Source organism: Enterovibrio norvegicus FF-33, assembly GCF_000286835.2.
In the GTDB taxonomy this organism is placed as follows: Bacteria; Pseudomonadota; Gammaproteobacteria; order Enterobacterales; family Vibrionaceae; genus Enterovibrio; species Enterovibrio norvegicus_A.
On the sequence record NZ_AJYD02000001.1, the window covers coordinates 1 to 57,671 of the forward strand.

Below are 57,671 nucleotides of genomic sequence, written 5' to 3' on the forward strand. Positions count from 1 at the left end.
GCCGTTTTCGCCGTACTGATTGGGTGAGTATTTCCTAGTTTGGAAGCCTCTCTCCGTGTCAGTGAGGTCGGATTATAGAGACTAGGATCACATTGGCAAGGCTTTTTATTCGTTTTTATTCCGATTGAACACAATTCAACCTAAACTTTAAAAAACACAACAAATTGCAACATTAGATAGGCGTCACATTCACTTACTGGCAATAAGCTCCCAATGACCGTAATATCAACCCGACAATTGTATTTATTTTAGTCAGCATTGATTTCGATTCTTCATGCTATTCCTTCTAACCGACTTTTAAATTTAATGATTATGAGAATATCTATTAGTTTGCTAATTACAGCCGCCATTGCTCTCATTGGCGCTTTGGTCTTAAACAGTTCACAAACAGTAATAACAAGCAGCGGTTCAGCATTTGCTTTAGGTGCTATCTCTGTTGGTATTGCCCTTTCTCTTCTTTCTACCAAATCTACGGGGGACGATACATCAGAATTACCAACATCAACGAACAGCAAAACCATCTATGTTGGTAATCTTCCTTACCGCGCTAATGAAAATGACGTCAAGGAACTGTTTGCCAAACACGGCGAAGTGTTCGCGGTACGTTTAATGAAAGATAAACGCACGGGTAAACGTCGTGGTTTTGGATTTGTCGTCATGGCTGCTGCTGATTCCCCGGAAGCCATAGAGGCGCTGAACAATGCAGAGTATGGAGATAGAACATTAAAAGTAAGAGAAGCGAACGACCCTAGAAAATCGGAGCGAGCGTGATCGCCGAGAAACCTAGTTTCGCCATTTCTTGATTTAGTGCTCTCTCATCTTTTACTGATGCACTACTAAATACCCAATGTGGGTGTTTACCTTCGAAGGAGGCCTTTAGGTCTCCTTTTTCGTTTAATAGGCAAGCCACTCGACTAGCAATCGCCAGGCCTGAGTCAACAACTACACATGTTTTCCCTAACACCGTTTCAATTTCAGGTTTCAATAATGGGAAGTGCGTACAACCCAATACCACACAGTCAACTTGACCAATAAAGGGTTCAAGTACGCTTTCCAACACCGATGTAGTTACTGCAACACCCCTTAGCTTTGCCTCTCCCATTCGCACAAGCTCTGTAGAACCAACCATAGTCACTTGGCAATCAGGTGCAAAATCTCTAACAAGCTGCTGAGTATAATCTCGCTTTACCGTGGCAGGCGTTGCCAATAAGCCAATTTTTTTACTTTTGCTCATTGCAGCTGCAGGCTTAATAGCTGGCACGACGCCTACAACAGGGACGGCAAGGCGTTCACGAAGTGGTGGAAGTACTAAAGTACTCGCTGTATTACAGGCAATAACGACGAGAGAGATCTCATGAACCGCACACAATGCAGTGATCATCCCACAAACACGATTCACCAATACATCATCAGGTAATTCGCCGTAAGGAAAAGCGGCATTGTCGAAGGCATAAATGATGTGCTGTTCAGGCATTAGCTTTGTCACTTCTTGGAAGACGGATAGACCGCCTACGCCAGAATCAAAAATCAGCACACTTTTCACTATCATTACCTTTTCTATGGTTTTCGTCGCAATGATACGTTGTGAACGCAGTCTTTTAAATCTCCGGTTCACTCAGTCGGTAAATCTGATGATGAAAACGCCCTTCCAACACCCACTTATCCACTTCCACCGCTAAAGGCCAAGAAAAGCACGGTGCATCGGTAACTAATGTATGAAACTCACCATCCTCACCACAAGGATCACAGCTCTGTGGCAACTCGCCTAACAGTTGATGCTCATAAAGACGGCCCAAAAACACCGAATCAAGCTGGGAGGTATCAACGGTCGTAATTTGCGTGATAATCCCTGTCTCGACAATCTCTTTTGCTAGCAATGTGCTCGATTGACCGAGTAACGGAAACACACACTCCCATCCTTGTGGCTCAATATAGCTTCGGCGGTACTGCTCTATGCCATTGCAGAACATATCGCCAAAAGCAACCGCGTCCAACGCTAAGCCACTATTTCGAATGCCATCTATCACCGCAGTCTCATAAACAGAATTGGGTGGAAACACCTCATCAAGTTCAATCAATACTAATGGTAAACCTACCTGGGCAGCTTGCGCCCTAACAATCTCAATGGGTGTCGCTTGAAAAGGAACTTCACCGTTTACAAACGTTGTGTACAAACCCACCACTTCATAATTGTCATCAGCGAGAAGACGGCAAAGTGTTAAGGCTGAGTCTTTTCCTGATGACCAGCTAACGATCACGCGCTTTTTCATGGTTATCCTGAATCAAAAAAGCCGCCCGTAGGCGGCTCTATTAAGCATTAATATGAGAAGTTCATATTAACGTAGAAAGCACGCTCCGGCGCAGGGTAGTCGCCTGCAGTTTCATATTCTTTATCAAAGATGTTTGAAACTTTACCGCTTAACGTAACGTCGTTGTTCACATCATATTGTGCAGTCAAATCCCAAACACTATAGCTATCAAGCATGCTGCCACCGGAATAATCAGGGCGTTCACTTTGATAGATATATTGAGTACCAATCAACACATCTCCTAGCCAGACAGAAGTGCGCCATTTGGCCACCTGTTTAGCGCGACGAGCAAGCTGTTCATCTTTACTAACATCTTTGGGGTCTTTGAGATCGAGCGAGAGCTGGTTATAGATAGGACCGACATCAAAATTAGCCATAAGCTCCACACCACGAATACGCGCTTCTTCAATGTTTTCATTACGACCATCAGGCCAATTTCCAGTGTAAACGATCAGATTATCAATCGTATTGATATAACCATTTACACTCCAACCGATATTGTAGCTCGTCCCTTCCAGCCCAATTTCAACATTCTCGGACTCTTCTGGCTTAAGAGTGATATTCCCAGCTGAGCCATATAACGAGTCAAAGCCCGGCGCTTTAAAGGCAGTGCCATAACTCGTAAACAATCGGTAATCCGGTGTGATATTCCAACCTAAAGCGACTAATCCGGTTTCATTGCCGCCAAACTGGTCGTTTTCATCATGGCGGATGCTGCCTTCCAATAATATGCTTTCAGAAACATTCCAGTTAGCTAGCGCGAAGATTCCAACATTTTGACGGGGATTGTCGATGACATCATCGACTGCAATAAAATTACCGTCCAGATACTTTTCCCACGTGGAGTCCAAACCCGCGGTCAAGGCGATGTTATCTGCTGCCTGATAGCGAGATGTAACACTGCCATAAGTCTGACGAATTTTACTGGTCAAATCAGCGTTGGTTCGTGTATACCCGTCAAAATAATCGTAATTTGACTGCTCACCCAATTCTAAGCGAAGCAAAGTATTCCACTTCCCGGCCTGATAAGCCGTATCGGCACCAATGCTACTGCTTTCAATCCGGCTATGTTTCTTGCTACCCCAACCATCATATTCAACATCATTTTGGTACCAGCGGCCGATCAGATTGGATTCCCAATTTTCAGCAGGCTGATAACTCAAGCGACCTGATATATTTTTGCTTGCAAAACCATGCTCAGTGCCTGGTTCAGCGGTGCTTGGGTGAACGTTATAGCCATCAGTTTGCTCGAAGCCACCAGCCAATTGAAGACCAATGGACTCCGTGACTTCAGTTGTTACACCCACGTTTGCTTGAGCATAGCCATTACTGCCTGCACCTATCCCAAATCGCTTTGACTCAACATCATTACGAGTAATGATGTTAATCACACCTCCGATCGCATCAGAGCCATAAACCGTCGCACCGGAACCACGAACAACTTCAATTCGCTCAACACTGTTTAAAGGCAGCATATTAAAGTCGACAGAACCCATCATGGTCCTAGGAAGGCGTACGCCATCAACCATAACCAAAACATGTTTTGAGTTGGTGCCACGAAGGAAAATTGATGCATTTTGTCCGCGGCCACCATTCTGGCCAATTTCGACACCAGGCAATGTTTTCAATGCATCGACCAAGCTTTTGGCCTGTAGCTCTTCCAAGTCAGTTCGTGTCAATACAGACATCGGTGCTAATACGGTAGATACAGGTTGTTCAAATCGAGAGGCGGTAACGACCATAGTGTCGTCGATAGAAGGGGTGTTAATTTCGGCGTGCGCAAATGCAGCCATTGGCAGCATTCCTGCTACCCAATACTTATGAGACATATCAGATCCAAAGTCGCGTGTATCTAATGATGTCAGGAAATCCTGAGACCATATTGTGATCCAGCTGATATTCGGACTTAGAGACGACCTACGATGACGACTTCCCACACCCTATCGTTAAATAGAAGCACAGTGTCTGGCTTTTTTGCCATGTCATTTTCGTTTCTCATTACCGCTGCGCGCCAGTTCCGGATTCTCACCAGATTCCCAGCTGGAAGTAAAAAGCGCGAGGATTATAGATAAGTCAGCGCGCCTTTAATACTCGGATTATGAGATCTGTCCCTAATTAGCTTGGAAAGTGCTAAGGAAAGAACATTCGGAAGTTAGTAGTTGATGCTGATGTAATCCACTTCTTCGACATCCAGCTTCATCTTGATGTACACAGTCAGTACAAAGAAAAAGTTGGCGAGCAAATTAGCAAACCGCGGCAAAGTCGGCTCAAAGGTAACTCCAGACTCATCCAAGCGATGAAGTAACCGCACGGTTTTCTTTGCCCCAGTGCGACATTGGTGCAGCGCCATCACAGCAACGGGGCCGCGTGGCAACACAAATCGCGTGACACGACCTCGGCTTTCTTCGTTGTAATAATCATAGCGTGCATGAAGCCAGTCTAAGTCTTCTTCAAAAATGCCATTTTTTCCACGAACTGAACCATTAAGGTTATAAATTTTAGGATGCAGTGTTTCTAAGTCAGCGACGACATCTTCAAACCCTTCAGGCACTTGCGCTAGCACCATGCCAATTAGGCTGCACAATTCGTCCGTGTGGATCTCATAATCACAGGTCAATGCAGACTCATAGATAAAGGGATAACAAATCTCTTTTCGATTTTTCGATTTTTGAATGCTCATGGTTCAACTCACCCTATTCTGTAAGTGCCAATCTTATCCTAACGCTTAGCTTTACGCTTCTGCTGGCGAAAAAGACAGCGAAAAGGCTGGACAATATGGTTCGTCTACTTACAATTTGCGCTCATTTTTAGTTATGCAGGTTAGGTAATATGAGCAACACCCTGATTGACACCAGTAAATATCAGGCGCAACTGGACGAGAAGATTGCACGTATGCAGTCCGCGTTTGCCGAGTTCAGCGTACCTGAGTTAGAGGTGTTCCCATCTCCAGACAAGCACTATCGTATGCGTGCTGAATTCCGTGTCTGGCATGAGGGCGATGACCTTTACTACATCATGTTCGATCAGGAAACAAAGCAGAAATACCGCGTGGATCAGTTCCCACAAGCAAGTCGTATCATCAACGATTTGATGCCTCTGCTAGTTGATGCCATTAAGCCCATTGAAAGCCTGCGTCGCAAGCTGTTCCAAGTAGATTTTCTCTCCACTATGAGTGGCGAAGTACTGGTATCGATGCTTTACCACCGTCAACTGGATGATGAGTGGGAAGCCAATGCCCGTACACTGAAGCAACGCCTGAACGATGAAGGTTTCAACCTGAACTTGATTGGCCGCGCTCGTAAGCAAAAAATCATTATTGACCGCGACTACGTGCTGGAAAAACTGACCGTAGATGGCCGTCCGCTTACTTATCAGCAAATTGAAAACAGCTTTACTCAGCCAAACGGCAAAGTGGCTGAAAAGATGCTTGAATGGGCAGTCGATTGCACCCACGAAAGTACAGGTGATCTGCTTGAGCTTTACTGCGGGAACGGTAACTTCTCACTGGCATTAGCGAATAATTTCGATCGCGTACTGGCAACCGAACTGGCGAAACCATCGGTAGAATCGGCACAATTTAACATTGCCGTGAACAATATTGAGAACGTTCAGATCATTCGCATGTCTGCGGAAGAGTTTACTGAAGCGATGGAAGGCAAACGCGAGTTTCGCCGTTTACAACAAGCCGGCGTTGACCTGAAAAGCTACAACTGCAATACCATTTTTGTCGATCCACCGCGCTCAGGTATGGATGAAGGCACTTGTCGTATGGTGCAAACATATGACCGCATTCTCTATATTTCTTGCAACCCAGAAACCCTCAAAGAGAATCTGAATATTCTGTCCAAAACGCACCGTATTTCGCGTTTCGCGTTGTTTGATCAGTTCCCTTATACCCACCACATGGAAGCAGGTGTATTGCTAGAGCGCAAATAAGCCCGAACTTAGAAATTGAAAAAGGAGCCGAAATGCTCCTTTTTCATGTCTATTTACATCGACTGTTGGCTATCCAACCGCCAATGCCCTCATCGCGTTATGCTTAGACTACTCTTTCACAGTTTCTTCTTTCTTGCCCATCGCGAGCCAACCCATTTTTTGGGCAACCCAAAACACAAGCAACATGGTCACGATGATAGAGAAGAAATTACCGCCAAGCTCAGGGATCTGCATACGCACAAACGCTGAGTAACCAAACGCCCCTACCAAGAAACAGGCGAACGCGATCAGTGGTGTGCCTTCGGTAAGCGGCTGGTTAACATGTTGTTGGTAGAAGCAATATACCGACAGCACGAAAGCAATAACCGGGAAAATAGAGAATGCGACGCTATCGATGAAAAGCGTCGCGAGAGTCGCACTGCCGCACAAACCTGCGAGCACTGCGAGTAAAAGGAATTTACGCTCTGATTGATGGTTCTGTTCCATAATTCTTACCTGCCTGAAGACAACTTATCCTTGAGAGCATTGCGTTCACGTTCTTTGCGATACCAATACGCGCCTTTCGAAAGCATGCGAAGCTGAGTAACCAGACGTTCCGCGAGTTCAGCACGCGCACGTTTGTCCAAATCCAGCGCCTCGGCACCAGAACTGAACACTAAAGTGACGCATGCCTCTGCTTGATTATAGGCTTCTTCACGCGTTAACCCGGCAGTTGCTTCGAAATATTCTGTCAACTCGGCGACAAAATGTTGGATCTCGCGCGCGACAGCAGCACGAAATGCAGCCGACGTACCCGAACGTTCACGCAATAGCAGCCTAAGCACGTTAGGGCTACTTTCGATAAATTCCATAAAGGTTTCCACGGACGTTCTCACTACACTGCCTTCCGTGGCAATACGCTGGCGAGCTTGGCGCATCAATTGACGCAGCAGCAAGCCTCCTTCGTCTACCATGGTCAGGCCAAGTTCATCCATATCCTTGAAATGGCGATAAAACGAGGTTGGCGCTATGCCGGCCTCGCGAGCCACTTCGCGTAAACTGAGGTTGGAAAAGCTACGGTCTGCGCTGAGCTGACTAAAAGCGGCATCGATCAACGTTCGCCGTGTTTTTTCTTTCTGTTGTGCTCTTATTCCCATCGCCCGTGTTTACCTCATGAAATCTAACAGCAAACTATACTCGCTTTTTTTCATCAGTTCAGTGTCTGTGAGTAGCACTTTTTGTAATCCTGAGTTGGATCACCGACTGGATGGTTCATTTTTACGCGTAATGGTCAAACGACCTAACTGTCTCAGCCTCTTTATTACACATACACAAGGCTCGATACTTACAAATTTGAGCTATATCGTTCACTTATTCCTCGCTCTAAAATCTGCTCCGTATCCTCTGATGTCTGTTCAGCGAAAAATAAGGTCTGCCCTATGAAATACGTCCATATTGCCGTCGGCTTGCTGCTCACGACTTACTCTTCCATGAGTAGCGCACAACTTGCACCTGAGGCAGGAATCAGCGGTAACTTTTCTGTGTTGACAGCCATGTCATCCACCAATTCAAACTTATCTACCACGGTGGATGCCTATTCACCGAATGGCGAACAAAAACGCGATGAAGAGTTCATCGGCGCCGCGCTCGGAAATATCACCTATACCTTTGGCGAAGAATTGGATCAGCAAATTTTTATCGGCACATCACGTGAAGATATTGCAACTGGTCTCATCGCATTGGAAATGGGCTACCGCTATCTAACTGATGCAGGCACACAGGTCAGCTTGGCATTTTTACCTACGGTTTTGACAGACGAGGTTTGGCAAGACCCATATAATTTCGACACTTCTCGCGCAAAAACAGATAGAACAGGCAATGCATACCTACTGTCGTTCTCCCATATCAATGGCTCGCCTTATTCTGTTGATATCGGTTTTGCGAATGTCAAAATAGACGAGGAAAAGTCTGGGCAAACCCATCTCGAAGAATCACAACAAAAACTCATGAATCGCAATGCACACAGCTATTTTGGCAAACTGAGTTATCAAGAGATGCTGACGGCGTCCAGTGGGTACAGTGTTTCACTACGCTACCTTCACCATGATACCGAAGGCGACGCTATGGCGTATGATCACCTCAGTGCCGAGGGGACTTGGTTCAAGTTCCTCAACCGACATAGATTTGCTGCGACGCTCACAACGGGTTTGTCAAAATACGAGATAGACAATCCCATTTTTGAAGAACAGCGATCTGACGCTCAATACTCTGCATTTGGTGCTTACGAGTTCGCTTCCTTGTTTGGATTCGAGGATTTATCGTTCGTGTCCTTGGTCAGCTACAACAATCATCGTTCGAACATCGACTTTTATTCTTTTGACGAATATTTCTTCTCCGCAGGTTTCAACATCCCTTTTTGATAGCGTTTCAACTGGCATCTCCTTTGTTGACCGGTTTTTCATTAAAGTTGCGTGATCACCTACGCTGAAAAGGGGTGAGTGTGTTCTCGTTGTGCACTGCGGACGTTACACTTACCTTGCAGTCCTTAACATAATGAAAACAAAAGGTCATACGGATATGAGTAAAGCGACCCCTACATCGTCCAATCATTTTGATGTGATCGTGATCGGCAGTGGGCCCGGCGGCGAAGGTGCGGCCATGGGTTTAACCAAAGCAGGATTACGTGTTGCCGTCGTTGAAAAAGAAAGCACGGTTGGTGGAGGCTGTACTCACTGGGGTACTATTCCATCAAAGGCACTGAGGCATACTGTCAGCCGTATTATTGAATTCAATCAAAGCCCGATTTATACCGGTGACAACCACCACGTCCACAGTACGTTTTCCGCCATTCTAGGCCATGCACAATCAGTGATTGGTAAACAAACCCGCATGCGTCAGGGGTTTTACGACCGTAACCTCTGTACCATTTTGCACGGCACTGCGCGCTTTAGCAGCTCTCATGGGCTGGAAGTCACCACCGCCGATGGCACTATCGATAAATACACCGCTGACAAGTTTGTGATTGCCACAGGCTCGCGCCCTTATCGCCCTAAAGATGTCGATTTCACACATTCTCGAGTGTATGACAGCGACTCGATTCTTTCGTTACAACACGACCCACGCCACGTCATCATTTACGGAGCGGGTGTTATCGGTAGTGAGTATGCCTCGATTTTTCGTGGCCTCGGTATCAAGGTTGATCTCATCAATACCCGCGATCGCCTGCTTTCCTTCCTCGACAATGAAATGTCAGACTCCTTGTCTTACCATTTCTGGAATAGCGGCGTACTCATTCGCAATGACGAGACGTACGAAAAAATTGAAGGCACCAAAGAAGGTGTGATCCTGCACTTACAGTCCGGCAAAAAGATGAAAGCCGATTGTTTATTGTTTGCTAACGGCAGAACCGGCAACACCGATTCACTCAACCTCAAAGCCGTCGGGCTAAAAGGCGACTCTCGTGGACAGCTCAGCGTCAACGATAACTACGGCACTGAGATTGAACACGTTTATGCAGTCGGTGATGTGATTGGCTTCCCTAGCCTTGCCAGTGCTGCCTATGATCAGGGCCGTATTGTTGCTCAAGCCATTGTTGAAGGTCAGGCGAAAGGTAGACTGATTGACCATATCCCAACTGGCATTTATACCATTCCAGAAATAAGCTCTGTCGGCAAAACCGAGCAAGAGCTGACTGCCGCCAAAGTGCCTTATGAGGTGGGCCGCGCCCAGTTCAAGCACCTTGCCCGAGCGCAAATTGCAGGTATGGATGTGGGCAGTTTAAAGATCTTGTTCCATCGCGAAACCAAAGAGATCTTAGGCATTCACTGTTTTGGTGAACGGGCGGCTGAAATCATCCACATTGGTCAGGCAATTTTTGAGCAAAAAGGTGAAGGGAATACGCTGGATTACTTTATCAATACCACGTTTAATTACCCTACGATGGCGGAAGCCTATCGCGTTGCGGCACTGAACGGGCTGAATCGATTGTTTTAACGAATTTCACTGTTCGAAAACTAAAAAACGGAGCACTCGCTCCGTTTTTTGCGTTTGACGCTTAACCACTTAGCTAGTCTTCGAGACGAACAATGTCTCTCCATGGTAGCTCGGTATCACCCAGAACAATAAAATTAGGATTTTCCAGCGATTCGCGTTCGTTGTAAGAAAGCGGGGATAACGTGGTATCCAAAATGCGACCGCCAGATTCCTCAACAATGCACTGGGTTGCGGCAGTGTCCCACTCACCGGTCGGGCCAAGACGCAAATAACAATCCACCGCACCTTCTGCCACCAAGCACGACTTCAATGCCGCAGAACCAAGCGGCACCAAGTTGTAGTTCAGGCTCGGCGCCAAACGTTCAGTGATCGCTTTGATATCCTGACGTCGGCTGATAGCAATGGACAGAGATGTTACACCGCCATCATGTTTCATGATTGATAGGCGAACTTTTTCACCATCAGGCATCACTTTCCAAGCACCATGACCTTTCGCTGCGTAATAAGATACGCCGGATACTGGGCCATAAACCACACCCATCACTGGCTGATTATCTTCCACCAGCGCGATGATAGTGGCGAAATCCCCGCTACCTGCGATAAATTCTTGCGTGCCATCTAGAGGGTCAACCAGCCAATAGCGCGTCCAGTTTTCACGCTCTTTCAGCGGAACGGCGGTATCTTCTTCTGACAACACTGGAATGTCTGGTGTCAGCGCTTTCAATCGCTCTGTCACCAGTTTATGCGCAGCAAGATCAGCGCTGGTCACTGGTGTGTCATCACTTTTGATGTTCTGTTCAAAATCGCCACGCTGGTAAATATCCAGGATCACTTGTCCTGACTCGCGAGCAATCTCTATCACCGGTTGCAATAGCTGCGACAGCTCCATGTACCACTCCTCTTGGGCTCTCACATTACGACTTAGTTTCACAGGCAATGGTCACTATCACCTAACTGTCATCACGACACTTAACGACTGTTAAGCTGTCTTAATGCCAATAACAAGGCAGTAATACTGCGGGCTTCCCCAAAATCAATGTGATCTAATAATTCTTCCGCCTGAGCGACGGGCCAACGAACCAATTCCAACGGCTCGGGTTCATCGCCCTCGAGCTTCTCTGGATAAAGGTCCTGTGCCATCAACAGTGTCATTTTGCTGGAAAAATACGACGGTGCGAGCACCACTTCTTTCAGCGGAATTAACTGATTAGCACCAAAGCCAATTTCTTCTTTTAACTCTCGGTTTGCAGCTTCTAAGGCCGTTTCACCGGGATCAATCAGTCCCTTTGGAAAGCCTAGCTCATAACATTCTGTTCCGGCAGCATATTCTCTTACCAACAACAGGTCGCCACTTTCCGTGACAGGCACAATCATCACTGCATTGCGACCACTTGGTTTCATGCGCTCATAAGTGCGCTCGACACCATTACTAAAGCGCAAATCGAGTGCTTCTATCTGAAACAAGCGTGATTTAGCGACCACTTTGGCATCGAGTATTTCCGGAGCTTTTGTCTTTTGCATCATCATTTCTCCTGCAAAAGGCCTAGCCGTTGAAACTCAATCGGTAGCGCCCTTCACTGTCTGGTGCACCTAACCAGCCTAACTGACTTTTCATGCCTGCAGGCAACCCATCGCCTGGAATAAACCAACCGCTAACGCTATATTGCTGATCCGGCGATAACGACAAGCTAAACTCTGTCTGGATAGCCTCAGAATCACTGTCTCCATTAACCAGTACACTTCCTGCATCACACGACAGATTCGCCATCACCAGCCCTGGGTCAACAGCCCCCATCGGAGACATCACATTACCTTGCGACCATGCAAGCGTGCCGTCAAGGACATCGCAAAAAGGTTGCTGCAATTGATAATCGCGTAAGGTGAGATCAAACTGACCCGTGAGACTAACGGGCAATGGGTAAGGAATAAACGATTGGACAAAATGGGCAGGCATAGAAAACAGCAAGTCACTCGCGTAAGCACCACCCAGACCATAACCCACATTACCGCGAGCCGAAAAGCCAGGCACACCGGAAAGGCGAACCGCAAGATCAGCATTACCCATCAATAATTTTAGTGCGTTGAACTGCCAGTTAATGGCGCCGAGAGGCTGCCCTTGCCAACGAAAGTTGGCGGCTTTTCCATTCCAAACCGTCCCTGTCACACCATCAATGTCTAAGCCATCAACGGGTGGCACATAACGAAAAACGAGGCTTGCTGGAACGTGCACTACAACACTGGTCAACAACACCAACAAAAACAAAACACTCATTAATATCGTGCGTTTCATCTTACCCCCGTCCTAATTGCAGACGTTTTACTTCAACGAGACCCTGCGTATCAGTTTTACCGACATCGATGAACTTCACTTGTACACCATGACTCACCGACAGAAAGTCGAGCCAGCTTAACAAGGTGTTAAATGGCATAGGCTTCAACCAAACTTGAATTTCTTCTTGTTGCGGCTGAATACGCACAATTTCAAGACTGTAACGTTTAACGCTGCTGGTGACCGACTGATTCAGCGGTAACGCACTCACTTGTCCACGGTTGCCAGTAGCCGCACGTAAAGATTCGATTTCAGCGGCTTTACTGTTGACCCAAGTAAGTAGATTTTTTTCACTATTCAGACGCTGCTGTGCTTGTACTGCCCGCTCTTGCAGAGGACTCACAAAACCCCAATACAAGCCACCAATGAGCAAAACCGCAATAGCAAAACCGAGCAGGCGTTGTTCACGCTTAGACAGTCCTTGCCAATAAGCCAATATCGCTTTCATTTATGGCTCCTTTCGCAAAACAAATGCGCCAGTAACACTTTGCTGATCACGACTCAATTGCCCCAATTCAGTGCTGTATTTGGTCGACAACGTTTCACGTAATTTTTCAAAATCACCGAAATCTTTGCCTCTCGCATTCAGGCGTAATTCGCCTCGATCAAAATCAAACCGAACCGCGTCAAGTTGAATATCTTTCGCTCCATCGAGTAATGGCCCTAAGTCAGCCAGCCAAATCATCACGCCGCTCCCCGCACCGGCACCCGATAAGCGTCCGACCTCGCTTTCCAGCAATCTACGCATATAACTGGTGGTTGGAATACGTTGGTTTTGCGGTAATAACGCACGCACTTTGGCTTCACTTTGAGCGCGATATTGCTCGGCTTGTGCTTCCATTTGATAGATAGCGGCCACTTTTTCTGCCCCTAGCACTGATAACAACAATCCCGCGGCTATCGCCACGCTGCGCCAAGGTTTGAGGTGTTTATAAAGTTGGTTATGAGGTTTGTAACGACCCAGCAGTAAGTTGTAACGGCTTTGCATTGCTCCTTGAGCAAGCAACAGCATCACCAGCTCGGTGGGTTCGCTATGCCAGTTGTCTGCTGCATCTTCTGGTAAATCAGAGTAGCTCACCACGGACTTCATCGGTTCATCAGCGTCGCTTTGATCATGCAGGCTGCGTAACCACACTGGCAGCCATAAAGTTTCAGCGGCACCACCATTGGTTTCATCAACACGCACAAGCCAACGGTCGTTAAGCGTAGCGGCGCTGTAGGCATCGTCGTTAAGCGGCAAGCATAAGCAATCAGGGATCAAGCGACGAATCACAAGCCCTGCTTCTGCCAACTCATCAAGCCATCTCTGCATAATGACCTTTTCAACCACGGCGACCTGCGCCTGCTCTACGGTTTTACTCAGCAAAGTGACATGTACCTGGTCTACATCTTGAGCCACATCGTCTTCAAGCAGGAACGGCAATACGTTTTCAAGCTGGCGCGCACTCCCTGATGGGATTGTCACTGTGGTTAGCAAGACAGCCGCACTGTCTGCCAATGCCACAACATCGCGATCGACGGCATAGTCTGTCAGTTGTGACAAACTGTCTGCTTCGCCCGACGCAATCACTTCCTGTTGGCTCGTTGACCATACCAACCAAGGTATGGGTTCCTGCGGTTCGCAGTTAAGCCGGATTGTCAGGATCTCGCTCACTCATTCCTCCAAAGCGGCGACGAACAACTGTCACCGTGCCATTATCATCCCTTTGTAACAGCGCACGTAATCTCAGTGATGTGCTGTCGAGGGTAATTTCTGTGTCTAACTCAAAAAAGCGGCTGCGCACATCGAAATACTTCTGTCGTTCTTCTCTGTCTTCTTCGCCGATCCCCGATAAAACAGGCTCTGCAATGAAACTGGCGACGTCTTTCCAGCCATCAACGGCGTTTCGCTCGTTGATCAATTGTTTTGCTTGCTCATCCGTTAAATTAGGATGGAACAATGCGGTGAGAATAGGTGCATCCTCTTCCGTTAATGTGTTGACGTTAATCACCAACTTACTGTTCGGTAACGCACACAAAAGCGGGCTCACTTTTTCATATATCTCTCGACTGACGCCGTTGACGGCTCGCCATTCCGAAATATCAGCCATGAAGCCATTAGGGGCTACATGCGCTATCGAACGTGCTTCATATTCACTGTCTTCAACCCCCAACGGTGACTGCACATTGGTGTTGGTATCAATATATTCCCACGTGGCAGCAGCAGCAGTTTCTGCTTCAAAGCTATCAACCTCTTGTGATTCGATCAGCTGTTGAAGCGCTATCACCATCTCAGGGTTGGTGCCATTTTCTGTCGGTTTAATATCACGCAAGCCATTAACGTTAAAGCATGCTTGGCGGTCATATACGTTGCCCGTTGCTTGCCCGCCATCAAGGGGATACACCTGATCGCGTACCGCCCAAGGCTGACTTAAGGTGACGGTATCATCGTCACCAAAACTTTCTTCAAGCCCATATCGAGCTAACGATTCGACAGACTGTGCATACCAATATGCTTGCTGGTAACGAATCTGGCTTTCTGCACGATCAAAATTCACAAACATGCGATTCGCCATATTTGCAGCAACCGTAGTCATCAAGGCCATGATCAATAGCACCACCAGCAATGCCACTCCACGCTGTGATCTGCGCCCTGCGCTTTTCATCATCATGGCGTTCCACCTGCGACAGGTGCTGGTAACGTTTGCCCTGACAACACATAAATTCGCACCAGCTCACCATAGCGATCGGTATCGAGTGTCACGCGAATGGCTTTAGGCATCTCAAGTGGGCTATCCCAACTTTCTTGCCAACTCTCGCTACCAAGCACGGCAAAGCTGATGTCTTTCACACCTTCCATGACGGGCATGATTGCGGGCTCTACCGACGAACTGTCATCGGGATACATCCAGCGAATACGCTCCAAAGTATTATCCTGAATGCGATAACCCACCTTCACTACCTCACCACGAGGAAACAGGGCTTGTGGGTTTATCCAGCCACCTCGAACAAATCGAATACCCTGTGATTCAGAATCGAGCAGGTCATCACTAAATTCGAGCAAGGCCTCTTGCGCTTCATCACCGCCGTTTCGATACTGCCTCGCCATCATCTGACGAAAGTCGCTGTCCATGATAAGCAGTGTGCGTTGCAATGTTTTTAGCGCGTTACCCACTTCTTCCGTCTGCTTATCACTGGTAATGACATTACTGAAAATCTGGTTTGCAGACATGCTCAAGGTCGCGAATATCATTAGCGCCAACAAGACTTCAATCAGCGTAAAGCCGCGCGCGTGACGTTTAATTGGCGGGCACATAGGTTCTCACCGAGACAAGCGAGCCGCGCTTACTTTCGTCTTGCCATACAATTACGTCGACGGCTCGCAGCGTGTTGCCTGCGGTCGTGGTCGGCTTGATGGTCCAATGCCAAGTGCGTCCTGCCATCTCTGAGCTGCCATTTTTTTCTGACGACGGTACTTTGCCTTCCAACACAAACAAGGCTAATTGGTTGTCAGCCACCATGGACGCGAAAGTTTTCTCTTCCAACACACCCAATGTATTCACATGCTGTCCAGTCGCGTTAAGTACCGCCAACGCAGCAACGGCAAAAACTGCCATGGCTACCATCACTTCAATCAGGGTAAAGCCGCGATGCGTTCTCACTCTTTACCCTCATTCAGCGCTTTGATCTCAAATGTTGCCACATCGTTGCCTGTCACTTGCCAAAGGCGCTTTTTGTTAGCCAAAAAAGTCAGCGTGAAGGGAATGATTTCTCCGTTACCCATCAGCACCACTTGCGGGGGTTTAGGTTTATCTTCTTCTTCAGCAAACATCTCTTCATCAAAGAGCTTTGTTCGATCGAACAGTCGATCTTCTTCGGCAACAAAACCGGTCACTTGCAAATCAAGCTCAATGCCCTCTGGCATGGTCACTTCTGTTGCTGTGCGTCCTTCTTCAGCTGCGACCCAATCTTGACGCGTTAAGCGAAGCAATTCATATCGATCGTCATTGACACGAAGACCAAAGGTTTGCCCTGTAAGCAACGTCTGCTCAGACCACAATTGCACCAATTGATAGAACCGCTGAGCTTCATCTTTGGCTTCATCACTTTGGTTCTGGGGCAGATTGGGCACCACTATCACTGCGCTAATGGCCAACAGCACCACCACAAGCAGCACTTCCAGCAATGTAAACCCGGATGGGCGCCCTCTCTTCATCGCTTAATTAATCTCAAGCATATTCCAGTTACCAATATCCTGATTCACACCTTCGCCGCCTTCTTGGTTATCAGCACCTAAGGTGAAGATATCAGTGGTACCGTGCTCACCTGGATTCAGGTATTGGTAATCGTTGCCCCAAGGGTCTTGCGGCAAACGTTTGATGTAACCATCTTGACGGTAGTTACGTGGCTCTGGTGATGAGCTAGGCTTACTCACCAATGCATCTAAACCTTGGTCTGTGGTTGGGTAAACACTGTTATCCAATCGGTACATATCCAACGCGCCTTCTAGCGAGCTGATATCTGTGACAGCTTTTTGCTGATCCGCTTTGTCTTTGTTACCCAACAGGTTTGGGACAACCAAACTTGCCAACACACCCAAAATAACGATGACGACCATGATTTCCAGCAGGGTGAAGCCCTGTTGACGTCGTTGCATGTTCTCTCTCCTGAAAAATTGCTGCTTGGCAGCATACGTTGAAATCAAACGCCCACAATATTGTTGAGCTGAATAATAGGCATTAATGTTGCCACGACAATGAAAAGTACGATGCCTGCCATGGCTATAATCAACATCGGACCAAAGATACCCAGCGCAATGTTCACTTGGGACTCAAAGTCCCTGTCCTGATTGTCTGCTGCTCGCGTCAGCATTTGTTCGAGTTCACCGCTTCGTTCACCACTGGCAATCATGTGCAGCATCATGGGTGGAAACAGCTTAGCTTTCTCCAGCGACACTCGAAGACTTGAACCCTCACGAACGCGATCAGACGCTTCCAACACTTTGGCTTTCACCCAAGTATTGGTCATGACATCCGCAGCCACTTTCATGCCGTCAAGGAGCGGGATAGCACTGGAAGTACAAATCGATAATGTGCGAGCAAAGCGCGATGTATTCAGCCCTCGAGCAACACGCCCAATCACGGGCATGCTCAGGATATTCCTATCCCAGGCTAACTTGCGGTTTTTATTGCGTAATAAGGTTTTAGTTAGCGTAACGGCAGCCACAAACAACACCAGTACCAACCAACCCCATTGCGTGACAAAATCACTGGCGGCGAGCAAAACTTGAGTGATCCCCGGTAATTCCGAACCGGTTCTCAAAAATTGTCCCACGATGTCTGGTACCACGGTCGCCAGCAAAAACGCCACGATCGCGATTGCTGCAACGGTCAGTACAATGGGATAAACCATGGCTTGAATAAGCTTGTTTTTAACCTGCTGTCGGTTCTCGACATAATCCGCCAATCGCTCTAACACTGGCCCCAGATGTCCCGATTTTTCTCCCGCCGCCACCATGGCGCGAAAGAGTTGGTCAAACACATGCGGATAGTCACCAAGGCTATCCGACAAGGTATAGCCCTCAACCACTCGCGCACGAACGCCCGTGAGCATGTTTTTAAGGCGCTGCTTTTCGGTTTGTTCAGCAACGGCCTTAATACACTCTTCTAACGGCATTGATGCCTGTACCAAGGTCGCAAGTTGACGGGTGATCAGCGCCAGTTCATTGGTGCTGATCCCACGTTGAAATCCACTCGAGGATTTGGTTTGATTTTGCTGCTCTTTTTCATGAGTTTGCGCCACTTCCATTGGCACTAAGGATTTTTCACGAAGCAATTGGCGAGCTAACCTCGCCGTGTCGGCTTCAATGACGCCTTTTACTGTTCGACCTTTGGCGTTTAACGCTTTGTATTCAAACGCTGCCATTACCCCTCCCGCGTTACACGCAAGACTTCTTCCAGCGTGGTTTGGCCCTTACGTACTTTCATCAGACCATCAGCACGGATACTTGGGGTTGATTGACGAACATAGCGCTCAATGGCCTGCTCGCCCGCTTCGTTATGAATGAATTCCTGCACTTGAGTATCCACAACAAGCAGCTCATGAATACCGGTTCGCCCTCGATACCCTTTGTTGTTACACGCTTTACAGCCCTTAGCACGATAAAGGGTCAAAGGCTCACTCTCTGGTAATTCAAACCACGCTTTGCTTTGTGCGTCGGCCTCATAGGCTTCTTTACAATCTGGGCACAAGGTGCGCACCAGACGCTGAGCCAATACGCCCAATAACGAAGAAGATACGAGGAACGGTTCGATACCCATATCACGCAAACGCGTCACAGCCCCTACCGCAGTATTGGTGTGAAGTGTAGACATCACCAAGTGACCCGTTAAGGATGCCTGAACAGCAATTTGCGCCGTTTCAAGGTCACGAATTTCACCGACCATCACCACATCGGGATCCTGACGCAAAATGGCGCGCAACCCGCGAGCAAAAGTCATGTCGACCTTGGTATTAACCTGCGTTTGTCCAATCCCGTTGATATCAAATTCAATCGGGTCTTCCACCGTCAGAATGTTGCGCTCGGCGCTATTAAGCTCAGTCAAACCGGCATACAAGGTGGTGGACTTACCCGACCCCGTAGGACCAGTGACCAACAAAATACCGTGAGGGCGCTTGATAAGGACTTGGAAACTGTCTTGAACGGATCGAGTCATGCCCAAGCTTTCAAGATCGAGTTGGGTGGCGTTTTTGTCAAGAAGACGCAGCACCACACGCTCGCCATGGGATGACGGCATGGTTGATACACGTACATCAACCGCTCGTCCGCCGATGCGTAATGAGATACGACCATCTTGTGGTACGCGTTTTTCTGCGATATCGAGACGAGCCATCACCTTGATACGAGAAACCAGAAGCGGCGCCAATTTGCGGCTAGGGCTTAGTACTTCTCGTAACACGCCATCAACACGGAATCGGATCGATAAGCTTTTCTCAAAGGTTTCAATGTGGATATCAGACGCCGTTTCTTTGATCGCCTCACCAAGCATGGCATTGATTAGCTTGATGATTGGCGCGTCATCTTCCGATTCGAGCAAATCTTCGCTTTGTGGTAACTCTTCAGCCAACGCAAAGAAATCATCGCTGTCAGCGCCAATATCTTCCATCAATTGCTGTGCTTCTGATGAATCTCGTTGATAAAGCTGCGTCATTTTTGGATCAAAATCTTCGCTGCGAAGTTGTATTGGCGTGAAGCTATGTCCCAATACTCGACGCACTTCCATCAATATTGCAGGCTTTGGCTGATCACGGTAATACAGCAACCAGCCATGATCGGTACGCTCAACCACGACACCATGGCGCTTGGCGAAACCAAACGGCAAACGCGTCGCGGCCGTCACGACCGCAGGATCCATGTCATCGCCTATGATGCCTGCATCCATTTCCAGAGACTGCATATCCATAGCGACTACCTCAGCTCAGCCATGATGGCACGCACTTCTGCAGGCATGGTGAGGTCGACACCGTACTCAGGCAGCACGGGTTTTTTCACACCAGGCAACAGCTTCACTTCTTCCTGAGAGCGGTAAATCTGCTCTGCACGGATGTAGTTATATTTACGCTGTGAAATACCGTCAGCGGTCAATCCAGAGCGGATAATGGTTGGCTTGATAAATAACATCAGGTTACGTTTTGTTTTGCCTGATGATGTTGATTTAAACAAGTGGCCAAGAAACGGAATGTCACCCAGAATCGGGACTTTCTGCTCGCTTTCATTGGTCTGTTCATCAATCAAGCCACTCAGCACAATCATTTGCTTATCCGCAGCAAGCACGGACGTGTTGAGCTGACGTTTGCCAAAGCGAATATCAACCGCCCCACTTGCGCCCAATACGTTTGAAATTTCCTGCTCAATAGTAAGCTGAACCGAATCACCTTCGTTAATTTGTGGCGTGATTTTCAGCTTGATACCCACATCTTTACGTTCAACGGTTTGGAATGGGTTGTCGTTGCTTGACCCCGTCGTAGAACCCGTGACCACCGGCACTTCTTCACCCACGATGAATGACGCTTCTTCGTTATCCAGCACCATCAAACTTGGTGAAGACAAAATATTAGAATCACTGTTAGAAGACACCGCAGTGACCAACGCTGTCCAGTCACCAAATACAATACCTGCAGCCAGACCACTCACGCCGCCTAACACTTCTGCAATCGCAGTCGGGTCGCCAGATTCCGTGATAGGTACTTGCACCAAGTTATTATTGTTATCGAAGCGTGACTCCGTTGTGGTTGTATCTTTGGCTTCTTCTTGCGCAGCGAGGTAATTGGTTACAGGTACACCGGTATTACCAAATTGAATACCACCACCTTCGAGAGAGCCCCATTGCACGCCGAGGTTTGCACCGTCACTTTCAGAGATTTCCACAATCATGGCTTCAATCAAGACTTGTGCACGACGAATATCCAGCTGCGAGATCACACTTTCTAAAGCACGCATGATGTCAGGTGGCGCAGTAATCACCAACGAGTTGGTGCCTTTGTGGGAAGAGATTTTCACATCACTGGCAGCAGGACCAGGTTGGCGTTGCCCACCTTGTTTTTCAGCGATTAGGTTTTCAGACACACCTTGCAAGACATCCACGACATCTTCGGCTTTTGCGTAGCGAAGGTAAATCACGCGGTTGTTGCCTACGGTTGCCATTTCACGGTCAAGCTGGGAGATCAGCCTGCGAATACGCTCTCGCACTTGTGGCTCACCAGAAATCAACACAGAGTTTGTACGCTCATCGGCAACAAAACTTGGCTGAAGCAATGCAGGCGTGTTTTTACCATCACCTTGCTTATTCAAGCTTTCAACAATACGAACCATTTCCGACGCCGATGCAAATTCAAGGTGCACCACATCCACTTCTTTATTGCCGGCTTGGTCAACGCGCTGAATGATGTCCGCCAAACGGTTAACTACTGCAGCACGACCCGTGATCATGATGACATTGGCGGGATCATAGTGAACCACGTTGCCCGCACCCGCGTTATCAATCAACTGACGCAACAGCGGAGACAATTCACGCACCGAGACATTTTTAACCGACACAACGCGTGTGACGACGGCATCGCCTTGAACCTTGTCACCATCACCCACGACAGGGATTGCTGATTGCTTGGCGTCTTTATCGCGAATGACTTTCAGTACGCCGTTTTCCATTTCAACGACGGCAAAACCATATACGGAAAGCACGTTGAGGAAAAACTGGTAGTACTGATCTTCATTGAGCACATCGTAACTGCGCACATTCACTTTGCCGCGTACTGCAGGGTCAACGATGATAGTCTTTTCGAGGTTGCGTCCGACAATCTCGATAAACTCTTGAATATCTGTCCCTTTAAAACTGGCACTGAATTCAGCAGCCCAAGCGCCCATGCTCTGCATGGCAAGTACGCCGGCAACCAGCCAGATTTTACCTTTCTTCCACGTCTTCACAGTGTTCTCCGTTTCGGTCCTACTTAAAGACCAATATAAATTTCGTGCAACTGACCGTCTCGTTGAACGGTAAGGCTGATCTCGGATGCATCAGACAAGCTTTGCCAGATGCGATTCATTTCTGCAGGATCGGTTAAATCAGCGCCATTGATACCCACGGCGACATCACCCGACTGTAAGCCTGCTTCTTTAAATAAACGACTGTCGCTACCTGGCCCTAAGCGATACCCAATCAAGCCACCTTCGCCCTGCTCTTGCGACAAGGTGATGTATTTCAATAGCGATTGAGGGTTATTCATGATTTCCGCTTTGATGTTGGTAAGATCGGGGGCCCCTTTATTGACTGGGGTACGAGAAGCAGCGGGAGGTGTTTTTCTGACGGGTTTTTGCCCCGTCGTACTGTAGTCGATACCTGCGAGCATTAAGGCTTCATCGTTACCGTTATTTCTCAAGATAACGCGATCGTTAAGCACCTGACGCAAGATAACGCGCGTGCCTTCAATCGCTTCACCAACACCATACGTTTTCTGCGCACCACGATTAGCAATAACGGCTAATCCGCGCTCGGGCTCAGAGCTTGCGACCAAACCCACCAAGGTAAGATTTAAACGGGTACGAGGGGCATCAACAACAGGTTCAGGTTTTCTCTCAACGGGGGCTCTTTTTTCGCTAAAGCGTCCAAAAAAGTGACGATTGGCGAGTTGATCCAGTTGGTAGGCGGGTAATTGTTGCCCAGACTGCGCGATCACTGCCGCTGTCGAAGAAACATCAACCAAAGGCGGTGTGACCCAGAGCCACACCAAGCGGCCCAGCGTCCAGGCAAGTGCCAAAAGCAGTAGACGCGTTGTCCATTTTGCTGCTTTAGCGGGAAATTCTTTCCCAAGTTGTGGTTGCGCCCAATCCATTAGACGTTGTATCCCAAAATTCGCAGACATGCTCTTCCTGTCGTATTACATCGCATTCCATTGGCAACCAGCAGAATGCCGTTTTTAGCGCCTAGGTGCAGGAATTATTAAATTGACTGTTCAATTTACCTTTTTTCATCGCCCTTGCCGATAAGTGAGAACCTATTTTTGTCTGAATGATTCCATTGCGGCTTGAAAGTTAGACGCTTGGTCACCATATAAGAGCCATAATTGTGATGCTGATCAGATTACCTGATTATGGTAAGTTTAGCCGCTGATACGTAAAGGAGTGTTTAGTGGGTTCCAAACACGACAATATCAACCAAATTTTGCAGGTAAGACTGGATAAATGGTTGTGGGCCGCGCGGTTTTATAAAACCCGAACTATCGCTCGTAATATGATCGACGGGGGTAAAGTGCACTATAACGGCCAGCGCTCGAAACCCAGCAAAGTGGTAGAAGTCGGGGCGGAAATCAAACTTAGACTCGGCCTTGAAGAAAAAGTCGTGACGATTATACAAATCAGTGAACATCGTCGTGGCGCGCCCGAGGCTCAAACCCTTTACCGCGAAACCGATGACAGTGTGACACGAAGAGAACAGCGCAGTATGGAGCGTAAACTCAACGCACACAACCCAAGTCCCGAGCGTCGCCCTGATAAAAAGCAGCGACGCGATATTATCAAATTTAGAAACAGTAACGATTAACGCCGGAGAAGTTATCCCATGGCACAAGATAGTCTGCACCGTTACTTGTTCGATGGCGTTTCAGTGCGCGGCGAACTAGTACAACTTTCTGATACCTATCAACAACTGACGAGCGGCAAAGAATACCCAGCCCCTGTTAAGAAAATGCTGGGTGAGCTGCTGGTTGCGACCAGCCTACTCACCGCAACGCTAAAGTTCGAAGGCAGCATCACCGTACAGATCCAAGGTGACGGCCCCGTTTCTTTACTCGTCATTAACGGCAACCACGATCAAGTGATGCGCGGCACTGCCCGTTGGCAAGACGAGCTGCCAGAATCGGCATCTCTTCATGATCTGGTCGGTAAAGGCCAAATGGTCATTACCATCGAACCTGAAAAAGGTGAGCGCTACCAAGGCATCGTAGGCCTAGAAGGTGAAACTCTCGAAGCTTGTCTGGAAGACTACTTTGCCCGTTCAGAGCAATTGAAGACCCGCCTATGGCTTCGTACTGGCGAGTTTGAAGGAAGCGCAAAAGCAGCCGGTATGTTGCTTCAGGTTCTTCCTGGCGATGAAAATAAAGAAGACGACTTCGATCATTTGGCACAATTGACAGACACGGTGAAAAACGAGGAGCTGTTCAGTTTGGACGCGCAAGACGTTTTATATCGCCTTTACCATCAAGAAAACGTCAATGTCTACGAACCGAAAAATGTGACATTCAAGTGTTCATGCTCGCGCGAACGCAGCGCATCTGCGATTGCTGCGATTGATCGTCAAGAAGTTGAAAAAATGGTTGCTGAGACCGGAGATATCAAACTTCACTGCGACTATTGCGGTGCGGACTATGAATTCGATAGCGTTGATATTTCAGCAATTTTCAACCAAACAGGCCCATCAACGGGCACAGTACATTAATATTTTTCTTTAATAATTAATGAGCACAAAAACCCAAAAAACCGGCCCTCAGGTCGGTTTTTTTCATTTAAATTCCCACTTTCCCACAAAAAATACGCCTTTCTCTAACCTCTTAATTTTGTACAAATAATAATCGATCTCATGTGGCACAACTGAGCAACATGACGGTAATATATGTAATACAGACTCGTTAAGAGTATTACTTTACCCTAATAAGTTTGTGGTTATTTTTTGAATTAACTCTCTGAATTGACTAATTCAGATTGCTAGCATGGACGACAGTTACATTACATCTTACCCAAGGAGCACCTATGACTGTCATGAACGTCGATAAAAAGGTTGCACACAGTATCGATTTGTCACAACACGGCATTTTCGATGCAGAAGAAGTAGTTCGTAACCCTACCTACGAACAGTTGTTTGCTGAAGAAACAAAACCGGAACTGAAAGGATATGAGAAAGGCATCGTCACTGAACTCGGAGCAGTGGCCGTCGATACTGGTATCTTCACTGGACGTTCTCCCAAAGATAAATACATTGTCAAAGACGACACCACGAAAGATACACTGTGGTGGTCTGATCAAGGTGCCAACGACAATAAACCTATCGATCAGCACGTATGGAATGATCTCAAAGATTTAGTGACCCAACAGCTTTCGGGCAAACGTCTGTTTGTGATTGATGGCTATTGTGGTGCAAATCCAGATACCCGCCTCAACATCCGCGTCATCACCGAAGTTGCCTGGCAGGCACACTTCGTGAAAAACATGTTTATCCGCCCAACAGAAGAAGAGCTGGAAAACTTTGAACCTGATTTCGTGGTCATGAATGGGGCGAAATGCGTCAACGAAAAATGGCAAGAGCATGGTCTGAACTCCGAAAACTTCACGGTGTTCAACCTCACTGAACGCATGCAACTCATCGGCGGTACTTGGTACGGCGGCGAGATGAAGAAAGGCATGTTCGCCATGATGAACTACTTCCTGCCTCTTAAGAACATTGCATCAATGCACTGCTCTGCCAACAAAGGCGAAGAAGGCGATGTGGCGATCTTCTTTGGTTTGTCTGGCACAGGTAAAACCACCTTGTCGACCGATCCAAAACGCGAACTCATCGGTGATGACGAGCACGGCTGGGATGACAATGGCGTGTTCAACTTCGAAGGTGGTTGCTACGCGAAAACCATCAAGTTGTCGAAAGAAGCGGAACCTGACATCTATAACGCCATCCGCCGTGATGCGCTGTTAGAAAACGTCACCGTTCTCGGCGATGGATCTATTGATTTTGATGATGGTTCGAAAACAGAAAACACCCGTGTTTCTTATCCGATCTACCACATCGAAAACATCGTCAAGCCGATTTCCAAAGGCGGTCATGCCAATAAAGTGATTTTCCTGTCAGCGGATGCCTTTGGTGTCTTACCCCCCGTTTCTAAGCTTACGCCTGAACAAACCAAGTACCACTTTTTGTCTGGCTTCACAGCGAAACTTGCGGGTACTGAGCGTGGTATCACCGAGCCAACACCGACCTTCTCAGCTTGCTTCGGCAAAGCCTTCCTCACTCTTCATCCGACGCAATATGCGGAAGTGCTGGTGAAACGTATGGAAGCGGTAGGTGCGGAAGCCTATCTGGTCAATACAGGTTGGAATGGCACGGGTAAACGTATCTCGATCAAAGATACCCGCGGCATTATCGATGCGATTCTTGATGGTTCGATTGAAACAGCGGAAACCAAAGATATCCCAATCTTTAACCTGAAGGTGCCAACCAGCCTTCCAGGCGTTGATTCAACCATTTTGGATCCACGCGACACCTATGTTGACCCACTTCAGTGGGAAAGTAAGGCGGAAGACTTGGCGAAACGCTTTATCGATAACTTCGTCGAATACACGGACAATGCGGAAGGCCAAGCGCTGGTTAAAGCAGGTCCACAGCTAGACTAAGTCGTCAAATCAATCAAAGCCCTCAACCTTGAGGGCTTTGTTTTTCTCAATCCCGCTTCACATCGGCTTTTATTACCACTTGAATAACGTCGATTTTTGCGCCAACCTCAACACATCCGCGGCTTATCCGCCCCCACCTTGCGTCACATAAAGAGAAGATCGCCAAATGCGTTTGCTCACCAAGCTACTTGCTTCGTTGCTGATCGTGCTTGTGGTGACACTGGCTACATTTCTGACGGTGCTGAGTACGAACTTTGGACTGCCAATGGTCAAACAGGCCGTAAGACTGCTTACGCCTTATGAACTGAGCGCAACGTCATTAGAGTACAACTTGCTCGCGCCTTTGACGCTAGCACTTTCCGATCCTCAACTGACACATAATAACGACCCACAAAAACACCACGCAGCCCATTTCATTTCATTACGCCTCTCTCCGTTGGCATCTTTGTCCGGTGAAATGACCTTACGCAGTGTTGTCGTGCGCGGCCTTGATATCGATGAAGCAATGAAATCCTCACTGCCACCGTCCCTAACCATTGACCATCTCGCACTGGATGACGTGAACTATCACAGCGAAGCTATTTCCTTCGCACACGCCGACATCCAAATCTCAGATTGGAAAAACAGCCCATCGACATGGGGAGCGTGGCAAGGAAAGTTTCAGCTGTCTGCCCCTAAGATAGTGATCGACGGGCAAACGCTGACGAACCTTCTACTCGACAGTGAATATCGTAATGATGCTTGGGAGATATGGGGGCTATCGCTTAACAGCCCTTTCGGTAACGTGACAGGCAGCGCGACACTGCAATCAAATCATTTATGGGTCGTTCACCAACTCACGCTCTCTGATACGCGTATTGAGCCTTCAGAGTCACTGCAGAAGCTCAAAAAACAATGGGATGCATTCAGCCAACATTACGACATCAATGTTAAACGGCTGGATCTTCTGGATGTCAGTGCGGCATTAACTGACATCACGGTTGAGCACCTTAATTTCTCGGTGCAATCGGTCAACTTACAAAATGGCGAGTTGGTGTGGACGCCGAATACTGCGGCTTCATTGCTGTCGTTTAATGCCAGCTTGTTCAATGTTGGCCAATGGCTTTTCACCGATCTGTTGGCAGACTTGTCTTTGTCTCCCACTCGCGTCGATGTCAGCGCTTTTTCGTCGAAAATAAATGATGAAGGGTTTGTCTCTTTTTCAGGAAAAATGGACACCTCGTCGCTTAAACTCAATACCCTAACAGCCAATGGCTTGGACATTGAATTAGACACCACGATGCTCGCTGTCTTACAGCAAAAGTGGGCAGCGTTTAACACCATTGAACTGGGACAATTTTCTGTTAAACATACCAATATCACGCTTCCCGACCCCGCTTTTCCAATCCAAGTCATTGGATTGAACTTACGTGGTCGCGATCTGATCCCGCGCCAACACGCACAAAATGGCATGTGGCAAGGCGCGCTCACTGCCAGTGCTGCTGCGGCCAGCATCAACCGAATTCCAGTAACGGCACCCTATGCCAATATGCACGTCGACAATAAAGGTGAATGGCATTTAGACCCGCTGAGCGTGTCTTTTTCACAAGGACAGCTTTCGGTGAAAGCACGCGTTCAACTCTTAAATCCTAGTCATCCATGGGTGACAGAGATCAGTGGTCTTCGCATTCCGAACGAGCTATATCAACGTTGGCTGGGCGTGACATTGCCACTAAGTGGAGAACACGATGTGGACGCGCGCCTATCAGGATTGGGAGCAGACAAAGACAGCTTTGCTTATAGTTTGAGTGGTAATGTGGTCGCAACGCCCTATCGTACCGAGCTAACAACCCGCCCAGAACAATCCTTGTCACAAAGCCTGTTGGGGATCTTTGTTCCGCTCAATGAAGACGGTGACAACATGCGATTACCAATGACGGTAGAACAAGTGAAGCTTGCCGCCGATCGTGGGCGTATTTCACTCGCCCCAGTCAGTGTAAAAGCAAACACTGGCAACGCATCCCTTTCAGGTAGCTGGGATTTAGTGACAAAAGAAGGGACGTTGACGAATGCGTCACGCTAGAAGATAGCGTTAACTGAATAGTAAGGTTTGATTTGGCATCGCATCGTGCTCGTTGGTGCTCGCTTCTGGCATTAACACGAACGTGCCCGTGAAGTTTCCTGCCACGTCATCACCACTGTATATGGTCACTTCGAGCTTAACACGTGCTCGACGGCCATTAGCAAGACGATCCAAATCACCGCTTAAGCTGTCTAATGAGACCGCCGCACGCGGACGCTCAGTGATAGGTTTGCGGTAACGAATATGACTGTCAGCTAACACAATCGCGGCAGACAGCTGACGTTCTTTCATCAGCAACCACACCATGCCCCATCCCGTCAGTGTGGCCATACTGAATACACTGCCAGCAAACATCGAATCATGAGGATTCAAATTGGCGTTTAGCAAGGCTGACACTTCAAAACGGTAACCCGTGAACTGGGAAATACGAATCCCCATTTTGTCGCTAATTGGGATTTGCTGCTGCCAACGTTGTTGTAACTCATGGCACCATTCCGGACGACGGACAACGTCAGACATCGGGTCAAGCAGTTTAAGCATTTGCTGGTGTTGCACAGGCCCGCGCTCTTCACTCAATTCGCCCTGATTCACAAATCCATTGGCACTGTAAAAACCAATCGCGTCCTCTCGTGAATTACACACAAGGCGCTTTGCACCTTCTTGACGCGCTAAAGATTCCAACGCCATCAATACCAACGCGCCCAACCCTCGGGTGCGATATTGTGGTGCAACAGCCATGTAACGAATTTGCCCATCATTATCAGGGCTAATGTAAAGGCGTCCAATCGCAATGGGTTCGCCTTTCGCATCAACAATCATGCGGTGATGTGCACCGACATCATAGGCATCGCGTTCAGAGCCTTCAGGGTGACGCCAAGGTTCACGGAGCATCTTCCAGCGAAAATGGAAATAAGCATTAAGCTCACTTTCCTTCGTTGGTGTGATCAATCGAAACATCGTTGCTCCTCTCCTTGTGAACCGAGCAAAACTCGGCGTTAGGCTTGCAACCAAAAGGTTACAGGCCCGTCATTGGTCAGACTGACTTTCATGTCAGCCGCGAAAATTCCATTTTCAGTGCGAATGCCGCTGTCACGGCAATGTTGCGAGAAAAGCTGATAAAGACGGTCAGCTTCTCGCGGCGGTGCACCATTAAAGCTAGGACGCATGCCTTTTTTCGTGTCTGCTGCCAAGGTGAATTGCGACACCACCAGCACATCCCCCCCAGCTTGTTGAACGTTCAAGTTCATCTTTCCATTCTCATCTTCAAAGATGCGGTAGCCGAGCACTTTTTCGTGTAATCGATGCGCTTTTTTATCGTCATCGCCTTTCTCAACACCCAACAGTACCAGCAACCCTTTACGAATCTCACCGACCACATTGCCATCAACGACCACATTGGCCTCACTGACTCGCTGGATTAGCGCAATCATATCAGTTCCTTTCTTATCATCTTAATTATCAGTAACTTGCTTTTTATCCGAATTGGGCTCGACGTACCACATCGCCCGTTCGCCTAAAGACGCAGTGATTTCAGCCCCCAACAGCACGATGCACCAGCTGAGGTAGACCCAAACAAACAGCAGTGGTACGACGGCTAATGCGCCGTAGATAAGCTCATAGGACGGAAAATTCGTGGCGTAGAAAGCAAAGGCCTTTTTACTGAATTCGAACAATACACTCGCAGACATGGCGCCAATTAACGCATGGATCGCGCGAATTCGACAATTTGGCACCAAGGTATACAAACCCATAAATGCCAACGATGTGAGTAAAAATGGCAACCCGCGAAGCAGTGCTGGCGCCCACATTTCGGCACCGTCAAGCTGAAGTAAATTAAGTGATCCCAAATAAGAGCTCACACCAATGCTACTGCCCACGAGTACGGGGCCCAAAGTTAAGACCATCCAATAAATCGAAAAAGACACGACGGGTGCGCGCTTGTGTTCCACTCGCCAGATGTAATTTAGGCTTCTATCAATGGCTGAAATTAGCATCAAAGCCACGACAAACAAAAAAGCGACACCGACAGCTGTCATCTTGCCTGCATTGGCCACAAACTGGTTGAGGTATTGCTCTAACGCATCGCCGGAGGCTGGCACAAAGTTGTGCAGCACAAAAGTGCGAATTTGATCGCCCGCTTCCGCAAAGCCAGGAACGAGTGAAAGCGCAGATAGCACCACTGTGATCAGCGGCACTAAAGACAACAAAGTGACGTAAGCCATGTAACCTGCGTTGACTGTCATGCGGTCATGAACAATACGAAGAATAAGATGCCTCAAAAAGGCAAACAGAATCTGTCCCATCCTGGGCACTAAATACTTGAGTCGTTCCACTGCTTAAACCATAGTCTCTTGTAAAGAAGGTTAATCATAACGTAAAGGAGTTTACCGTGCGTCTTCTCTCTACCCTGTTTCTTGTTTTCACGCTGGCTGGCTGCCAGTCCGCCTATTATGCCACCATGGAGCAAGTTGGCATTCATAAACGCGATATCATGGCTGACCGCGTCGAAGCCGCTTCAGAGGCACAACAAGAAGCCAGCGAGCAATTCACTAGCGCCCTCGAGGCACTCTCCACACTGACCAATTTTGATGGTGGTGAATTGGAAGCGATGTACAACACCATCAACGATCAATACGAAGACAGCGAAAAGGCGGTTGAAAACGTTCGCGAACGCATCAAGGGCGTTGAGGATGTATCGGATGCTTTGTTCGACGAATGGCAAGATGAGCTGTCGCTGTATTCCAGCACTAAACTGCGCCGCGAAAGCGAGCGCAAACTCAAAGCGACAGAGCGAAGTTATCAACAAATGCTGTCGGCGATGAAAAAGGCTGAAAGCAAAATGGTACCAGTACTCGATACCTTACGCGATAACACTCTGTATCTTAAACACAACTTGAATGCAGCGGCCATTGGCGCACTCAAAGGTGAATTTTCGGATCTAGAACAAGATATTAATCGCGCAATCAAAGATATGCAGCTGGCTATTGCCGAATCAGAGCGGTTCCTTTCCACCTTAAAGAATTAAATTAGCTTCCTCTGTTTCTCACAAGTGGAACACGCTGAGTAAGACAAATTCCCTTATCGTTTGCGCAGGCAAATTTCTGCCTGCATTCAACGGTATGAAAACCGTCTCTCAACATGGAGGAGAACACATGGGTATTATTTCTTGGATTATTCTTGGACTACTCGCTGGCATCTTGGCGAAGTGGATTATGCCAGGGAAAGACGGCGGTGGTTTCATTATGACCACACTGCTGGGTATCGCAGGTGCTGTTGTCGGTGGCTGGGTAAGCTCACTCATTGGTATTGGTACTGCTGGCGGATTAAGCCTAGGTAGTATTGTCATGGCTACGGTTGGTGCGCTTATCCTGTTGTTTCTCTACAACCGATTCGCCAAGTAACCAATAGCAAACACTGCAAGCAAGTCGTCGAAGAAGTACTGATACAACAGAGACAAAAAAGCCTCCATCATAGGAGGCTTTTTCTTATTCGCTTAGTGCAGACAAATTACTTGCTGCCGCGGCTTGCGCGTTTGCGATCGTTTTCAGTAAGAAGTTTCTTACGAATACGAATGCTTTCTGGCGTGACTTCTACCAGTTCATCATCATCGATGAATTCCAGCGCTTGCTCAAGGGTGTACTTGATAGCAGGAGAAAGCGTTTGCGCTTCATCAGTACCAGACGCACGAACGTTGGTCAGCTGCTTACCCTTCAGACAGTTTACTGTCAGGTCGTTAGAACGGTTATGGATACCGATAACTTGACCTTCGTATACTTCGTCAGCGTGCTCAGAGAATAGACGGCCACGCTCTTGCAGGTTAAACAGTGCGTAAGTCAGTGCTTTACCTGTTGCGTTAGAAATCAGTACGCCATTTTTACGCTGACCAATAATGCCAGGCTTCATTGGACCGTAGTGATCAAACGTGTGGTAAATCAAACCAGAACCTGAAGTCAACGTCAGGAACTCAGTTTGGAAACCGATCAGACCACGAGAAGGCATGACGAAGTCCATGCGCACACGGCCTTTACCGTCAGTCGCCATGTTAGTCAGTTCGCCTTTACGCAAACCGATTTTCTCCATGATGCCGCCTTGGTTTTCTTCCAACACGTCGATAGTCACAGTTTCAAACGGTTCCATTTTCTGGCCGTCTTCTTCTTTGATGATAACTTCAGGGCGAGATACCGCCAGCTCGAAGCCTTCACGACGCATGTTTTCGATCAGGATAGACAGGTGAAGTTCACCACGGCCTGATACACGGAAGCGATCCGGGTCACCGGTTTCTTCAACACGCAGAGCAACGTTGTGAACCAATTCTTTTTGCAGACGCTCAAGGATGTTACGTGAAGTAACAAACTTACCTTCTTTGCCCGCGAACGGAGAAGTATTCACCTGGAAGGTCATGGTAACGGTTGGTTCGTCGACAGACAGAGGTGGCAACGCTTCAACTGCGTTCACATCACAGATGGTGTCAGAGATTTTCATCTCACCCAAACCTGTGATAGCGACGATATTACCAGCATGCGCTTGGTCGATATCATGGCGCTCAAGGCCAAGGTAACCAAGGACAGTACCGACTTTACCGTTACGGGTTTTGCCGTCTGCGCCAATGATGGTCACTTGTTGATTTGGCTTAACCGAACCACGCGTTACGCGGCCAACACCGATAACACCAACGTATGAGCTGTAATCCAACTGAGAGATTTGCATCTGCAGTGTGCCATTCGCTTCAACTTCTGGTGCAGACACGTTATCAACGATAGCTTGGAACAACGGTTCCATGTTTTCGCCAACTTCGCCTTCTTCCAAGGTCGCCCAGCCATTCAGTGCTGATGCGTAAACCACTTGGAAATCCAGTTGTTCGTCAGTTGCGCCTAGGTTGTCGAACAGGTCAAAAACCTGATCCATAACCCAATCAGGACGTGCGCCAGGACGGTCAATTTTGTTGATAACAACAATTGGCTTCAGACCGTGACCAAACGCTTTTTGCGTTACGAAACGAGTCTGTGGCATTGGGCCATCAACGGCATCAACGATCAGAAGAACAGAGTCAACCATCGACATGATACGCTCAACTTCACCACCGAAGTCGGCGTGTCCTGGAGTATCTACGATGTTGATACGGTAGTCATTCCAGTTAATAGCGGTGTTCTTCGCCAGAATGGTAATGCCACGCTCTTTCTCGATGTCGTTCGAGTCCATGACGCGTTCTTCGTGCTCGCCACGTGTTTCTAGGGTGCCAGACTGCTGAAGCAGCTTATCAACTAGGGTAGTTTTACCATGGTCAACGTGCGCGATGATCGCGATATTTCTTAGTTTATCTATCTGTAAGGTAGACATGGGTACTCTTTCACTCAAAAAAGATGTGCCGCCAAAGGCAACCAGCAAACCCGCCAGAAGCACTCACCGCCACTTGATTAAAATCCGGTCGTAATTTAACAGATTTTTACTCAAAACCCACCAACTATGTGACTCAGGATCAATTTATCTTCATATCACCTTATTGATGACACACTATTAGGCGAATAAAAAAACAGCTCTATCCCTTATTTTCCCCCACATAACGGGTGATTTTTGCGCCACAAAAGCAAAAGCTTCGAGACTTCGATCTGGTTCACAGCTCCGACATTGTGTCTGCTTTCTGCCGTGACAGTGATTGACAAGGCCCTCCAACCACTGCTGAATGAATCCATTGGTCACGCAATCCTTCCATTGCACCATCCTGGTGCGGACGCGCACCAAATTTGATCACGGGTTTGCACAATTTCAACGCAAAATCGCCTAAATACAGGCATTAACGGAAATTTCAAACTTGGCACACTTTTCGCTTTAGAGTGCTCAGACCAACTTTTTGGTAGAGCACACGAAAGTAGCTTTGCTAATTTAGAGAATAACGACACCGGAGGTTTATTCACATGTCAGTAGAAAACGTACTCGCCTTAATCCAAGAGCACGAAGTGAAATTTATTGATCTGCGCTTCACCGATACCAAAGGTAAAGAGCAGCACATCTCAATCCCAGCACATCAAGTTGATGCAGACTTCTTTGAAGACGGCAAAATGTTTGATGGTTCTTCTGTTGCCGGCTGGAAGGGCATCAACGAATCAGACATGGTGATGATGCCTGACGCGTCTACTGCTGTGCTTGACCCGTTTACTGAAGACAGCACCCTGAACATCCGTTGCGATATTCTTGAGCCAGCAACCATGCAAGGCTATGACCGTGACCCACGTTCTATCTCAAAGCGCGCTGAAGATTACATGCGTTCTACGGGTATCGCGGATACCGTACTTGTTGGTCCAGAGCCAGAATTCTTCCTATTTGACGACGTGAAATTTGCCAACAACATGTCAGGCTCTTTCTTTAAGATTGACGACGTTGAAGCATCATGGAACTCAGGTTCTGATTTCGAAGGCGGTAACAAAGGTCACCGTCCTGGCGTGAAAGGCGGTTACTTCCCTGTCGCTCCTGTTGACTCATCACAAGATATCCGTTCTGCCATGTGTCTGGTTATGGAAGAAATGGGCCTTGTTGTTGAAGCGCATCACCACGAAGTGGCAACTGCTGGTCAGAACGAAATCGCAACACGCTTCAACACACTGACTTCAAAAGCTGACGAAATCCAAATCTACAAGTACGTTGTTCACAACGTTGCGCACGCATTTGGTAAAACAGCGACCTTCATGCCTAAGCCACTGGTTGGCGATAATGGTTCTGGTATGCATGTTCACATGTCTTTGAATAAAGATGGTCAGAACTTGTTTGCTGGAGACAAATACGGCGGCCTGTCTGAAATGGCGCTGTACTACATTGGCGGTATCATCAAGCACGCACGTGCTATCAACGCCTTTGCTAACCCGGCAACTAACTCATACAAGCGTCTTGTTCCAGGCTTCGAAGCGCCAGTTATGCTTGCATACTCTGCACGTAACCGTTCTGCTTCTATCCGTATCCCAGTGGTACCAAGCCCGAAAGCACGCCGTATCGAAGCTCGTTTCCCAGATCCAGCCGCTAACCCATACTTGGCGTTTGCAGCACTTCTGATGGCTGGTCTTGACGGTATCAAGAACAAGATCCACCCTGGCGATGCCATGGACAAAGATTTGTATGACCTTCCTGCAGAAGAAGCAGCAGAGATTCCAAAAGTTGCTGAGTCACTGGAAATTGCATTGAAAGCACTTGACGAAGATCGTGAATTCTTGACTTCAGGTGGCGTATTCTCTGACGATTTCATCGATTCTTACATCGGTTTGAAATCTCAGGACGTTGAAAAAGTAAACATGGCTACGCACCCACTGGAATTTGAACTGTATTACTCTGTGTAATTAGACAAGTTTCATATCAAATCAAAGGGCTCGCTCACAAGCGGGCCCTTTTTCTATTGTCTCAATATGACTTAGGCGCAAAATATCACTTTTCGGTTCAAGGATAGATTCATGCGTCGAACATGGCTGTTGCTTCTTATTGGTGCATTATCAAACGTGGCGTATGCCAGTGAGTATTATCGCTGGGTCGATGAGAACGGCACCGTCCATTTTAGTGATGCCCGACCTGAGATCAGCATTGAGACGACATTCGATGTTGATATCTTAACCCAGCCCAATTCGGGCAATGTCGCTGCGCCCTCATCCCCAGCCGCTCCTCCTATTCCACCAATACCAGAAGTACCTGCTCTCGCCACCCGTGTCACGCTTCTTTCGCCTACCAATGATGCAACGATTCGTAACAACCAAGGCATGATTAACATCGAGCTTTCTACCGACCTGCCATTGGGAACAAATCAAAAAGTTCGCGCACTCGTAGACGGAAAGTCTCAACCATCCCAACAGAGCTTACAGTTAGCGCTCAACAACGTTGATCGCGGCAGCCACACCATCAAGGTGCAGTTGCTACAAGATGGCAAGGTTATTGCTACTACCTCTTCAGTGACTGTATTCCTGCATCGGGCAATTCAAAGAAAAGCCCCGCCTAAAGGGAAGCCAACCCCTCGATAGCGTAATCAGGGTCACCTAGTGCAAGCAACTGAATGCAACGCACGTTTTCACCACTGCACAAGAATGCACAGCGATGCACAATCAAGTAAACTTGATTGCACCACACTGGTGCAGCCAAATAGGAAGGTGATGTGGCCACTCTGACAGAAACTGTAATGGACAACCTGATCACGGCAATTTTGGTGCTCGATAATGAACTTGTTGTGACTTATGCCAACCCCGCCGCCGAGCAATTGCTTTGCTTGAGTGCACGTCGAATGCGCGACCATCCGCTGTCTGACGTTATTCAGCATTGCTCTATCGATCTCGAGCATGTCAAAGAGACGCTGGCGAACGGGCAAGGCCTGACCGACAGTGACGTGACCTTGGTCGTCGATGGTCACCAGCGAAAGGTTGAATTAAGCGCGAGTCCCTTAATGTGGCAGCGCAGCCCTTCCATGCTGCTCGAAATCAAAGCCATTGGCCATCAGCAGCAAATAAGCAAAGAACTCCAACAACAAGCCCAGCAACAAGCCGCAAAAGAGTTAGTTCGTGGACTCGCTCATGAGATTAAAAATCCACTTGGTGGACTTCGCGGCGCAGCGCAACTGTTGGAGAAAATGTTGCCAGACCCAAGTCTTGGCGAATACACGCAGATCATCATCGAACAAGCTGATCGCCTGCGAAACTTGGTTGACCGTTTGCTTGGTCCGCAAAGGCCGGGACATAGCCAACAAGAAAATATTCATGTGGTGTTGGAAAAAGTGCGCCAACTTGTCGCATTAGGCGCTGAGGACATCAGCATTGAGCGAGATTACGATCCTAGCCTGCCAGATATCGAGATGGACCCAGAGCAACTGGAACAAGCGCTGTTGAATGTTCTGAACAATGCCGCGCAAATTCTGGCTGACACGCCCAATGCGCAAATCACCTTGCGCACCCGAACCGAGCATCAAGTCGTGATCAGCGGTAAGCGTCACCGATTAGCTGCACGCATAGATGTATCGGACAACGGCCCCGGCATTGCGCCAGAGCTTCAAGACACTTTGTTTTATCCCATGGTGTCTGGACGACCGGGCGGCACAGGGTTGGGGTTGTCTATCACGCGCAATCTTATCGATCAGCACAAAGGTAAAATTTACGTCAACAGTTGGCCGGGACACACGACCTTCACCATCTTGCTACCAATTCGACGCTAAGGGGAGAACATGAGCAAAGGACTAATCTGGGTCGTCGATGATGACAGCTCTATCCGCTGGGTGTTAGAACGCACGCTCAACGCGGCGGGCATGGCATGTGAAACCTTTGCCGATGCCGATAGCGTATTGGACGGCCTCAACCGCGAAGTGCCAGACGTACTGGTGTCAGACATTCGTATGCCTGGCACTGATGGGTTTGCACTGCTCAATCGTCTGCAAACGGAATACCCAACGTTACCCGTGATCATCATGACGGCGCATTCTGATCTGGATGCCGCAGTCAGTGCCTATCAAAAAGGGGCATTTGAGTACCTTCCTAAGCCGTTTGATATTGATGAAGCGGTCGTTCTGGTTGAACGGGCGGTTTCTCATAGCCAAGAGCAAAAACGCCAACGTGCCCCGAAAGAAGCCATGGAAGCCGCACCGGAAATCATCGGTGAAGCGCCATCTATGCAAGAAGTGTTTCGCGCCATTGGCCGCTTATCTCGCTCTTCTATATCAGTATTAATCAACGGTGAATCGGGCACAGGTAAAGAGTTGGTGGCGCATGCACTTCACCGACACAGCCCGCGCGCGACCAAATCATTCATTGCGCTGAATATGGCCGCAATTCCGAAAGATCTGATTGAATCTGAATTATTCGGTCATGAAAAAGGCGCATTTACAGGCGCTAACAGCGTCCGTCAGGGGCGTTTTGAACAGGCCAACGGCGGCACATTGTTTCTTGATGAAATCGGCGATATGCCTCTCGACATTCAAACCCGTCTGTTGCGCGTTCTAGCCGATGGTCAGTTTTATCGAGTCGGTGGGCATCAAGCCATCAAGGTCGACGTTCGTATTATTGCCGCCACCCACCAACACCTGGAGCGACTGGTCGCCGAAGGCAGCTTTCGTGAAGATTTATTCCACCGTCTCAATGTTATTCGTGTTCACCTTCCAGCCCTTCGCGAGCGCCGTCAGGATATTGGTCAACTGGCGAAACACTTCCTCAAGCGAGCGTCTGATGAACTAGATATCGAAGTCAAAACACTTCATCCGACGACGTTAGATTTGATTGCAGGCTTACCTTGGCCAGGCAACGTTAGGCAGTTGGAGAATATTTGTCGCTGGCTAACCGTCATGGGAAGCGGCAAAGAGATTTTGCCAGAGGATTTACCCCCAGAATTGATGCAGCCTGAAGTCAACGCCGCAAGCGGTGAGGTCGATAGTTGGCAGCAAGCCTTGTCACAGTGGGCTCGTACATCTCTGGGTAAAGGCGATGACAACTTATTGCGAGAAGCCTTGCCAGAGTTCGAGCGAATTCTGTTGCGTGAAGCATTGAGCCATACGCGAGGGCACAAACAAGAAGCAGCTAAGCTGCTTGGATGGGGTCGAAATACGTTAACGCGAAAGCTCAAAGAACTCCAAATGCCTTAGCGCCCCACAGTTTCAACATAAATCGTAAACAAAGAGAACAAAACCGCCTAATGGGCGGTTTATGTTTATTTGCATTACTGACGAGGTGATAGATAGCTCGTATAATTGCCAAAAGTTGATTTAAGGATATTCAAAATGATCGCAACCCACCTTCCTTTGACGGATTTGCACCGACACCTTGATGGCAATATTCGTATTCGCACTATTTTGGAGCTGGGTCAGAAGTTCGGCATGACGCTTCCTGCTGATACTATCGAGACACTGCGCCCGCACGTTCAAGTGATGTCAAATGAGCCGGATCTCGTCGGTTTCCTGTCAAAACTCGACTGGGGTGTTGCTGTGCTGGGCGATCTGGATGCGGTTCGTCGCGTTGCTTACGAAAACGTGGAAGATGCACTAAATGCGCGTATCGACTATGCGGAGCTGCGTTTTTCGCCGTATTACATGGCAATGAAACACAACCTTCCGGTTCAAGGTGTGGTTGAGGCAGTGATTGACGGTGTGCAAGCGGGTAGCCGCGATTTTGGCGTGAAAACCAACCTTATTGGTATCATGAGCCGCACTTTTGGTGTCGACGCCTGTATGCAAGAGCTTGATGCGCTGCTGGCACTAAAACAACACCTGATTGCTATCGATCTTGCTGGTGATGAACTGGGTCAGCCAGGTCATCAGTTTAACGATCACTTTGCCAAAGTACGCAAAGCTAACCTTAACGTGACCGTGCATGCGGGCGAAGCCGCGGGGGCTGAAAGCATGTGGCAGGCGATTAATGAGCTTGGTGCTACCCGCATTGGTCACGGCGTAAAAGCCATCGAAGACCCTGCGTTGATGGAATATCTGGCAAAACACCGCATTGGTATCGAAACGGCACTGACGTCCAACGTGCAAACCAGCACCGTTGCATCGCTAGAAAGCCACCCTATCAAGCAATTCCTGTCACACGGCATTCTTGCATCACTGAATACCGACGACCCAGCAGTGTCCGGTATCGAGCTGCCTTATGAATACGAAGTGGCTGCGCCACAAGTGGGACTGACCCAAACGCAAATTACGCAGCTGCAGCAAAATGGTCTTGAAATCGCCTATCTGTCTGACAGCGAGAAAGCAGAACTCACGGCTAAAGCATTAGCGCGTAGCTAGTCGCTACTGGCTCAAAAAACCGACAGTCAAAAACACCAGCAAACGCTGGTGTTTTTTTGTTCACAACTCACGTACAATGCCGCCGAATTTTCGTACTAAGACTCATGGGGTTTTAGTTACACCACGACACCGTAGAGATGTGACATGTTCGACGCACTGTTTACCCTGAATGAAATGACAGCGGCTGGCCCTGGCCAATTGGCAGCCGCAGCCCTTGCTGTTGTATTGGCTGTATTTAGCCTCAGCAGTGGCGCATAAACGCTAAGAAGCGATGACGCCTGATCTAAAAAAGCCGCAACCGCGGCTTTTTTCATTTTTAGCTCATGGCACATTGAGCAGACTTAAATAACGCGAGAAAACTGCTGCTGGCGGGCTCTGTCACGCAAATAGGTATCAAAGCACATACAGATATTGCGGATCAGCAGGCGCCCTTTCAGCGTCACTTGAATATGGCTATCGTCTACCGTCACCAAATCATCATCGATAAAGCACTTCAGTAACGCTAAATCATCAGCAAAGTATTCATCAAACACCAGTGCGTAATCGCGCTCAATGACTTTCTTATCGAGAGAAAAATTACAAATCAGTGATTTGATCACTTCACGACGGAGCAAGTCATCGGCATCGAGCATCACGCCTTTCCACAGCGCATGGCGTTTATCTTCCACTTGCCCGTAATACTTCTTCAGTTCTTTCTGATTCTGAGCATAGCAATCCCCAATCATGGAAATGGCAGACACACCCAAACCCAGCAAGTCACAATCACCCTGCGTGGTATAGCCTTGGAAATTACGATGCAAAATACCTTCGCGTTGCGCGACCGCCAATTCATCATCAGGCAGCGCGAAATGGTCCATGCCAATAAATTGGTAGCCAGCGCCAGTCAGAGTACTGATGGTTTGCTCAAGCATGCCAAGACGCTCTTGCGGTGATGGCAGGTCGGCATCTTTGATTTTGCGTTGCGCGGCAAACAAGGCGGGTAAGTGCGCGTAATTGAACACGGACAAACGACCCGGTTTCATCTCTACCACTTGTTTGAGGGTCTTAGCGAATGTCGCACCGTTTTGGTGCGGCAGTCCATAAATCAAATCCAGATTGGTGGAACGAAAGCCCAAGGCCTTCGCTCGCACAACCAACGCTTTGATAAAATCTTCGTCCTGTTCACGGTTTACCGCTTTCTGAACCGTTTTATCAAAATCCTGCACACCGATACTTAAACGATTGAACCCTTCTGCACGCAGATGATCCATCATGTCGAGTTCGATTTCGCGCGGATCAACCTCGATGCTTATCTCGGCATCTTCGCTCAAACGAAACTCTTGACGCAGTAGACCCATCAATCGAGTGATTTGGGCTTTTGACAGGAATGTGGGGGTACCGCCCCCCCAATGAAGCTGAGTGACATGACGATCACCTAACAAGTAGGCTCGCTGACGGATTTCAATTTCAAGCGCATCGAGATAAGCATCGGCTTTGTGCGCATGACGAGTGATCACCTTGTTACACCCACAGTAGTAACAAAGGGTATGGCAGAACGGGATATGCACGTACAAAGACAAATTGCGCTCAGGATACTGCGCACACGCCATATCAAATTCTGCTGGAGTGAAAACTTCGTGAAATTCCAATGCGGTCGGGTAAGAGGTATAGCGCGGCCCTGAGTAGTTATACTTCTCAATAAGCGCCTGATCCCAAATGATTTGCTGCGTAGACATTTGTGTTCCCGCCAAAAATGAACAACCGGAGAGCATATTTTGACACACTCTCCGGTCGCGGATGAATCTTTCCCTTCTAGCCAAAGGGAAAACTGTTGGCTTGATCGTATCGATCAGCTCGCTAACGTGCGAATCGGGGTCATTTTCGCCCCAGTAAACGCCAGTATTTCTTCCAGTTCGGTATGAATGGCCTGTTGAAGACGCGCTTCGGTTTTCATGCGTACCATGTTGTCTCGCATGCGTTCTTTCTTATCAATCGCTTTGCGCGCGTCGCCTCGGGGCATGTCCTTGACCACGTCATACAGTTCATACAATGCTGGGTAGCGCGTGGGGTAATCAACGCGCTTCTCCCCTTGGAGGTGATCCATGATCATAAAAAGACGAATAGCCGCTTCCGAAAAATCACACTGCTCTTGCAGCGTTGCCATGGCAATCACATCCACACTTTCAATGATTTTGAGGTTACGTTTCTTAGTAGCAGCATCCATTTGCGCAGCCTGCAATTTGGTCTGATGACGTAATTTCGCCAACAGCCAGCCCGCATAGATGGCTAACCCCAGAATAATGGCACCGCCTAGTGCCAACACACCTAAAGGAAGAGTCTCCAACATTTACTCCTGATCAAATTTGACGTTTTCAAACTCCGCCAGCAAATCATCATCGCCGCGACGTTTTGATTTCTTCGGTGTTTCTGTCTCGACTGGCTCTTCGTCTTCTTCAAACAAGCCCAGTTGGTTCATTAACACTTCAATGCGGTCGAGTTTCTCGTCAACGTAACTTTGCAGACCAGAACCTAGCTTCTCACCGTTTTCAATACGGTCAATCAACACATTGAGTTGTGCATCATTTTCCAGCATCTCCAGCTCTTTTTCAGCGCTAACACGACGCACTTTTTTGCCTGCTGCAGATTTAGGATGTGGTTTTTGCTCAACCACCAATGGAACCGCAGTTTTGCTGCCCAAGCGCGGGTCGCGCTTTTGCTGAGCAATGCGTTGTTGCTCGACCGTACCGTCTGAATGACGAGAACCGGCTTTTAAGCCTTTGCGCTTGTTTTTACGCTTGGCTGCCAGAGCCGCAATGTCATTGTGACTTAATGAACGATCACTATATTGCGCTGGACCTTCAGAGCCAACTTTGCGGGCTTTCTTCTTGCGGGTCATTCGTTTTTCTTCCTCAGTAAAATTACGTCGTTACCAACAAAGTCCACGTCAAGACCATCACGGCCTGCCAAGAAGCAGAACGTTTCGCGACTGAAAAAACTCACGTGGGTTGGGTCATTCTTGTAGTGCCAATGCTTAAATGCATCAACATCAATAACGAGCTTGGTCATGATTGCCAACCAGCCTCCAGGCTTAACCAGGCTCAATAACTGTCCCCATTCCTTGTGAGGCATATAAAAGTGTTCAATCGCTTCGGTGCAGGTAACAAAATCATAGGTGGTACCAAGTACACTATGATCCGGCATGAAATAAGGATCATACAAGACCATTTTATGCCCTGCCTCTTCTAGCATCGCGGCCAATGCCGGCCCAGGGCCACACCCAAAGTCTAATCCTTCGAGTGGCGCACTACCGAGTTTTTCCAATAATGGATCGGCCAAGCGGCCTAAAAAACGGCGGTATCCCTCATCACTTATTTCATTTTCATGCTGTTGATATACGGCCTCTTCTTCTTTCGGTGACAGCCGACTAGCTGGGTCGGCAAACACCAACGAACAAGGCTCGCAACGGAAGTAGCGACGACGTTTATCCTGCTCAAAATCGACGACATGCGTCGACTGACAAAGCGGGCAATCAAGGGTCATTGAGGGTTTCTGCACCAGATTGAATGGCGGAAATGTAACAGAAAGCTGGATAAGAAAAAAGCGACAGGCAAAGCCTGTCGCTCTAGAGCGTTCTAATGAACGGATTATACCGCTTCAATCCCTAACAGTAATGCCACATCCCGGTGAACAAATTTCCGTTTGTATTGAGGGCGTCCTGCCGTTTTTTATTTGAGTATGACTCACAACATCCTGTCATCTTCACCATCCTGGTAGTGTCCTGACCACCGTCCAAGTGGTTGTCCGTTACCATGTGAATCCTTCACACTGTTGGTCATCCTGACGCAGCACATCCTGGTGACGAAGGCTTTCCAAGCCAAATTCCGTTTGAATCCTAATCGCAGCCCTGCGTTAGTCTTCCTGACTGTCCTTTTCCATGTCGTGTTCCCAGTCGACATAAATAATTCTACGCCGATAAAAAATACAAAATAGGCGTCGACTCACATTTCAAACATACATTTTATTTTGAGAATTATTATCTAACTGAAAGGTAGGAGAAAAAAACAAAAACAGGCAAGTTTTAGGGAAGAATACTTACTAGAAGTTGGGCGATCACCTACAAAATAGCGCGTGAAAATGCTCGGCAGACATTGATATCTGAGTAACCTCAAGATGTATAATTCAGTGTTACGTCTAATAATATTGCTCTGAATATAGACGCAAAAAAGGCAGCCTCAGCTGCCTTTTGGAAACTTAACGAGCGAACAAATTAGTGCAAACCGCCAACGTATTGGGAAATAGCGTCGATCTCTTTGTCCGACAATTTGCTAGCAACGATACGCATCATACTATTCAAGTCGTTATTACGCTTCGCATCGCGAAACGCCATTAACTGAGCTGAGACGTATTCGGCATGCTGTCCAGAAATTTTAGGAAACCCTGACAGTGATGTGCCGTTACCACGTGGACCGTGACAAGCAATACACGCCGCAATGCCGCGCTCTGAATCACCCGCCAGATAAATCTGCTCACCGAGATCAACCGACGTTTCAGGTGTCGCACCTGGCTTGGCGGTTTGTGATGCGTAGTAAGCAGCGAGATCAGACATATCCTGTTCGGACAATGATGCCACCATGCCGGCCATTACTGCATTGTAACGGCCTTGCTCTCCACCCGTCGTCATACCGAGCTTAAAATCTTGAAGTTGCTTTAACAGGTATTTTTCGTGTTGACCTGCCAGAACGGGGTTTGCCGGAATGAGACTATTGCCGTCAGGACCGTGACATGCGGCACAAGTGGTTGATTTTGCTTTACCTGCTTCTGCATCACCCTGTGCATAGACGGTAAAACTCGCAATTAAAGTGAGTAGTAGCGCTAATTTCTTCATGACATTCCATTTATAATTATCAAGCTTCCAATACCACGATGCCCACGCCATCATGATACAATCATCGAGCAAAAACCGAGCACGGTCATTTTACACAATTTCACATAAAAGTAATCAGTCGACTACATAAAGTCGAGACGGAGTTAACAGTGAATCCTTCACTCAACTATCGCAACACACACTTTATCACCAGTGCCCCAGATATCAGGCACTTGCCGCCTGATACCGGTATAGAGGTCGCGTTCGCGGGACGCTCTAATGCTGGTAAATCTAGCTCAATTAATCGACTTTGTGATCATAAAAGCTTGGTTAAAGTGAGTAAAACGCCGGGTCGCACACAATTGATCAACTTATTTAAAGTGGATGAGGGATGTCACATTGTCGACTTGCCGGGCTATGGCTTCGCGCAAGTTCCACTGGAAATGAAGAAAAAATGGCAAAAATCACTGGGTGAATATTTACAAAAACGTGAGCAATTGAAAGGATTGGTCGTGTTGATGGATATTCGTCACCCGCTGAGAGAGCTTGATCAGCAGCTTATCTTTTGGGCGGTTGACTGCAACTTGCCAATTTTGGCGCTGCTAACCAAATGTGACAAACTAAAAAGTGGCGCACGTAAAGCAGAGTTAGCCAAGGTAAGAGAAGCCGCTCTAGATTTCGGTGGTAACGTACAAGTCGAACTCTACTCCTCGCTAAAAGGCATTGGCGTTGACATGCTGCGTAAGAAGCTAGATAGCTGGTATTTCCCCGTGTTTGAAATGGATGCAGAGACGACTGTCGACGCAGAAGAGAACGACGTTATCGCTACTAACGACGATTCAACGTCTAACCAGTAACCATCTCTTTGGTAAACCATAAGCTTTGTTGGATTTCAGACAAATAAAACCCCACCAGAAGGTGGGGTAACGGGAGAGAAATAGGAGGTTTTTTCTTATTCGTTATGATTTGAGTGTCATCCATAATCTCCATCTCCGCAAGTTAGCCCTGCCGTTACGCTAAGTATTTTTGCCTTTCTTTACAGACAGATAATGTATTCAACCTCTGTAATGCACTGATTTTTAACATCTTGATTTTCTTATATGATACTTATTTTTTGTCGATAAATATCATTCCATTCACATACTCTGCCTGATCTTTATTCTGGAAGTGAATTACAATTTTAGCGGATAAAAAAAGACCGATCTGAATACTCAGATCGGTCACAAATAACGTGAAAGCCATCTGCCTAAAAAGCGTTGCAGACCACCCTAACCACATCAAGAACAAGAAGCAGCGGTCATTATAGCGCCGAGAACTTTAAATTAAAGTAATTACTCTAATCATGGGCGATAAATTATAACCCCTACACTGCAAATAGATTAATTCATTGTTTTTAATGGTTTTTATTCGATAATTAAAACTGAAGAGAAAACGGGTTTTCACAATAAAAAATGCCCCGGTCGACATTCATCGACCGGGGCTGCTGAATCAGCCAAATCCAATAACGTGAAACAAAAGGTCTGAAAGATAGAACATCTTACCTCTGTACCCTACGTCGCTAAATGTATATCAAATGGCCGATTAAGAAAACCCTTTACGTAGTTTTTTTTCATCAAATTATAAAAAATAGTGCTTTATGTATTCACAATGTTTCATGAAATCAATAAAAAAGCCCGTCTATACGGGCTTTTTTCGTTATGAAATTTAAGTGATTGTGTGATGGGTATCGACCATATGGTCGACTAATCAGTGGGCTTGATCCCAGTTTTCGCCTGTTCCAGAGTCTGCCACGAGAGGAACTTCAAGTAAGGCGGCAGATTCCATTAACTTACAAACCTGTTGCTCAACATCCGAAAGGTGTGCGATATCGACTTCCAGCACCAATTCATCGTGTACTTGCATGATCAAAGCAACACGACCTTCAGGCTGTTGTCCAATCCAACTGTCGACAAGAATCATCGCGCGTTTAATGATATCTGCCGCTGTTCCCTGCATCGGTGCGTTAATCGCAGCGCGTTCAGCCCCTTTACGGCGCATACCATTGCTTGAATTGATTTCTGGCAAGTGTAGTCGACGACCAAAAATAGTCTCTACATAACCTTGCTCGGCAGCCTGTAAACGCGTGGCTTCCATGTACTGACGCACGCCAGGATAACGTTCAAAATAACGCTCCATATATTGCTGCGCTTCGCCACGAGGAATTCCCAACTGTTTGGCCAAACCAAATGCACTCATGCCGTAGATTAAGCCAAAGTTAATGGCTTTAGCGCGACGGCGCATTTCACTGGTCACTTCACTAATATCAATCCCCATCACTTCTGCCGCCGTGGCACTGTGAATGTCTTTCCCGTTGCGGAAAGCTTCAAGCAATGCTTCATCGCCAGACAGATGCGCCATAATGCGAAGCTCGATTTGCGAGTAATCGACAGCAAGAATAGCTTTGCCCGGTGGTGCGATAAACGCCTGACGAATACGACGCCCTTCTTCATTACGAATAGGGATATTCTGCAAGTTTGGATCGGCCGAAGACAAACGACCTGTCGCAGTCACCGCTTGGTGATAAGAAGTATGCACGCGTTTGGTTTGCGGCTTCACCATCCTTGGCAGCTTGTCGGTGTAAGTCGACTTCAGCTTGGCTAGACCACGGTATTCGAGAATACATTTAGGCAGTGGGTAGTCCAGTGCCAACTCTTGCAGCACTTCTTCATTGGTTGACGGTGTGCCTGATGGGGTTTTCTTGACTACCGGCAGACCCATCTTTTCAAACAAAATGACTTGAAGCTGTTTTGGAGAGCTAAGATTGAACTCTTCTCCCGCCAACTCAAACGCTTGCTTTTCTAATTCATCAAGACGGATGGCAATTTCTTTTGATTGCGTAGCAAGCATGTCGGCATCGATCAAAACGCCATGACGCTCCATACGTGACAACACAGGAACAAGCGGCATTTCATATTGCTCGAAGATAACTTTAAGCTTTTCGTCTTGCAGCAAATGCGCCATCAACACATTGTGTAGGCGCAAGGTAACATCCGCATCTTCCGCGGCATACGGCGCGGCTTGTTCCATCTCAATTTGATTAAACGTCAGCTGCTTTTTACCTTTACCCGCAATCTCTTCGAAACTAATGCAAGCATGTTGCAGATAGCGTAATGCCAAACTGTCCATGTCATGACGCCCAGCCACACTATTAAACACATAAGATTCAAGCATGGTGTCGTACGCAATGCCCTTCATCTCAATGTCATAACGCGCCAACACGCTCGAATCATATTTCAGGTTCTGACCGACTTTGAGTGCACCGGCATCTTCTAGCCATGCTTTCATTTCTGCCAGTACCCAGTTTCTATCTAACTGTTGTGGCGCATCGAGATAATCGTGGGCAACAGGCAAGTAAGCCGCTTCACCTTCTGCAACGGCAAAAGAGAGGCCAACCAGATTGGCTTCCATGTAATCGAGGCTGTCAGTTTCTGTGTCAAACGCCACCACGTCAGCACTGCGCAGTTTGTCCATCCAAACGCGAAACGCTTCTTCGGTCAAAATGGTTTCGTACTTGCTGCGATCAATGCTTGCCGCTGAAAAGTTTACGTCTTCTTTTTTACCCGATGCTGAAGGCGTACCGGATGCGACCGCTCGCTCAGCGACAGCATCCATGCCAGCACTACCGCTTTGCGCTTCCGCTAACCAGCGCTTGAAATTAAGCTCAGTAAACAGCTCAACCAATTTGTCATTTTCAGGCGCACGGTTAGTCAATTGTTCGGGTGTAAACGGCAATTCACAATCTAGCTTAATGGTCGCAAGCTGATAAGAAAGAAACGCCCCATCTTTATTATCTTCTAGTTTCTTCGCCATGGTTTTAGAACCACGGAATCCAAGGTCGGCAATTTTATCAAGGTTCGCGTATAGCTCTTCTAATCCACCGATACCCGCGATCAAAGCCGTCGCGGTTTTATCACCTACACCAGGGACACCTGGGATGTTATCGACTTTGTCACCCATCAAAGCCAGATAATCGATGATGTACTCTGGGCCAAAACCATATTTATCATGCACGCCTTGTGGGGTCATGATGACATTGGTCATGGTATTAATGAGAGTGACATTCTCATCCACCAGCTGCGCCATATCTTTATCACCGGTACTGATCAGAATCGGCATACTGGCCTTGGAACCCTGCACGGCAAGCGTACCGATCACGTCATCTGCTTCGACACCGTCGATAACCAGCATTGGGAATCCCATAGCTTCAATGATTTTATGCAATGGCGCTATCTGACCGCGCAGGTCATCCGGCATCGGCGGACGATGTGCTTTATATTCGGCATACATATCGTCACGAAAGGTTTTACCTTTAGCATCGAAAATCACGGTCACATTGGATGTCGGATACTGTTTGACCAGACTACGTAGCATGTTAACCACGCCGTAAATCGCACCTGTTGGCTCGCCATTGGCGTTAGTCAAACTAGGGGATGCGTGGTACGCGCGATAAAGATAAGAGGAGCCGTCGACCAGAATCAACGGACTGTCAGAAGTCGTCGCCATAACGTTATAAGCTAACCAGAAAATGATTGATGGGCTAGGATGCCACGACTGGCGAATTCTGTTAACCCGCGATTTCGATTTCTATGGCTAAGAAAGCAAGTCACGCTTCGATTCATACCCTCACATTTATTTTCATATCGACCTACAGACTCATTATCAAACTGCCCTGTGCATAAACACTTTCCCGCCCATGACACCCACCTTTCGCTGTGGATAACTTTGTTAGTATTTATTTTTGGCAATTCAGATCATGTGTGAAAAACGCACAAAATCAGAAAATATATCTTTTGTTTTTATGCACTTAACTCTAAGTCATTGATCCGGATCAGGATCGTGCGGAGATCATCGACTGTGGAAAAAGAAATTGACCACCGATCAAAGCAACCTTGCATCTTTTACAATACCGTTCTCTAAGGTTGTGATCAGCGTGAATTCAAATCACCATCGTTTTGCTCATAGACTACGCTTGATCTGGCTATTAACTCGGCGGCGATCCACGCTTTCGCCGCAAGATGATTTCTTGCAACGAGGACACATTTATGAAAAAGGTGGCTGTCATCCTGTCAGGATGTGGTTTTTATGATGGTTCGGAAATTCAAGAATCGGTGTTGTCGCTTCTTGCGATAGAGCAAGCGGGTGCAAGCTGGTATTGCTTTGCGCCTGATGAAGAGCAATTTCATGTCATTAACCACCATGCTGGCGAGGAATCAGGCGACACACGTAACGCCTTGCAAGAAGCTGCGCGTATTTGTCGTGGCGATATTGCCCCAATATCCACGTTGAACCCGGATGACTTTGATGCCCTGCTCTTACCTGGCGGTTTTGGTGTAGCAAAAAATCTCAGTGATTTTGCCAACACAGGCGTATCCATGAGCATTCAAGAAGACGTTCTGCGTGTTTGTAAAGCGTTCGCAAGCGCTGAAAAACCAGCGGGCTATATTTGTATTTCCCCGATCTTGATACCAAAGGTGTATGGCCCAGGCGCGAAAGGGACCATAGGAACAGACCCCGAGACGGCAGCAGCATTTAATGCCATGGGCGGTGAACATGTTAATTGTCCCGTTGATGACTTCGTGCTTGATCAAAGCCGACGCTTGCTTTCCACTCCTGCCTATATGCTTGCTACATCGGTGAGTGAAGCGGCTTCTGGGATCAATAAACTGGTCGATAAACTCGTGGATATGGCGTGAAAGACGTTTGATATGACATGAGTATAAAAGCGAAGAAGAAAAAGAAGTAGAAGAAGAAAGAAAAAAGCGACGCCGAGTTGGCGTCGCCTGCATCAGAAAACTGCACTACGTAAGCAGATTCATGCAAATACATTTACTGGAAGCAATGTGAGCAATGTCGTGTGTTCTCTGGTGAAGATTGCCTTCGCCATCGAACGAAATAAATACTAATCATTCTCATTAGCGTTTACAAGTTATTATTACTGCTTTATTTTTGCTCATTGATAATGTGTGATTTTCTTCACAAAATGCAGGCGGTATTGATCCAGTGAGTCTTTTTTCTCTAAGTGCTCAATCAAGTAATGGTTATTGAGTAGCAAACAAAGCATGCCCGCAAAGCAATTACGCGATTTCACACGCAAGCTGGTGTAGCCATGTTGAGCGACCCAGCGCTCTTGCGAATGCAACAGCGCCTGTGCGATACCACGACGGCGACCTTTACGAGTGACGCCACCTAGCCAGCTATAGAAACAATCTTCATCCAATTGATAACCCACTTTCACCCCACAGCTTTCCCCATCTTGTTCTGCAATCAGCACCAAAAAGGGCTTGTCACCAATACGTTTTTTAAGTGAAACCAGCGTTTCCTCACGGGAAAATTCATCGATTTGACCGAGTACGTTGATGGCATCGGCCAGCGTGCCTTCTCGAATGATCATGGGTGTATCCTTATTTGATCAGCACTCATGTGCTTTTTCTCCGAGTATAGGCGAACAGACAAAAAAAAAGCCGATCAAACGATCGGCTCTATTACCCTCAATCTTATATGCAGGCAGACGCTAAACCAGCTTGGCCTGCGCTGTCTCGTTAACCTTGGTCATGCGACCCACAAGATAATTCAACAACACGCCATACATAGGTACAAACAGGCCAAGGCTTATGATGAGCTTAAAGACGTAATCGACAATGGCGATTTCCGTCCAGTTAGCCGCCATGAAGGCATCAGGGCTGTTGTAAAACGCGATGGCAAAGAAAGCCAAGGTATCAAGCGCGTTACCAAACACGGTTGAACAGCTAGGTGCTACCCACCATTTTTTTGTCTGGCGTAGGCGATTGAACACATGAATATCGAGGATCTGACCAAGCATGTAAGCCATGAAGCTTGCCACGGCAATACGCGCCACAAAGAGGTTAAACTCAGTGAGGTGCGCGAGTCCTTGATACTGTCCTTGATAGAACAACACCGACAACACATAAGAGATCAACAGTGATGGCACCATCACGCTGAAAATGATCTTACGTGCCATGCCTGCACCAAAAATACGAACAGTCAGATCGGTCGCCAGAAAGATAAACGGAAAGGTAAATGCGCCCCATGTGGTGTGAAAACCAAAAATGGTGAACGGCAGCTGTACCAGATAATTGCTAGACGCAATGATAACGAGGTGGAAAACCACCAAATAGGAAAGGGCGTTGCGCTGTTGCGCGGGCGTAAAAGTGCTCATTTGGAACCTTTTTGTCATTGGGGGCGAGGGAACCCAAACGTACTTATTATGCCGAGTATTCTACTCGACACCGTATTTTTCTGCTTCGCGGTGCAGTTGCATAACGCAAAGAAGGTGGCGAATTATACAGCATTTTTTTGGCTTGCCAACTGTCGTCGCGTCGCCGTGGTATCACGAAAAGGCGAGTTGTCTACTTAACCAGCGATGCAAAAACAGTAGTTCTTCATCGCCTTCTTTACCAAGGCGCTCTAACCACACACTGGCACTGTAATGCTCAGCTTTGAGCATAAAGGTGACACCTTCAAAGTCGACCAACCATGTGTGCAGATCGGCATCGGTTTGCTTATCCTGCGCGTTGGCGTCAATCAGTTGGCAAAACCTATCTAGCATAGCTTCTGCGTTGTCGAAATCCATCCCATCCGCGGCCAACACCAAACGCCCTTCATTGGCGTCAAAATGCGATAACCTAAATCGTGGTTTATCCATAACTCGCATCATCCGTGTCGAGCGTGATGTGATCTTCAATCACGTCCAAAAATACATGGCCGTATTTTTCTAGCTTGCGCTGACCCACGCCATTGACCGCCAGCAATTCACCTTGCGAGGTCGGGATCATTTCAGCCATTTCAATCAAAGTGGCATCGTTAAACACCACATACGGCGGGATGTCTTCTTTATCTGCAATCGCTTTGCGCAGTTTACGGAGTTTGGCGAACAGCTTTTTGTCGTAATTGCGTTTGCCAAGCTTGTCGGCTTTACTGCGTGGTGACAGACCGAGTCTTGGCACGGCAAGTTCAAGCGATGTTTCACCGCGCAAGACAGGACGTGCTTCTTCAGTCAGTTGCAGCACAGAACTTCGTGCAATGTTTTGCATCAGGTAACCGCGATGGATCAGCTGACGGAAAATGCTGACCCAATACTCATGACTGTGGTCTTTGCCCAGTCCATAAGTGCTGATCTTCTCGTGCCCGTGCTCTTTGATGCGCTGGTTTTGCATACCGCGCAGCACTTCAACTGTGTAACCCACACCAAAGCTCTGATTCACGCGATACACACATGACAGGGCTTTTTGCGCTTGCTCTGTACCGTCAAACAGCGTGGGCGGATCTAAGCAAATATCGCAGTTACCGCAGGGTTTCTCGCGATATTCACCAAAGTAATTCAATAACACCAGACGGCGACAGGTTAGCGCCTCAGCAAACGCGCCCATGGCATTAAGCTTGTGGCTTTCCACCTGCTTCTGTGGTCCTTCTGGCTTTTCTTCCAAACAGCGATGCAACCAGCCGATATCCGACGGGTCATAAAACATCACCGCTTCGGCGGGCAAACCATCACGCCCAGCACGCCCCGTTTCCTGATAATAGGATTCGATGTTGCGTGGAATATCATGGTGAACCACAAAACGCACATTGGGTTTATTAATCCCCATGCCGAACGCAACCGTTGCCACCACAATTTGCACGTCATCGCGCTGGAAAGCTTCTTGTACCCAAGCGCGTTGTTCATTGCTCATGCCTGCATGATAGGCCGCTGCGCGTAGATTTTGATCGCACAGCTTTTCGGCCACCTGCTCGACCTTCTTGCGGCTGCTGCAATAAATGATGCCGCTTTGTCCGCTTTGCCCGGCGAGAAACTGGGTCAATTGCGCCAGCGGCTTATGCTTTTCCACCAAGGTGTAGCGAATATTGGGGCGATCAAAACTACCAAGGAAAGAGTGCGGAGCATCTAACGCAAGACGCGAACAAATATCCTGACGCGTGGCGTCATCCGCGGTGGCGGTCAACGCCATCACAGGCACATTCGGGAAATGCTGTTTTAGGCTACCCAGTTGCGCATATTCGGGACGAAAATCGTGTCCCCATTGAGAGATACAGTGCGCTTCATCCACCGCGATCAGAGCAATCTTCACTGCTTGCAAACGTTCGATAAAGTCACGCATCAACACGCGCTCAGGCGAGACATAAAGCAGCGAGAGGTTACCCTCGCGCAGTGCTTGCCATGTTGCTGCTTGTGCTTCTGGGAGCATGGAGGAGTTAATACACGACGCTTGCACGCCGTTCGCAAGCAGTTGGTCGACCTGATCTTTCATCAGCGAAATAAGCGGAGAGATAACAATCGTCAAGCCATCGCGCACCAAAGCAGGAATTTGGTAGCACAGGCTTTTACCGCCACCCGTTGGCATGATGACAAGGCAGTCTTGACCCGCGATAGCGGCATCAATGACTTCCTTCTGACCGTCTCGGTAGCTGTGATAGCCAAACACCGACTGCAAAACAGATTCGTCTTGTGCCAGTTCCAGCGTTTGCGCGGCAGAATCAGTGACGGTCATGATGCCTCTCTTCAATGAATTGGCGCTCATTCTAAACGCCCTTCGCCAATGTTGAAAGCCATGCCGTTGTTGCACACGATTTTCTCATCAATATGTCACCTTTAAGGTGTGCTTAGCGATACATCCTCCATATACTGATTGATGCAGCTAAACCGTTTATATTTGATGACCATTCAGCACTACCACGCTAGATAAGCCATCAATACCCCTTATTTTTCGCTGCCCGCGCCGCCTTTAGGCGGTTTTTGCTCTTTGTCGTAATTTGTATGTTGAGATCTTGCAGTGAATGATGCGCAACAAACCCGCCGAGGCATATTTCTCGCCATTGGTGCCTATAGCATGTGGGGTATTGCCCCGATCTACTTTAAAGCGTTAACTGACGTCCCGGCATTGGAGGTCGTGATGCACCGTGTGCTGTGGTCGTTTTTCTTTCTCGCCATCATAGTGAAAATGAGTGGCAGCTTTGCCCGCGTAAAACTGCTACTCAAAGATACCAAGCGTTTAGCACTTTTAACCGTTACTGCCGTGGTTATTGCCGCCAACTGGCTCATTTTCATATGGGCCGTGGGCAACAACCTCATGTTAGACGCAAGCCTTGGCTACTTCATCAACCCACTCTTTAATGTGGTGTTAGGCATGGTATTTCTCGGCGAACGCTTCCGACGATTGCAATGGGTCGCCGTGGCACTGGCTTTTTCTGGTGTGGCTATTCAAGTTATCACTTTTGGCTCATTGCCTTGGGTTGCGTTGGTGCTGGCGGGCAGTTTTGGCTGCTACGGTCTGTTGCGAAAGAAAATCAATGTGGATGCAGCCACCGGACTGTTCATTGAAACCGCAGTGTTATTGCCAGCGTCAGCAATCTATTTACTCTTTATTGCCGACAGCGCGACCTCAAACATGCTCGACAACAGTTGGAGCATGAACCTGCTACTGATCGCCGCAGGTATCGTCACGACCTTGCCACTGTTGTGCTTTAACGGCGCAGCCACCAAATTGCGCTTATCAACACTGGGCTTTTTCCAATACATCGGCCCAACCATTATGTTTTTTTTGGCCGTGGGCATTTATACCGAACCGTTCACCGCGGATAAGGCCACCACCTTTGCCTTTATCTGGACAGCGCTGGCTATCTTCACGTTTGACGCAGTCAGACAACAAAAGAAAAAGCGCAAGTTAAGCACCCCATCTTGATATCTCGGCACCGCAAGGTGCCGTTTTTTTTATACCCGCAATATTTTTCTATCCTTCTGCCTTCACAGAGAAAAATTGACATCCTGCCTCGTTAATCCGACACACTTCTCGCTCATTAGCGAACTATACTCAGAGGCTAACCGTTCGTGCGTTAAAAGGAATTAGAATGAAAAAGCCCCCGACTCGACTCTTGTCCGCATTGGCACTTAGCTTGATGATGACAGGGACTGCCAACGCGACTGCTGAAGGTCAAATCACCGATGCTATCGCGCCCGAACTTGCCACAGGCAGCGTGATGCGAAAGAGCGTAAAAGGCACGCAATGGATGGTGGCGTCGGCCAATCCTCATGCCAGCAAAGCCGCCGAGTCCATTCTAAAAAAAGGCGGCAATGCGATTGATGCCATGGTCGCGGTGCAAACCGTGCTGGGCTTGGTTGAACCGCAAAGCTCTGGCATTGGTGGCGGTGCTTTTTTGGTGTATTGGGATAATAAGGCACAAGCCTTAACCACGTTTGACGGGCGTGAAACCGCGCCAATGGCAGCAACGCCAACACTATTTCTTGATGACAATGGTCAGCCGTTGAAATTCTATGACGCCGTTGTTGGTGGGCTGTCCGTCGGCACGCCGGGTACGTTGCGTTTAATGCATGATACCCACGCTAAGTATGGCGACCTGTCTTGGCGCGCCGTGCTCACCCCGGCTATTGAACTGGCACAAGCCGGTTTTGAGGTGTCACCGCGTTTAGCGGCGCTGATTGAAGGCGATGCTGATAGGCTGCGCCGCTACCCTGCGACTCACCAATATTTCTTTGACGACAACGGTAACCCTCTGAGCATTGGCGATCGTTTAGTGAACCTCGAATACGCCAGCACCTTGAAAATGGTGGCAGAGGATGTCGACAACTTCTACCAAGGCCCCATCGCTGATGACATTGTCGCGACCGTCCAAAACGCGGCGGGCAACCCCGGCGTATTGAGTAAAAAAGATTTGGCCGATTACCGCATTGTTGAACGCCAACCTGTCTGCGCCCCTTATCGTCAATATCGAGTCTGCGGCATGGGACCGCCGACCTCAGGCGCGATTACCGTTGGGCAAATCCTTGGCATTTTGAGCAACTTCCCACTGAAAGACCTCGGCAAAGATTCCCCTGAAAGCTGGCGTTTAATTGGTGATGCCTCTCGTTTGGCATTTGCCGATCGCGGACGCTATATCGCAGACACTGACTATGTGCCAGTGCCAACCGAAGGCTTATTAGCACCCGAATACTTGAAAGCACGCGCGGCATTGATCCCTGCTGAAGGTGCCATGACTGATGTGTCCCCCGGCATGCCACAATTTAGCCATGCGATGAAAGCGCCGGCATTGGCCGACGATCAGTCCATCGAACTGCCGTCCACCAGCCATTTTTCCATTGTGGATAAAGCGGGCAACATTGTCTCCATCACCACCACCATTGAAAACGGCTTTGGCTCGCGCTTAATGACCCGTGGTTTCTTGCTCAACAACGAGTTAACGGATTTCTCCTTTGCCACACAAAAAGACGGCGTGCCTATCGCAAACCGCATTGAGCCGGGTAAACGCCCCCGTTCATCCATGGCGCCCACCATTGTCATGCGTGATGGTAAACCATACATGGCGGTAGGCTCACCGGGTGGCAGTCGCATCATCGGTTATGTTGCCAAAACACTGGTCGCGCATCTTGATTGGGGTTTAGACATTCAATCAGCCATCGACTTACCGCATCTCGTCAATCGCTTTGGCACTTTTGATCTCGAGGCAGGGACGGATGCAGAAAGTTTCAAACCTGCACTTGAAGAGATGGGATATAACGTCAATATTCGTGACT

Annotated in this window: 53 protein-coding genes and 1 riboswitch (1 of these 54 running past the window's edge); of the genes, 19 read left to right on the forward strand and 34 right to left on the reverse strand. The window is 48.0% G+C overall.

Annotated elements, in window-relative coordinates; all coding sequences use genetic code 11:
* Window positions 1–312 precede the first annotated feature (312 nt).
* Window positions 313–771, forward strand: coding sequence for an RNA recognition motif domain-containing protein (locus tag A1OO_RS00005; RefSeq protein WP_016959420.1), 459 nt, complete (start codon window positions 313–315; stop codon window positions 769–771).
* Here the strand turns inward: A1OO_RS00005 and murI are convergent.
* The 4 genes from murI to A1OO_RS00025 all read right to left on the reverse strand — a co-directional run bounded on the left by murI (window position 749) and on the right by A1OO_RS00025 (window position 4,989).
* A complete protein-coding gene (gene murI, locus A1OO_RS00010; RefSeq protein WP_016959421.1) occupies window positions 749–1,549 on the reverse strand; it encodes a glutamate racemase in 801 nt (266 codons plus the stop codon). The two genes, A1OO_RS00005 and murI, sit on opposite strands and share 23 nt — an antisense overlap.
* A 49-nt stretch (window positions 1,550–1,598) precedes the next feature.
* Entirely contained in the window at window positions 1,599–2,270 is a 672-nt protein-coding gene (locus A1OO_RS00015; protein ID WP_016959422.1) for a hypothetical protein, read from the reverse strand.
* A gap of 47 nt (window positions 2,271–2,317) precedes the next feature.
* A complete protein-coding gene (locus tag A1OO_RS00020) occupies window positions 2,318–4,138 on the reverse strand; it encodes a TonB-dependent receptor domain-containing protein (protein ID WP_139128045.1) in 1,821 nt (606 codons plus the stop codon).
* 46 nt (window positions 4,139–4,184) lie between these two features.
* Window positions 4,185–4,385, reverse strand: a riboswitch (cobalamin riboswitch).
* Between the two features lie 76 nt (window positions 4,386–4,461).
* Window positions 4,462–4,989: an ATP--cob(I)alamin adenosyltransferase gene (locus A1OO_RS00025; RefSeq protein ID WP_017004977.1), complete on the reverse strand. Its 528-nt coding sequence runs from the start codon at window positions 4,987–4,989 to the stop codon at window positions 4,462–4,464.
* 149 nt (window positions 4,990–5,138) lie between these two features.
* Between A1OO_RS00025 and trmA the strand changes: the two genes are divergently transcribed.
* Window positions 5,139–6,245 (forward strand): tRNA (uridine(54)-C5)-methyltransferase TrmA, encoded by a 1,107-nt coding sequence (gene trmA / locus A1OO_RS00030; protein WP_017004978.1) that lies wholly within the window; start codon window positions 5,139–5,141, stop codon window positions 6,243–6,245.
* A 108-nt stretch (window positions 6,246–6,353) separates the two neighbouring features.
* Here the strand turns inward: trmA and A1OO_RS00035 are convergent, their stop codons facing one another.
* Together A1OO_RS00035 and fabR are read right to left on the reverse strand one after the other, a co-directional pair.
* A complete protein-coding gene (locus A1OO_RS00035; RefSeq protein WP_016959426.1) occupies window positions 6,354–6,731 on the reverse strand; it encodes a YijD family membrane protein in 378 nt (125 codons plus the stop codon).
* 5 nt (window positions 6,732–6,736) lie between these two features.
* On the reverse strand, window positions 6,737–7,381 hold the full coding sequence (fabR, locus tag A1OO_RS00040) for an HTH-type transcriptional repressor FabR (RefSeq protein ID WP_016959427.1): 645 nt from the start codon (window positions 7,379–7,381) through the stop codon (window positions 6,737–6,739).
* 282 nt (window positions 7,382–7,663) lie between these two features.
* Between fabR and A1OO_RS00045 the strand changes: the two genes are divergently transcribed.
* Window positions 7,664–8,644, forward strand: coding sequence for a DUF2860 family protein (locus A1OO_RS00045; RefSeq protein ID WP_017004979.1), 981 nt, complete (start codon window positions 7,664–7,666; stop codon window positions 8,642–8,644).
* Between the two features lie 157 nt (window positions 8,645–8,801).
* Window positions 8,802–10,217, forward strand: coding sequence for a Si-specific NAD(P)(+) transhydrogenase (sthA, locus tag A1OO_RS00050; RefSeq protein WP_016959429.1), 1,416 nt, complete (start codon window positions 8,802–8,804; stop codon window positions 10,215–10,217).
* A 73-nt stretch (window positions 10,218–10,290) separates the two neighbouring features.
* Here sthA and cysQ read toward each other — a convergent pair whose 3' ends face one another.
* The 14 genes from cysQ to gspC form a co-directional block, all read right to left on the reverse strand.
* Window positions 10,291–11,106, reverse strand: a complete 816-nt coding sequence (gene cysQ, locus A1OO_RS00055; protein WP_016959430.1) for a 3'(2'),5'-bisphosphate nucleotidase CysQ — start codon at window positions 11,104–11,106, stop codon at window positions 10,291–10,293.
* Between the two features lie 80 nt (window positions 11,107–11,186).
* Window positions 11,187–11,738 carry an ADP compounds hydrolase NudE gene (gene nudE, locus A1OO_RS00060; protein ID WP_026024066.1) on the reverse strand — a complete coding sequence of 184 codons (552 nt, stop codon included), beginning with the start codon at window positions 11,736–11,738 and terminating at the stop codon, window positions 11,187–11,189.
* Between the two features lie 22 nt (window positions 11,739–11,760).
* Window positions 11,761–12,507, reverse strand: a complete 747-nt coding sequence (locus A1OO_RS00065; protein WP_017004980.1) for a type II secretion system protein N — start codon at window positions 12,505–12,507, stop codon at window positions 11,761–11,763.
* Between the two features lies 1 nt (window position 12,508).
* Window positions 12,509–12,994: a type II secretion system protein M gene (locus tag A1OO_RS00070; RefSeq protein ID WP_017004981.1), complete on the reverse strand. Its 486-nt coding sequence runs from the start codon at window positions 12,992–12,994 to the stop codon at window positions 12,509–12,511.
* A complete protein-coding gene (gene gspL / locus A1OO_RS00075; protein ID WP_083248024.1) occupies window positions 12,995–14,200 on the reverse strand; it encodes a type II secretion system protein GspL in 1,206 nt (401 codons plus the stop codon).
* The gene (gspK, locus tag A1OO_RS00080) at window positions 14,172–15,197 is read right to left on the reverse strand and encodes a type II secretion system minor pseudopilin GspK (RefSeq protein WP_017004983.1); all 1,026 of its coding nucleotides are present in this window, start codon (window positions 15,195–15,197) and stop codon (window positions 14,172–14,174) included. Before gspK ends, gspL begins: the two co-directional genes overlap by 29 nt.
* The gene (gspJ, locus tag A1OO_RS00085) at window positions 15,194–15,841 is read right to left on the reverse strand and encodes a type II secretion system minor pseudopilin GspJ (protein WP_016959436.1); all 648 of its coding nucleotides are present in this window, start codon (window positions 15,839–15,841) and stop codon (window positions 15,194–15,196) included. The genes gspK and gspJ overlap by 4 nt, the downstream gene beginning before the upstream one ends.
* The gene (gene gspI, locus A1OO_RS00090; RefSeq protein ID WP_017004984.1) at window positions 15,825–16,187 is read right to left on the reverse strand and encodes a type II secretion system minor pseudopilin GspI; all 363 of its coding nucleotides are present in this window, start codon (window positions 16,185–16,187) and stop codon (window positions 15,825–15,827) included. Before gspI ends, gspJ begins: the two co-directional genes overlap by 17 nt.
* Window positions 16,184–16,741, reverse strand: a complete 558-nt coding sequence (gene gspH / locus A1OO_RS00095) for a type II secretion system minor pseudopilin GspH (protein ID WP_017004985.1) — start codon at window positions 16,739–16,741, stop codon at window positions 16,184–16,186. Before gspH ends, gspI begins: the two co-directional genes overlap by 4 nt.
* Window positions 16,742–16,744: 3 nt before the next feature.
* The gene (gene gspG, locus A1OO_RS00100) at window positions 16,745–17,182 is read right to left on the reverse strand and encodes a type II secretion system major pseudopilin GspG (RefSeq protein WP_016959439.1); all 438 of its coding nucleotides are present in this window, start codon (window positions 17,180–17,182) and stop codon (window positions 16,745–16,747) included.
* A 44-nt stretch (window positions 17,183–17,226) separates the two neighbouring features.
* Window positions 17,227–18,450 (reverse strand): type II secretion system inner membrane protein GspF, encoded by a 1,224-nt coding sequence (gspF, locus tag A1OO_RS00105; RefSeq protein ID WP_016959440.1) that lies wholly within the window; start codon window positions 18,448–18,450, stop codon window positions 17,227–17,229.
* Window positions 18,450–19,940: a type II secretion system ATPase GspE gene (gene gspE / locus A1OO_RS00110; RefSeq protein WP_139128047.1), complete on the reverse strand. Its 1,491-nt coding sequence runs from the start codon at window positions 19,938–19,940 to the stop codon at window positions 18,450–18,452. The genes gspF and gspE overlap by 1 nt, the downstream gene beginning before the upstream one ends.
* A 53-nt stretch (window positions 19,941–19,993) precedes the next feature.
* The gene (gene gspD, locus A1OO_RS00115; protein WP_016959442.1) at window positions 19,994–22,009 is read right to left on the reverse strand and encodes a type II secretion system secretin GspD; all 2,016 of its coding nucleotides are present in this window, start codon (window positions 22,007–22,009) and stop codon (window positions 19,994–19,996) included.
* A gap of 23 nt (window positions 22,010–22,032) precedes the next feature.
* Window positions 22,033–22,944: a type II secretion system protein GspC gene (gene gspC, locus A1OO_RS00120; RefSeq protein WP_016959443.1), complete on the reverse strand. Its 912-nt coding sequence runs from the start codon at window positions 22,942–22,944 to the stop codon at window positions 22,033–22,035.
* A 266-nt stretch (window positions 22,945–23,210) separates the two neighbouring features.
* Between gspC and hslR the strand changes: the two genes are divergently transcribed.
* The 4 genes from hslR (at window position 23,211) to A1OO_RS00140 (ending at window position 28,520) form a co-directional block, all read left to right on the forward strand.
* The gene (gene hslR / locus A1OO_RS00125; RefSeq protein ID WP_016959444.1) at window positions 23,211–23,621 is read left to right on the forward strand and encodes a ribosome-associated heat shock protein Hsp15; all 411 of its coding nucleotides are present in this window, start codon (window positions 23,211–23,213) and stop codon (window positions 23,619–23,621) included.
* Between the two features lie 18 nt (window positions 23,622–23,639).
* A complete protein-coding gene (hslO, locus tag A1OO_RS00130) occupies window positions 23,640–24,515 on the forward strand; it encodes an Hsp33 family molecular chaperone HslO (protein WP_016959445.1) in 876 nt (291 codons plus the stop codon).
* 311 nt (window positions 24,516–24,826) lie between these two features.
* Entirely contained in the window at window positions 24,827–26,458 is a 1,632-nt protein-coding gene (pckA, locus tag A1OO_RS00135; protein WP_017004988.1) for a phosphoenolpyruvate carboxykinase (ATP), read from the forward strand.
* Window positions 26,459–26,624: 166 nt separating this feature from the next.
* Window positions 26,625–28,520, forward strand: coding sequence for an AsmA family protein (locus tag A1OO_RS00140; RefSeq protein WP_017004989.1), 1,896 nt, complete (start codon window positions 26,625–26,627; stop codon window positions 28,518–28,520).
* A gap of 9 nt (window positions 28,521–28,529) precedes the next feature.
* On the opposite strand, the gene A1OO_RS00145 is transcribed toward A1OO_RS00140, so the two are convergent.
* Genes A1OO_RS00145 through A1OO_RS00155 form a run of 3 tightly spaced genes read right to left on the reverse strand, consistent with a single transcriptional unit; the run spans window position 28,530 to window position 30,823 of the window.
* A complete protein-coding gene (locus A1OO_RS00145; RefSeq protein ID WP_017004990.1) occupies window positions 28,530–29,477 on the reverse strand; it encodes a bifunctional GNAT family N-acetyltransferase/hotdog fold thioesterase in 948 nt (315 codons plus the stop codon).
* A 38-nt stretch (window positions 29,478–29,515) separates the two neighbouring features.
* Window positions 29,516–29,950 carry a D-aminoacyl-tRNA deacylase gene (gene dtd / locus A1OO_RS00150; RefSeq protein ID WP_017004991.1) on the reverse strand — a complete coding sequence of 145 codons (435 nt, stop codon included), beginning with the start codon at window positions 29,948–29,950 and terminating at the stop codon, window positions 29,516–29,518.
* Between the two features lie 21 nt (window positions 29,951–29,971).
* The gene (locus A1OO_RS00155; protein ID WP_016959451.1) at window positions 29,972–30,823 is read right to left on the reverse strand and encodes a virulence factor BrkB family protein; all 852 of its coding nucleotides are present in this window, start codon (window positions 30,821–30,823) and stop codon (window positions 29,972–29,974) included.
* An 86-nt stretch (window positions 30,824–30,909) separates the two neighbouring features.
* Here A1OO_RS00155 and A1OO_RS00160 point away from each other — a divergent pair, with 86 nt between their 5' ends.
* Together A1OO_RS00160 and A1OO_RS00165 are read left to right on the forward strand one after the other, a co-directional pair.
* Window positions 30,910–31,545 (forward strand): DUF2959 domain-containing protein, encoded by a 636-nt coding sequence (locus tag A1OO_RS00160; protein WP_017004992.1) that lies wholly within the window; start codon window positions 30,910–30,912, stop codon window positions 31,543–31,545.
* 127 nt (window positions 31,546–31,672) lie between these two features.
* Window positions 31,673–31,921, forward strand: a complete 249-nt coding sequence (locus tag A1OO_RS00165) for a GlsB/YeaQ/YmgE family stress response membrane protein (RefSeq protein WP_016959453.1) — start codon at window positions 31,673–31,675, stop codon at window positions 31,919–31,921.
* 106 nt (window positions 31,922–32,027) lie between these two features.
* Here the strand turns inward: A1OO_RS00165 and typA are convergent, their stop codons facing one another.
* On the reverse strand, window positions 32,028–33,857 hold the full coding sequence (gene typA, locus A1OO_RS00170; RefSeq protein ID WP_016959454.1) for a translational GTPase TypA: 1,830 nt from the start codon (window positions 33,855–33,857) through the stop codon (window positions 32,028–32,030).
* 575 nt (window positions 33,858–34,432) lie between these two features.
* On the opposite strand from typA, the gene glnA reads away from it, so the two are divergent.
* The 5 genes from glnA (at window position 34,433) to add (ending at window position 40,245) form a co-directional block, all read left to right on the forward strand.
* Window positions 34,433–35,842: a glutamate--ammonia ligase gene (glnA, locus tag A1OO_RS00175; RefSeq protein WP_016959455.1), complete on the forward strand. Its 1,410-nt coding sequence runs from the start codon at window positions 34,433–34,435 to the stop codon at window positions 35,840–35,842.
* 111 nt (window positions 35,843–35,953) lie between these two features.
* Entirely contained in the window at window positions 35,954–36,511 is a 558-nt protein-coding gene (locus tag A1OO_RS00180; RefSeq protein WP_017004993.1) for a DUF4124 domain-containing protein, read from the forward strand.
* 155 nt (window positions 36,512–36,666) lie between these two features.
* Window positions 36,667–37,689: a nitrogen regulation protein NR(II) gene (glnL, locus tag A1OO_RS00185; protein ID WP_198928392.1), complete on the forward strand. Its 1,023-nt coding sequence runs from the start codon at window positions 36,667–36,669 to the stop codon at window positions 37,687–37,689.
* A gap of 9 nt (window positions 37,690–37,698) precedes the next feature.
* Window positions 37,699–39,105 carry a nitrogen regulation protein NR(I) gene (gene glnG, locus A1OO_RS00190; RefSeq protein WP_017004994.1) on the forward strand — a complete coding sequence of 469 codons (1,407 nt, stop codon included), beginning with the start codon at window positions 37,699–37,701 and terminating at the stop codon, window positions 39,103–39,105.
* A 135-nt stretch (window positions 39,106–39,240) separates the two neighbouring features.
* A complete protein-coding gene (add, locus tag A1OO_RS00195; protein WP_016959459.1) occupies window positions 39,241–40,245 on the forward strand; it encodes an adenosine deaminase in 1,005 nt (334 codons plus the stop codon).
* 341 nt (window positions 40,246–40,586) lie between these two features.
* On the opposite strand, the gene hemN is transcribed toward add, so the two are convergent.
* The 5 genes from hemN to A1OO_RS00220 form a co-directional block, all read right to left on the reverse strand.
* The gene (gene hemN / locus A1OO_RS00200; RefSeq protein ID WP_016959461.1) at window positions 40,587–41,960 is read right to left on the reverse strand and encodes an oxygen-independent coproporphyrinogen III oxidase; all 1,374 of its coding nucleotides are present in this window, start codon (window positions 41,958–41,960) and stop codon (window positions 40,587–40,589) included.
* A gap of 113 nt (window positions 41,961–42,073) precedes the next feature.
* The gene (locus A1OO_RS00205; protein ID WP_017004995.1) at window positions 42,074–42,571 is read right to left on the reverse strand and encodes a DUF2489 domain-containing protein; all 498 of its coding nucleotides are present in this window, start codon (window positions 42,569–42,571) and stop codon (window positions 42,074–42,076) included.
* Window positions 42,572–43,120: a Der GTPase-activating protein YihI gene (gene yihI, locus A1OO_RS00210; RefSeq protein WP_017004996.1), complete on the reverse strand. Its 549-nt coding sequence runs from the start codon at window positions 43,118–43,120 to the stop codon at window positions 42,572–42,574. It abuts the gene before it with no gap.
* Window positions 43,117–43,764, reverse strand: a complete 648-nt coding sequence (locus A1OO_RS00215) for a class I SAM-dependent methyltransferase (RefSeq protein WP_017004997.1) — start codon at window positions 43,762–43,764, stop codon at window positions 43,117–43,119. The genes yihI and A1OO_RS00215 overlap by 4 nt, the downstream gene beginning before the upstream one ends.
* A gap of 727 nt (window positions 43,765–44,491) precedes the next feature.
* Window positions 44,492–45,109: a c-type cytochrome gene (locus tag A1OO_RS00220; protein ID WP_017004998.1), complete on the reverse strand. Its 618-nt coding sequence runs from the start codon at window positions 45,107–45,109 to the stop codon at window positions 44,492–44,494.
* A gap of 149 nt (window positions 45,110–45,258) precedes the next feature.
* Between A1OO_RS00220 and yihA the strand changes: the two genes are divergently transcribed.
* Window positions 45,259–45,945, forward strand: coding sequence for a ribosome biogenesis GTP-binding protein YihA/YsxC (yihA, locus tag A1OO_RS00225; protein WP_016959466.1), 687 nt, complete (start codon window positions 45,259–45,261; stop codon window positions 45,943–45,945).
* 889 nt (window positions 45,946–46,834) lie between these two features.
* Here yihA and polA read toward each other — a convergent pair.
* Window positions 46,835–49,630 (reverse strand): DNA polymerase I, encoded by a 2,796-nt coding sequence (gene polA, locus A1OO_RS00230; protein WP_017005000.1) that lies wholly within the window; start codon window positions 49,628–49,630, stop codon window positions 46,835–46,837.
* 539 nt (window positions 49,631–50,169) lie between these two features.
* Between polA and elbB the strand changes: the two genes are divergently transcribed.
* Window positions 50,170–50,820 (forward strand): isoprenoid biosynthesis glyoxalase ElbB, encoded by a 651-nt coding sequence (gene elbB / locus A1OO_RS00235; protein ID WP_017005001.1) that lies wholly within the window; start codon window positions 50,170–50,172, stop codon window positions 50,818–50,820.
* A gap of 257 nt (window positions 50,821–51,077) precedes the next feature.
* Here the strand turns inward: elbB and A1OO_RS00240 are convergent, their stop codons facing one another.
* The 4 genes from A1OO_RS00240 to recQ all read right to left on the reverse strand — a co-directional run bounded on the left by A1OO_RS00240 (window position 51,078) and on the right by recQ (window position 54,633).
* Complete coding sequence (locus tag A1OO_RS00240; protein ID WP_017005002.1) at window positions 51,078–51,518, reverse strand: GNAT family N-acetyltransferase; 441 nt, start codon at window positions 51,516–51,518, stop codon at window positions 51,078–51,080.
* Window positions 51,519–51,638: 120 nt separating this feature from the next.
* Window positions 51,639–52,304, reverse strand: a complete 666-nt coding sequence (locus tag A1OO_RS00245; protein ID WP_016959472.1) for a 7-cyano-7-deazaguanine/7-aminomethyl-7-deazaguanine transporter — start codon at window positions 52,302–52,304, stop codon at window positions 51,639–51,641.
* Between the two features lie 171 nt (window positions 52,305–52,475).
* Window positions 52,476–52,790, reverse strand: coding sequence for a DUF3630 family protein (locus tag A1OO_RS00250; RefSeq protein WP_016959473.1), 315 nt, complete (start codon window positions 52,788–52,790; stop codon window positions 52,476–52,478).
* The gene (gene recQ, locus A1OO_RS00255; protein ID WP_026024071.1) at window positions 52,783–54,633 is read right to left on the reverse strand and encodes an ATP-dependent DNA helicase RecQ; all 1,851 of its coding nucleotides are present in this window, start codon (window positions 54,631–54,633) and stop codon (window positions 52,783–52,785) included. The genes A1OO_RS00250 and recQ overlap by 8 nt, the downstream gene beginning before the upstream one ends.
* Before the next feature lie 282 nt (window positions 54,634–54,915).
* Between recQ and rarD the strand changes: the two genes are divergently transcribed.
* Together rarD and ggt are read left to right on the forward strand one after the other, a co-directional pair.
* The gene (rarD, locus tag A1OO_RS00260; RefSeq protein WP_017005004.1) at window positions 54,916–55,824 is read left to right on the forward strand and encodes an EamA family transporter RarD; all 909 of its coding nucleotides are present in this window, start codon (window positions 54,916–54,918) and stop codon (window positions 55,822–55,824) included.
* 166 nt (window positions 55,825–55,990) lie between these two features.
* On the forward strand, window positions 55,991–57,671 hold the 5' portion of the coding sequence (ggt, locus tag A1OO_RS00265) for a gamma-glutamyltransferase (protein ID WP_017005005.1). 92 nt of this gene lie beyond the right edge of the window; 1,681 of the gene's 1,773 nt are visible here — the first part of the coding sequence; it begins with the start codon at window positions 55,991–55,993; its stop codon lies beyond the right edge, outside the window.

Bases quoted from the DNA above. Each gene is read 5' to 3' on its own strand.
- A1OO_RS00005 (WP_016959420.1), top strand. From the start codon at position 313: ATGAGAATATCTATTAGTTTGCTAATTACAGCCGCCATTGCTCTCATT.
- murI (WP_016959421.1), bottom strand. From the start codon at position 1,549: ATGATAGTGAAAAGTGTGCTGATTTTTGATTCTGGCGTAGGCGGTCTA.
- A1OO_RS00015 (WP_016959422.1), bottom strand. From the start codon at position 2,270: ATGAAAAAGCGCGTGATCGTTAGCTGGTCATCAGGAAAAGACTCAGCC.
- A1OO_RS00020 (WP_139128045.1), bottom strand. From the start codon at position 4,138: ATGTCTCATAAGTATTGGGTAGCAGGAATGCTGCCAATGGCTGCATTT.
- A1OO_RS00025 (WP_017004977.1), bottom strand. From the start codon at position 4,989: ATGAGCATTCAAAAATCGAAAAATCGAAAAGAGATTTGTTATCCCTTT.
- trmA (WP_017004978.1), top strand. From the start codon at position 5,139: ATGAGCAACACCCTGATTGACACCAGTAAATATCAGGCGCAACTGGAC.
- A1OO_RS00035 (WP_016959426.1), bottom strand. From the start codon at position 6,731: ATGGAACAGAACCATCAATCAGAGCGTAAATTCCTTTTACTCGCAGTG.
- fabR (WP_016959427.1), bottom strand. From the start codon at position 7,381: ATGGGAATAAGAGCACAACAGAAAGAAAAAACACGGCGAACGTTGATC.
- A1OO_RS00045 (WP_017004979.1), top strand. From the start codon at position 7,664: ATGAAATACGTCCATATTGCCGTCGGCTTGCTGCTCACGACTTACTCT.
- sthA (WP_016959429.1), top strand. From the start codon at position 8,802: ATGAGTAAAGCGACCCCTACATCGTCCAATCATTTTGATGTGATCGTG.
- cysQ (WP_016959430.1), bottom strand. From the start codon at position 11,106: ATGGAGCTGTCGCAGCTATTGCAACCGGTGATAGAGATTGCTCGCGAG.
- nudE (WP_026024066.1), bottom strand. From the start codon at position 11,738: ATGCAAAAGACAAAAGCTCCGGAAATACTCGATGCCAAAGTGGTCGCT.
- A1OO_RS00065 (WP_017004980.1), bottom strand. From the start codon at position 12,507: ATGAAACGCACGATATTAATGAGTGTTTTGTTTTTGTTGGTGTTGTTG.
- A1OO_RS00070 (WP_017004981.1), bottom strand. From the start codon at position 12,994: ATGAAAGCGATATTGGCTTATTGGCAAGGACTGTCTAAGCGTGAACAA.
- gspK (WP_017004983.1), bottom strand. From the start codon at position 15,197: ATGATGATGAAAAGCGCAGGGCGCAGATCACAGCGTGGAGTGGCATTG.
- gspJ (WP_016959436.1), bottom strand. From the start codon at position 15,841: ATGTGCCCGCCAATTAAACGTCACGCGCGCGGCTTTACGCTGATTGAA.
- gspH (WP_017004985.1), bottom strand. From the start codon at position 16,741: ATGAAGAGAGGGCGCCCATCCGGGTTTACATTGCTGGAAGTGCTGCTT.
- gspG (WP_016959439.1), bottom strand. From the start codon at position 17,182: ATGCAACGACGTCAACAGGGCTTCACCCTGCTGGAAATCATGGTCGTC.
- gspF (WP_016959440.1), bottom strand. From the start codon at position 18,450: ATGGCAGCGTTTGAATACAAAGCGTTAAACGCCAAAGGTCGAACAGTA.
- gspE (WP_139128047.1), bottom strand. From the start codon at position 19,940: ATGGATCCTGCGGTCGTGACGGCCGCGACGCGTTTGCCGTTTGGTTTC.
- gspC (WP_016959443.1), bottom strand. From the start codon at position 22,944: ATGTCTGCGAATTTTGGGATACAACGTCTAATGGATTGGGCGCAACCA.
- hslO (WP_016959445.1), top strand. From the start codon at position 23,640: ATGGCACAAGATAGTCTGCACCGTTACTTGTTCGATGGCGTTTCAGTG.
- pckA (WP_017004988.1), top strand. From the start codon at position 24,827: ATGACTGTCATGAACGTCGATAAAAAGGTTGCACACAGTATCGATTTG.
- A1OO_RS00140 (WP_017004989.1), top strand. From the start codon at position 26,625: ATGCGTTTGCTCACCAAGCTACTTGCTTCGTTGCTGATCGTGCTTGTG.
- A1OO_RS00145 (WP_017004990.1), bottom strand. From the start codon at position 29,477: ATGTTTCGATTGATCACACCAACGAAGGAAAGTGAGCTTAATGCTTAT.
- dtd (WP_017004991.1), bottom strand. From the start codon at position 29,950: ATGATTGCGCTAATCCAGCGAGTCAGTGAGGCCAATGTGGTCGTTGAT.
- A1OO_RS00155 (WP_016959451.1), bottom strand. From the start codon at position 30,823: ATGGGACAGATTCTGTTTGCCTTTTTGAGGCATCTTATTCTTCGTATT.
- A1OO_RS00165 (WP_016959453.1), top strand. From the start codon at position 31,673: ATGGGTATTATTTCTTGGATTATTCTTGGACTACTCGCTGGCATCTTG.
- typA (WP_016959454.1), bottom strand. From the start codon at position 33,857: ATGTCTACCTTACAGATAGATAAACTAAGAAATATCGCGATCATCGCG.
- glnA (WP_016959455.1), top strand. From the start codon at position 34,433: ATGTCAGTAGAAAACGTACTCGCCTTAATCCAAGAGCACGAAGTGAAA.
- A1OO_RS00180 (WP_017004993.1), top strand. From the start codon at position 35,954: ATGCGTCGAACATGGCTGTTGCTTCTTATTGGTGCATTATCAAACGTG.
- glnL (WP_198928392.1), top strand. From the start codon at position 36,667: ATGGACAACCTGATCACGGCAATTTTGGTGCTCGATAATGAACTTGTT.
- glnG (WP_017004994.1), top strand. From the start codon at position 37,699: ATGAGCAAAGGACTAATCTGGGTCGTCGATGATGACAGCTCTATCCGC.
- add (WP_016959459.1), top strand. From the start codon at position 39,241: ATGATCGCAACCCACCTTCCTTTGACGGATTTGCACCGACACCTTGAT.
- hemN (WP_016959461.1), bottom strand. From the start codon at position 41,960: ATGTCTACGCAGCAAATCATTTGGGATCAGGCGCTTATTGAGAAGTAT.
- A1OO_RS00205 (WP_017004995.1), bottom strand. From the start codon at position 42,571: ATGTTGGAGACTCTTCCTTTAGGTGTGTTGGCACTAGGCGGTGCCATT.
- yihI (WP_017004996.1), bottom strand. From the start codon at position 43,120: ATGACCCGCAAGAAGAAAGCCCGCAAAGTTGGCTCTGAAGGTCCAGCG.
- A1OO_RS00215 (WP_017004997.1), bottom strand. From the start codon at position 43,764: ATGACCCTTGATTGCCCGCTTTGTCAGTCGACGCATGTCGTCGATTTT.
- A1OO_RS00220 (WP_017004998.1), bottom strand. From the start codon at position 45,109: ATGAAGAAATTAGCGCTACTACTCACTTTAATTGCGAGTTTTACCGTC.
- polA (WP_017005000.1), bottom strand. From the start codon at position 49,630: ATGGCGACGACTTCTGACAGTCCGTTGATTCTGGTCGACGGCTCCTCT.
- elbB (WP_017005001.1), top strand. From the start codon at position 50,170: ATGAAAAAGGTGGCTGTCATCCTGTCAGGATGTGGTTTTTATGATGGT.
- A1OO_RS00240 (WP_017005002.1), bottom strand. From the start codon at position 51,518: ATGATCATTCGAGAAGGCACGCTGGCCGATGCCATCAACGTACTCGGT.
- A1OO_RS00245 (WP_016959472.1), bottom strand. From the start codon at position 52,304: ATGAGCACTTTTACGCCCGCGCAACAGCGCAACGCCCTTTCCTATTTG.
- A1OO_RS00250 (WP_016959473.1), bottom strand. From the start codon at position 52,790: ATGGATAAACCACGATTTAGGTTATCGCATTTTGACGCCAATGAAGGG.
- recQ (WP_026024071.1), bottom strand. From the start codon at position 54,633: ATGACCGTCACTGATTCTGCCGCGCAAACGCTGGAACTGGCACAAGAC.